Here is a 56,345-nt window from a genome sequence, read left to right as displayed (position 1 = left end):
GGTGTTGGTTTGATCATCCAGCACATAGACGCCCAGCTTGGCATCCCAATGGCTGTTGCCACCCGGTGGTGGTGCGAAGCTGGCGGAGGTGCGAGGCATCGGTTTGGCCGGCTTGGCAGGGATGCCCGGTTTGCCCGGTGAGGGTGTCGTGGACGGTGTAGGCCTTGGTTGCGACGGCGGGATCGGTGGTGGTGTCGTCGGCTCTGGCCGTTGGACCGCACATGCACTCAACCCCAAAACCAGACTGAGCAGGGTGATACGAGCAATAGCGGTCATGGCGGTGCTTCCTGTTATTTGTCCGGGCTGTCGATGGTCAGTGTCTGCGTCGCGGTGGTGCTGCTGGCCAGAGGCTGGCTGCGACCGACCCATTCACCGGCAGTCGGCTGGCCGGCACGGGAGACGCGCGCAACCAGTTGGACTTCAGGAAAGTTCGACAGTTTCAACTGCGGCATCATTGCGTCGGCATCACCCAGTTCGACAGTCACCGGCAAGTCGGCCACGGTCAGGCGTTTGGCCGCCAGCGGTGCGGGTGGACCGGAGGTGGCGCGGGCGAAGATGAAGACGCTGTCGCCCGGCTGGACCTTTGCTTTGAGCGCTGGCGCCAGGTCTACAGTGACTTTCAGCAACGCTGCTGCCTTGGCCGCAGGGGCCTGGGCAACCTTGCCGCCGCTGGCTTCCAGCTTCTCGGTGGCCCGGGTGATACCGCCTTGCAGGGCGGCGCGGGAGCTGTCCTCGGGTGGCAGCTGCGCCAACAGGCGATTCCAATAGTCGATGGCGTCCTGGTAACGCTGGGCTTCGAAGGCCGCGATGCCAAGCAAGCCAAGGCTGGTGACTTCCTTCGGATCGGCCTTCAGCGCTTCATCGGTCAGTGCCTGGATTTTGTCCGACCACTTTTTGCCATCGGCAAAGTATTGGGCCTGAGCCCATTGGCCGAGCAGTTCCGGTTGACGACCGGCCAGGTTAACCGTGCGCTCAAAGATCTTCGCTGCATCGCCGGGGCGGTCCTGAGCCATGTAGGTGCGACCGAGGAAATACAGGCCTTCAGCTGACTCCGGTTGAGCGGCGACGGCGCGTTCCAGGCGACGGGTCATCTCTTCCATCGATTGCGGCGCCTGGGAAAATTCGCGGGTCAGTTCGACTTTGTCGCTGGCGCCGAAATGCAGGTACAAGCCAAGGCCGAGCACCGGAACCAATACCGCCGCCAGCAACGGCAACGGCTTGCCGAGGCGCCCCACGCGAGGCGCCGCAACGCCTTCGGTATCGGCGAGCAGCTCACGGGCCGCTTCGGCACGGCCGGTGTCCATTTGCCCGGCGTCAAGCACGCCCTCTTCCTGCTGAGTCTGCAACTCAGCCACGCGCTCTTGGTACAGCGCGACGTTCAGGGCGGTACGATCCTCTTCGAGTTGTGCGCGACGACCGCGCAAAACCGGGATCAACAGAAAACTCAGGGCAACCAGAAGTAGCAGACCTGCAGCGAGCCAGAAATCAATCATTCTTGGTTTTTATCCAACAGGTGGTCGAGGCGCTCACGCTCCTCGGCAGAAAGCGCGTCCGGGGTGTCGGCGCGTTGAACGCGACGACGGCGGACGATCACGGCGATGATCACAAAACCACCCAGCAACAGGCCGGCCGGGCCGAACCAGAGCAAAGCAGTCTTGGCGTTGAGTGCGGGTTTGTAACGGACGAAATCACCGTAGCGATCGACCATGAAATCGATGATCTGCTGGTTGTCCTTGCCCTCGCCGAGCATGCGGAAAATCTCTTTGCGCAGGTCGGCGGCAATCGGTGCGTTGGAATCGGCGATGTCCTGATTCTGGCACTTGGGGCAACGCAGCTCTTTGGTCAGCTCGCGAAAACGCTCGCGATCACCTTCTTTGGCGAACTCGTAGGTATCGATGGCGGCGTGTGCCACGCCGGCCATGCTCAAGCCCAATACCGCGGCGGCTATCCAGCGCTTCATGGTTTGGCCTCATCGACCAGCGCCTGATACTTGGCCGCCAGTTTTTCGCGCCAGACCTGCTCGTCGATCACGCCGACAAACTTGTCGCGGATGATGCCCTTGGCGTCGATGAAAAAGGTTTCCGGCGCACCATACACACCGAGGTTCAAGCCCAGGGTGCCGGCGTCGTCACGGATGTCCAGTTGATACGGGTTATGGAATTCCGCCAGCCACTTCAAGGCGTCGGCGTTGACGTCCTTGTAGTTGATGCCATAAATCACCACGCCCTGCTGGGCCAGTTTATTCAGCACCGGGTGTTCGACCCGGCAGGAAATGCACCAGGTGCCCCAGACGTTGACCAGCGCCGGTTTACCCACGATGTCAGCCTTGGTCAGGGTCTTGTCGCCCTGCACGCTCGGCAGGGAAAACTCCGGAAACGGCTTGTTGATCATCGCCGAAGGCAACTCGGCCGGGTCGAGGTACAACCCGCGATACAGGAAAACAGCCACCACCAGAAAAATAATCAGTGGCAACAGCATCAACCAACGTCTCATGCAGTGGCTCCCGTCATGCCCAATGCTTCACGCACCCGGCTTTTCACCTTGACCCGATAACGCCTGTCCAGTGCCGCCAGCAACCCGCCAAAGCCTGTCAGCAGACCACCGAACCAGATCCAGCGCACGAACGGTTTGACGTGAACACGCACGGCCCAGGCGCCATCGCCCAGCGGTTCGCCAAGGGCGACGTAGAGGTCACGGGTGAAACCGGCATCGATCCCGGCTTCGGTCATCACCGAATTCTGCACGGTGTACAGGCGTTTTTCCGGGTGCAGTACGCTGACTTCCTTGCCGTCGCGGATCACCCGAACGGTGCCCTTGTCGGAGGTGAAGTTCGGGCCTTCGAAGTGTTTGGCACCTTCGAACACGAAGTGATAACCGGCCAGGTCCATGGACTCGCCCGGTGCCAGGCGCAAGTCGCGCTCGGCACTGTTCTGGCTCGACAACACGACACCCAGCGCGCACACGGCGATGCCGAGGTGAGCGATCTGCATGCCCCAATAACTGCGGGTCAGGGTCGGCAGGCCCTTGATCAGGCCTTTGTGACGGGTCTTGTCGAGGATATCCCGGACACCGGCGAGCAATACCCACGCCGCGAGCATGAAGGTAGCGATCACTGCCCAGTTGAAATCGCCGTAAGCGACGCCGGCCACAACCGCCAGCGCAGCGCTGCCGAGCAATACCGGCGTGAGCATGCTCATCAGCCATTTGACCGGGGTGTCTTTCCAGCGCACCAGCATGCCGACCGCCATCACCACCATCAGCAATGCCATCAACGGAATGAACAGCGCATTGAAATACGGCGGGCCGACGGACAGTTTGGCGCCGGTCATCGCGTCGAGAATCAGCGGGTACAAGGTGCCGAGCAAGATCATCGAAGCCGCCACCACCAGCACCAGATTGTTACCCAGCAACAGGGTTTCCCGAGACCAGAGATTGAAGCCGACCTGGCTCTTGACCACCGGAGCGCGCAAGGCGAACAGCGTCAGCGAACCGCCGACTACAAACAGCAGGAAAATCAGGATGAACACACCGCGCTCAGGGTCAGACGCAAACGCGTGAACCGAGGTCAGCACGCCGGAACGCACAAGGAACGTACCGAGCAAACTCAGCGAGAACGCGGCGATGGCCAGCAACACGGTCCAGCTCTTGAACACCCCACGTTTTTCCGTGACGGCCAGCGAATGAATCAGCGCCGTGCCCACCAGCCAAGGCATGAAGGAGGCGTTTTCCACTGGGTCCCAGAACCACCAGCCGCCCCAGCCGAGTTCGTAATAAGCCCACCACGAACCGAGGGTGATGCCGATACCGAGGAAGGCCCAGGCGACGATGGTCCACGGACGTGACCAACGTGCCCATGCTGCGTCAAGGCGACCGCCCATCAGCGCGGCGATGGCAAAAGCGAAGGCTACCGAGAAACCGACGTAACCCATGTACAGCATCGGCGGGTGAACGATCAGGCCGATGTCTTGCAGCAACGGATTGAGGTCGGCGCCATCACTGGGCACTTGCGGCAGAATGCGCTTGAACGGGTTGGACGTGAGGATCAGGAACAGCAGGAAACCGGTGCTGATCATGCCCATCACGGCCAACACGCGGGCCAGCATGACCTGCGGCAGTTGCCGGGAGAACACCGACACCGCGAAGGTCCAGCCGCCGAGAATCAATGCCCACAGCAGCAACGACCCTTCGTGCGCGCCCCACACGGCGCTGAATTTGTAGTACCACGGCAAGGCGCTGTTGGAGTTGCTCGCGACGTAGGCGACCGAGAAGTCGTCGGTCATGAACGCGTAGGTCAGGCACCCGAAGGCAACCACGAGGAAGGTGAACTGGCCCCAGGCAGCGGGTTGAGCAAGGCCCATCCACAAGCGGTCACCGCGCCAGGCACCGAGCAGCGGCACCACGGCCTGAACCAGCGCGAAACACAGCGCCAGAATCATGGCCAGATGGCCGAGTTCAGGGATAAAGATTCCAGACGTCATCAATTAACCCTCTTTGGCTTGTGTGGGCGCCGACTGGCCACTGTCTTTCAGGGCCTTGGTCACTTCCGGCGGCATGTATTTCTCATCGTGTTTGGCCAGCACTTCGTCAGCCACCACCACGCCGTCGGCGTTGATTTTGCCCAGGGCAACGATGCCCTGCCCTTCACGGAACAGGTCCGGAAGAATGCCGCGATAGGTAATGGTCACGGATTTATTGAAGTCAGTGACGACGAATTTGACGTCCAGCGAATCGCCGGAACGTTGCAGCGAACCTTTTTCGACCATGCCGCCCGCACGGATGCGCGTGTCTTGCGGCGCTTCGCCATTGGCGATCTGGGTCGGGGTGTAAAACAGATTGATGTTCTGCTGCAGGGCGCTCAGGGCCAGGCCGACGGCTGCGCCGACACCCACCAGGATCGCGAGAATGATGATAAGACGCTTTTTGCGCAGCGGATTCACTTGCCGTTCTCCCGGCGCAGACGACGCGCCTCTTGTTGCAGATACCGCTTGCGGGCCAGGATCGGCGCCGCCACGTTAAGGGCCAGCACCGCCAGGCAGATGCCATAGGCGGACCAGACATACAGGCCGTGATGGCCCATGGCGAGAAAGTCGCCGAATGAAGCAAAACTCATCGAGCGGCCTCCAGACTGTTCTGTACTTCGGCCTTGACCCAGCTGGCGCGCGCTTCACGCTTGAGCACTTCAAGGCGCATGCGCAGCAACAGGACCGCGCCGAAGAAACAGTAGAACCCCAGTACCGTCAGCAGCAGTGGCAGCCACATCTCGGCGGGCATCGCCGGTTTTTCGGTGAGGGTGAAGGTCGCGCCCTGGTGCAGGGTGTTCCACCACTCCACCGAGTACTTGATGATCGGGATGTTAATCACGCCGACAATCGCCAGCACCGCACAGGCTTTGGCAGCGCTGTCACGATTGCTGATGGCGTTGCCCAGCGCAATAAGACCGAAGTACAGAAACAGCAGAATCAACATGGACGTCAGTCGCGCATCCCAGACCCACCACGAGCCCCAGGTCGGTTTGCCCCAGATCGCGCCAGTGACCAGCGCCACGGCGGTCATCCAGGCACCGATGGGCGCCGCGCATTGCAAGGCGACGTCGGCCAGTTTCATCTTCCAGACCAGCCCGACGATGCCGCACACGGCCAGCATCACATAGCAGGACTGCGCCAACATGGCGGCCGGAACGTGGATATAGATGATGCGAAAGCTGTTGCCTTGCTGATAGTCGGGCGGCGCGAAGGCCAGGCCCCAAACGACACCGACGCCGATCAGCAGCAACGCTGCGACGCTCAGCCAGGGCAGCAGTTTGCCGCTGATGCCGTAAAACCATTTGGGCGAGCCGAGCTTGTGAAACCACGTCCAGTTCATACTGTTTCCATCACGGTTGCCCTTCGCTGTGAAAGGCTGGGTCTTTACTGGTTAAATTTTAACCAGACCTCATTATTCGCCGACGCTGATCTTCAGGCCAGCAGCTATTGCAAAAGGTGTCAGGGTTATCGCCAAGGCGGTCAGGCTACCAAGCCACAAGAGATAACCGGTCGCCGGCATACCCTGCAAGGCTGCCTGCAAGGCGCCACTGCCGAGAATCAACACCGGGATGTACAGCGGCAGAATCAACAGTGCCAGCAACAGGCCACCGCGCTTCAATCCTACCGTCAGGGCTGCGCCCACCGCACCGAGCAGGCTCAGCACCGGTGTACCCAGCAATAGAGAAAGCAGCAACACCGGCAGACAGCCGGCAGGTAAACCGAGCATCAACGCCAGCAATGGCGCGAGCAAAACCAGTGCCAGGCCAGAGAAGGCCCAGTGTGCCAGTACCTTGGCCAAAACCAGAAGAGGCAGGGGGTGCGACGAAAGGACCCACTGCTCAAGCGAGCCGTCTTCGAAATCACTGCGGAAAAGCCCGTCCAGCGAGAGCAGGACCGATAAAAGCGCGGCCACCCAGACCAGTCCCGGAGACAAGGTTTGCAACAATTGAGCCTCGGGGCCGACCGCCAACGGGAACAACGCTACCACGATGGCGAAGAACACCAGCGGGTTAGCCAGTTCCGCAGGACGGCGAAACAATAAACGGGCCTCACGGGCGACCAACAGGCCGAAAACACTCATACGGCCCAATTCCCCAGATCAATGTCGCGATAGCCGGCCGGCATCCGGGTCAGCGTGTGGTGCGTGGTCAAGACGACCATGCCGCCCCGCTCGCAGTGCGCGGCCAGGTGTTCTTCAAGTTGCGCCACGCCTTGTTTATCAAGGGCAGTGAACGGTTCATCGAGTATCCACAACGGCGGGCTGTCGAGGTACAACCGCGCCAACGCCACGCGACGATGCTGACCCGCAGACAGGGTGTGGCAGGGAACGTCCTCGAAACCGCGCAGTCCGACCGCTGCCAGTGCTTGCCAGATGGCCTCATGGGAAGCCGGATGATGCAGGGCGCAGAGCCAGCTGAGGTTTTCCTCGGGGGTCAGCAGTTCCTTGATACCGGCGGCATGACCGATCCACAGCAGGTTGCGCGCCAGCTCAAGACGTTGCTCATTGAGCGGCTGGCCATTGAGCAGCACCTGACCGGCGGTCGGCTGCATCAGGCCGCACAGCAGGCGCAACAGGCTGGTCTTGCCACTGCCGTTGGGGCCGCTGATTTGCAACATTTCGCCACTGGCCAGTCTCAAATCGAGATTTTCGAAGAGCAGCCGAAGGTCTCGCTCACAAGCGAGGGCAACGGTTTGCAGGACTGGGCTGGTCAAGGGATCACGGGCCTTTTGCGGTTCAAGTCGGCGGCGCAGCGGCCGCTAAAGAGATGCAGCATAGATGCATTGGCGGTCTGTTCTAGAGAGCTGCGTCAAACAATTGCAATGTTTTCGCCACTCCCCGAAAGACGGGCGGCATTATACATGCCATACCCTACTCTAAAGAGTGCATTTTCCTCAGGTTGTGACCGCGTATGACAGGCGAAATGAATATCCTCCCGCTACCCCAGACCACGCCTGCGACTTCGCGGCCGCTGGTGGTCAGTGGCGACCTGCTGAAGTTGCTGACGCCCATGGAGGGCCTGATCTCCGTCGGGCAAACCGCCAAGGCTGAAGTGCTGTCGCTCAAGCAGACGGATCAGACTTTTCAACTGCTGCTCAAAGTCACCCTCGACAACGGTCGCCAGACCACCGTCCAAGCCACGAGCACCCAGCCGCTCCCCCAAGGCACGAGCCTGGCGATTACCCAGCCGTCAGCCAGCAATCTGGCCATCACGGTGCAGCAGGCCATCGCTTCCAGCATCGCCACCCTCACCCGCATCGACACGGCGCAAGTGCCGGTCGGCACCTTGCTGCAAGGCAAAGTGCTGACCTCACAGGTGCTACCGCAGGTGCCAGGACAACCGACGGTGTTTCGTTCGATGGTGAGCTTGTTGAACACAGTGCTGAGCGGCAGCACCCTGAGCATCGACAGCCCGACGCCGCTGCGCATCGGCACATTGTTGAGCGCGATGGTGCAAGACACCCAGACGCTGAAATTCGTCCCGTTGAGCAGCCGCCAGGAACAATTGGCCGTGACCCACCAATTGGTCAGCCAGCAAAGCCGCCAGGGCTCGTTGGATGGTTTGATCAAAGTCCTGCAAAACCTGCCATTGCCTGCGCCGTCGTCGCCGGCTTCCTCGGACCAGACCTCCAGCGACCTGCGCGTTGCCGTGGAAAAACTCCTCGCCGGTTTGCCGGATGTTCAGCAACTGAGTACGCCAAAGGGCCTGGCTCAAGCGCTGGCCAGCAGCGGCCTGTTCCTCGAAGCGAAATTGCTGACCGGACAAAACCCGACGCTGGCGCCGGACATGAAGGGCGATTTGCTCAAGCTGATCGCGCAACTGACACCGGGGCTTCCAGCCAACACCAACCTCAATGCACTCATCGCTGCCAACACATTGGTGCAGGCAATGCCAAGTTTCGTGCGCAGCGCCCTCGGCATGCTCGGCCAGGTTAGCGCCAAACCGCTGCCGACCAGTTTCCCGCTGCCCGAACGCCTGCTGCAACGCCAGGACGGTGAAGGTGATCTGGAGCACTTGCTGCGATTGGCGGCGGCGGCGGTTTCGCGCCTGCAAAGCCATCAACTGTCGAGCCTGGAGCAAACCGGCCTGACGGACGATGGGCGGCTGATCAGTACCTGGCAGCTGGAAATCCCGATGCGCAACTTGCAGGACATCGTGCCATTACAGGTCAAGTTCCAGCGCGAAGAAGCGCCCGAGAAAGAACAACCGCAAGAACGCCGTGACGAACGCGAGCCGAAGCAGCCATTGTGGCGCGTCGACCTCGCGTTCGACATGGAACCGCTTGGCCCGTTGCAGATTCAGGCGCAGCTGATCAAGGGCAGCCTGTCCAGCCAGCTCTGGGCCGAACGCCCGTACACCGCGAGCTTGATTGAAAACAACCTGGCCGGGCTGCGCCAACGCCTGCTGGACTCCGGGCTGAACGTCGGCGATCTGGATTGCCACCTGGGCAAACCGCCACAAGGCCCGCAAACCCGACTCGAACAACGCTGGGTCGACGAAACCGCATGAAAAACCCCAACACCCCGCGTCAGGCCATCGCCCTCAAATACGACGGCAGCCACGCTCCGACCCTCACGGCCAAAGGTGACGAAGCACTGGCGGAAGAAATTCTGCGGATCGCCCGCGACTACGAAGTGCCGATCTACGAAAACGCCGAACTGGTGAAACTGCTGGCGCGGATGGAGTTGGGCGAGAGTATTCCGGAGGAGTTGTACCGCACGATTGCCGAGATCATTGCGTTTGCCTGGAACCTGAAGGGCAAGTTTCCGGCGGGGCATGATCCGCAGGCGGTCATGGTTGAGAAGGACATTACAGATCGAGGGGATGATTACTGAGTTTGATCGTTCCCACGCTCTGTGGGAACGATCTCTGAAAGGCGTCAGTTTTTGTGAAGCTTGCGCATCAACTCCGCCTCAGCCTGGGTCAACCCGCAGGACTGAGTGAGCTCATCCACCGTAGCGCCCATCCCGACCAGTCGCGCCGCCTGGGCAAACGACAGGCTCGACGGGTCGCGCTGTTCCAGTTGCGCCAGTTTGTCCGGCAGCGGGCCGACCACCGCGCGCAACTCGTGCAGGTCTTCACCCATGCGCACGTTGCCGCGCTGATAGTCGTCCACGCGTTTGGCCAGGTCTTTGATACGCTGATCCCGCAGCGCATCGCCCTGAGCCTGTTGCGCGGCGATCAATCGTTGACCGCGAATGTACGCCAGAAACATCGCCAGCGTGCCTGCCCAAAACAGGAACAGGACAATGACCGCTACCTCAAGAATCAATCAGATGTTCTCCAGGTCCGACCATTCTTCTTCGCTCATCATCTTGTCCAGCTCGACCAGGATCAGCAGTTCGTTGTTCTTGTTGCACACGCCTTGAATGAACTTGGCCGATTCTTCGTTACCGACGTTTGGCGCGGTTTCGATTTCCGACTGACGCAGGTAAACCACTTCAGCCACGCTGTCGACCATGATCCCGACGACTTGCTTGTCGGCTTCGATGATGACGATACGGGTGTTGTCGCTGATCTCGGCGTTCATCAGGCCGAAGCGCTGACGGGTATCGATCACGGTGACCACGTTACCGCGCAGGTTAATGATGCCCAGCACGTAGGACGGGGCACCCGGGACCGGGGCGATTTCGGTGTAGCGCAGGACTTCCTGAACGCGCATCACGTTGATGCCGTAGGTTTCGTTGTCCAGCTTGAAGGTTACCCATTGCAGGATCGGATCTTCGGAACCCTTTGCATTCGTCGCTTGATTACTCATACCTGACCCCTCGAAAAACCGCCTTGGCGGTGTGTGTTCTGTGCGTCGGCAGTGACTGCCGTTGCGTGTTTTTTATGTTGGTTTGTGAGCCGGTTTCTTGATGCTGCTCAGGTGCTTTGCCCCGCCGCTGGCGATCAACTCGGCCAGCGCGGAAACGTCGAGCAACGCACACATGTGTTCGATCACGGTGCCCGCCAACCACGGTCGTTGACCACGGTGGCTGCGCCATTTGATTTCGTTGGGATCCAGGCGCAACGAGCGGCTGACCTGATGCACTGCCAGCCCCCACTCATAGCCCTGAACCGAAATGACGTATTGCAGGCCCTGGCGGAAGTCATCGCGGTAGCGGTCGGGCATGACCCAACGCGCGGTATCGAGGACCTTAAGGTTGCCGGCCTGGCTCGGGAGAATCCCGAGGAACCACTCCGGCTGACCGAACAGCGGCGTCAGCTCGTGACCGGCCAACGAATAAATCGAACCCAGGCACACCAGCGGTACCGCCAGCGTCAGGCCGGCGACATCGAACAACAGGCATTCGAAGGGCTCGGCGGCCCACGATGGACGGCCGTCAGTGTCGACCGGAGGCGGCGTGTTGCTCGGTGGGAGATGAACGTCCACGACCGGCGGCACCAGCGTTTGCAGCAACGGTGCAATGGTCGATACCGGCGCGAGGATCGGTGCCGGTGCTTCCATGACAGGCGCAGGCTCTTTCGCCACTGGCGCAGCCGCAAGAGCAATCACCGGCTCAGCAGCCACCACACCAGGACGCGCGTCACGCGCCTGTTCTTCGAGCACCGCCAACTGAAACTCGTCGAGGGTGCCTTCAGGCTCGATCACTTCGACGGGCGCTTCCATAGCCGGCGCCAGCTCCTCGGTCGCGTCCTGCAGCAAGCTGTCCAGATAGCTCTGGAGTGCCAGTTGCGGGCGAGAGGTGATTTTCACCGGCCGATTCATTTAAGCACCACGCAAGGAAGGTTCATCTCACGCCACCTGCGCAACGGATTGCTGCGCCAGCAACTGCTTGAGCAGTGCGCGGTACGCCAGAACACCACGGCTCTTGCCGTCGAACTGCGAAGGCGTGAGCCCGGCCCGGCTTGCGTCACGCAGACGCGTGTCGACCGGGATGTAACCTTGCCAGATTTCTTCCGGGTACAGGTCGCGCAGCACGCGCAGGGTTCCGAGGGACGCCTGGGTGCGGCGGTCGAACAAGGTCGGGATGATGGTGAACGGCAGCGCCTGTTTGCGTGAGCGGTTGATCATCGCCAGGGTGTTGACCATGCGCTCCAGGCCTTTGACGGCGAGGTGCTCGGTCTGCACCGGGATCACCAACTGCTGGCTCGCCGCCAACGCATTGACCATCAGCACGCCGAGCAACGGCGGGCTGTCGATCACGGCGTAATCGAAGTCCTGCCACAACTGCGCCAGGCTCTTGGCAATCACCAGGCCCAAACCACTCTGACCCGGCGACTGACGCTCAAGCGTGGCCAGTGCGGTGCTGGAGGGCAACAGGGAAATGCTTTCGTGGCTGGTGGGCAACAGCAACTGACCGGGCAAGCCTTGCGGCACGCTGCCCTTGTGCAGGAACAAGTCGTAGCTGCTGTGCTCGAGGCTGTCGGGGTCGTAACCAAAGTAGCTGGTCATGGAGCCATGCGGATCGAGATCGACCACGACCACGCGCTTGCCCGCCTCGGCCAGTAAACCGGCTAAAGCGATAGAGGAAGTGGTTTTACCAACACCACCCTTTTGATTGGCAACTGCCCAGACTCTCATTCGAAGGGTTCCGCCCGGCCGACAGGGTCGACCGAGAAATAGCTCAACGTGTTAATACGGGTGACGGAGAATTGACGGCGCTCTCTCGTACCGGCGACTTGACCGGGGTCGGTGCAGTTTGTGTGCCAGCACGCTTCAATGCGGCGTCCGGTTGTGCATGAGCGGTACCGGTGCCAGTCAGGCTGCGGCGGACATCGAGGTTGCGCGACACCACAAGCACCACACGACGGTTGCGTGCGCGGCCTTCAGCGGTGGCGTTGTTGGCCACCGGCTGGAATTCGCCGTAGCCCACCGACGCCATACGGGCCGGGTTCACGCCCTGCATCGCCAGAATGCGCACAATGCTCGCCGAACGTGCCGAGGAGAGCTCCCAGTTGGTCGGGTACTGCGCGGTACGAATCGGTTGATCGTCGGTAAAGCCTTCGACGTGAACGGGGTTGTCGAACGGCTTCAGAATCCCGGCGACCTTGTCGATGATGTTGAACGCGTTGTCGCTGGGCATGGCATCGCCGCTGCCAAACAACAGGCTGGAGTTGAGTTCGATCTCGACCCACAACTCGTTGCCACGCACGGTCATCTGGTTGGATTGGATCAGGTCACCAAACGCCGCACTGATGTCATCGGCGATGCTTTTCAGCGGATCGTTGGAGCCGGCAACACCGGCATCGACCTGTTCGCTGTCTTTCACCAACGGCTTGGCCGGTGTCACAGTCATCGGCCGCTCTTCACCGACTGGAATCGGCTTGAGCGAGCGATCGGCGTCGGTGAAGACCCCGATCAATGCCTGCGAAATGACTTTGTACTTGCCTTCGTTGATCGAAGAGATCGAGTACATGACGACGAAAAACGCAAACAGCAAGGTGATGAAGTCGGCGTAGGAAACGAGCCAGCGTTCATGATTTACATGTTCTTCAGGTTGCCGGCGACGAGCCATAGTCCATTACTCCTATCAATCCATGAAGCCCTGAAGCTTCAACTCAATAGAGCGAGGGTTTTCACCTTCGGCGATCGACAGGATCCCTTCCAGCAACATTTCGCGATACCGCGATTGGCGCAAGGCCACGGACTTGAGTTTGGAGGCAATCGGCAGCAACACCAGGTTGGCACTGGCCACGCCGTAGATCGTAGCGACGAAGGCCACGGCAATGCCGCTGCCCAGTTGGGTCGGATCGGCCAGGTTGCCCATGACATGGATCAGGCCCATCACCGCGCCGATAATCCCGATGGTCGGCGCGTAGCCACCCATGCTTTCGAAGACTTTGGCGGCCTCGATGTCGCGGCTTTCCTGGGTGTAGAAATCCACTTCCAGAATGCTGCGAATCGCTTCCGGTTCGGCACCGTCAACCAGCAGTTGCAGGCCTTTGCGCGAGTAGCTGTCAGGTTCGGCATCGGCCACCCCTTCCAGACCGAGCAAACCTTCCTTGCGAGCCGTCAGGCTCCAGTTCACCACGCGATCAATGCCACCGGCCAGGTCAACGCGCGGCGGAAACAGAATCCAGCCAAGAATTTGCATGGCACGCTTGAACGCACTCATCGGCGATTGCAGCAAGGCTGCGCCGATGGTCCCGCCCAATACGATCAGGGCTGCCGGGCCGTTGGCCAGCGCACCGAGGTGGCCGCCTTCAAGGTAGTTGCCGCCAATGATGGCGACGAACGCCATGATGATGCCAATCAGGCTTAAAACATCCATCAGATACACGCCTCGACCAGGTGCTTGCCAATATCTTCCAACCCGTAGATCGCATCGGCGAGATCGGCTTTGACGATGGCCATCGGCATGCCGTAGATCACGCAACTGGCTTCATCCTGAGCCCAGATCGCGCTGCCACTTTGCTTGAGCAGGCGAGCCCCTTCACGACCGTCAGCACCCATGCCGGTCAACACGACCGCCAGAACTTTGTCGCCGTAGGACTTGGCGGCCGAACCGAAGGTGATGTCCACGCTGGGTTTGTAATTCAGACGCTCGTCGCCCGGCAGGATTTTCACCGCGCCACGGCCATCGATCATCATTTGCTTGCCACCCGGTGCCAGCAACGCCAGGCCAGGACGCAGGATGTCGCCATCCTCGGCTTCCTTGACGCTGATGCGGCAGAGCTTGTCCAGACGTTCGGCAAAGGCCTTGGTGAACGCCGCCGGCATGTGCTGGATCAACACCAGCGGAGCCGGGAAGTTCGCCGGCAACTGGGTCAGGACCCGTTGCAGCGCGACCGGGCCGCCCGTGGACGTGCCGATGGCCACCAGTTTGTAGGCCTTGCGTTTCGGTGCAGGCGACGATGGGCCGGACGACACAGGCCCATGGGTGCGCGCCGGGATCGGAGCAGGCGCTGGACGCGACGGTGTGTGGCTGGCGTAACTGCTGGTGCTCGAAGGCGCAGGCGTCGGGGCTGGCGCGGCGACCGGAGCCGGTGCGCTGTAAGTGTTGGCGCGACGGTTACTGCGCGAAATGCTCAGGATCTTTTCGCACAGCAGTTGCTTGACCTTCTCCGGGTTACGGGAAATGTCTTCGAAATTCTTCGGCAGGAAATCCACGGCGCCGGCGTCCAGCGCATCAAGGGTCACCCGGGCGCCTTCGTGCGTCAGCGAGGAGAACATCAACACCGGCGTCGGGCAGCGCTGCATGATGTGCCGAACGGCGGTGATGCCGTCCATCATGGGCATTTCGTAGTCCATCGTGATCACGTCCGGCTTGAGGGCCAGAGCCTGATCGATCGCCTCTTTTCCGTTAGTCGCCGTTCCGACGACCTGGATATTCGAATCCGCTGAAAGAATTTCCGAGACGCGGCGGCGGAAAAACCCCGAATCGTCCACCACCAGGACTTTGACTGCCATAAACACTCCGTTAGACGGAGCGAGGCTCAGTCGCCCCGCCCCACCAGAATCAAATACGCCGCGTGGCGTAACGCTTGAGCATGCTCGGAACATCGAGAATCAGCGCAATGCGGCCATCACCGGTGATGGTGGCGCCCGACATGCCCGGGGTTCCCTGGAGCATTTTGCCCAATGGCTTGATGACCACTTCTTCCTGGCCGACCAACTGATCGACGACAAAGCCGATCCGCTGAGTACCCACCGAAAGGATCACCACATGGCCTTCACGCTGCTCTTCGTGAGCGGCGGAGCTGACCAGCCAGCGCTTGAGGTAAAACAGTGGCAGTGCCTTGTCGCGCACGATCACCACTTCCTGGCCGTCCACCACGTTGGTGGTCGACAGGTCGAGGTGGAAGATCTCGTTGACGTTCACCAGCGGGAACGCAAACGCCTGGTTGCCTAGCATGACCATCAGCGTCGGCATGATCGCCAGGGTCAACGGAACCTTGATGACGATCTTCGAGCCCTGGCCCTTGGTCGAGTAGATGTTGATCGAACCGTTGAGCTGGGAAATCTTGGTTTTCACCACGTCCATGCCCACGCCACGACCCGACACATCGGAAATCTCGGTCTTGGTCGAGAACCCTGGTGCGAAAATCAGGTTGTAGCACTCGGTGTCGCTCAAGCGATCCGCCGCGTCCTTGTCCATCACACCGCGTTTTACCGCGATGGAACGCAGGACGTGCGGGTCCATGCCTTTGCCGTCATCGGAGATCGACAGCAGGATGTGGTCGCCTTCCTGTTCCGCCGCAAGGACCACTCGACCGCCACGGGACTTGCCCGAGGCTTCGCGTTCTTCCGGCGACTCGATGCCGTGGTCGACCGCGTTGCGCACCAAGTGGACCAGCGGATCGGCCAGGGCCTCGACGAGGTTCTTGTCGAGGTCGGTTTCTTCGCCGACCAGTTCCAGGTTGATCTCTTTCTTGAGCTGGCGAGCCAGGTCGCGAACCAGGCGCGGGAAGCGCCCGAAAACTTTCTTGATCGGTTGCATCCGGGTCTTCATGACCGCGGTTTGCAGGTCAGCCGTGACCACGTCGAGGTTCGACACGGCCTTGGACATGGCCTCGTCGGCACTGTTGGCACCCAGGCGAACCAGGCGGTTACGCACCAGTACCAATTCGCCGACCATGTTCATGATTTCGTCGAGACGCGCGGTATCGACCCGCACGGTGGTCTCGGCTTCGCTCGCTGGCTTTTCCGGTGGCGGCGCGGCCGGAGCACGGGCCGGGGCCGGTGCGGCCGCGGCAGCCGGTTTCGGTGCCTCGGCTTTCGGTTCTGGCGCCTTGGCCACAGGTGCCGCTGCCTTGGCGACGGGCGCCGCGGCAGTAACGACAGAGCCTGTCGCCACGTCGGTGAACTTGCCTTTACCGTGCAATTCGTCGAGCAGCGATTCGAACTCGTGATCGGAGATCAGATCCCCGCCCACCGCGGCAGCGGTTGGCGCAGGCGAAGCCGGTACCGAAGCAATGGCCGACTCCAGCGCATCCACCGCAAAATTGCCTTTGCCGTGCAACTGGTCGAGCAGTGCTTCAAATTCGTCGTCGGTGATGTCAGAGCTGTCGCCTGCCGCTATCGGCGCAGCCGGTGCGGCGGGCGCAGGCGCCACGGCATCGACGGCGAACTGGCCTTTGCCGTGCAATTGATCGAGCAACGACTCGAACTCGGCATCGGTGATTTCGTCGCTGGCAGCGGCATCGCTGGCAGGCTTAGGTGCAGCTGCAACCACTGGCGCCTCGGCCTGAGCCTTGACGGCGTTCAGCGAGTCCAGCAGTTGTTCGAATTCGTTATCGGTGATGTCACCCGATTCGCTTTCGACGGCAGGTGCTTCAGCCACGTGAGCAACCGGCGCAGCTTCGTCTGCCGTTTGCGGCTCGGCCAAACGGGCCAGGGCCTCCAGCAATTGCGGGGTCGCCGCCGTAACCGGGCTGCGCTCGCGGACTTCGCCGAACATGCTGTTCACCGCGTCCAGCGCTTCGAGGACCACGTCCATCAGTTCCGAGTCAACGCGACGCTCACCCTTGCGCAGGATGTCGAACACGTTCTCGGCGATGTGGCAGCACTCCACCAGTTCGTTGAGCTGGAGGAAGCCGGCGCCCCCTTTTACAGTGTGAAAACCGCGAAAAATTGCATTGAGCAAGTCCGCGTCATCCGGTCGGCTTTCCAGCTCGACCAGTTGTTCGGACAGTTGCTCTAGAATCTCGCCGGCCTCAACCAGGAAATCCTGAAGGATCTCTTCATCGGCGCCGAAGCTCATTAAGGGGGTGCTCCTACAGGTCTAAAAACCTAAAAAACCTAGAATGCTAAAACTCTAAAATCCCAGGCTGGATAGCAAATCGTCCACATCGTCCTGACCGGACACAACGTCTTCTCTTTTATCGGCATGGATCTGCGGACCTTCACCCTGAGAGAGATGTTTTTGTGGATCTTTTTCGGCGAGCATCGATTCACGGTCATGTTCGATACCCGCAAAGCGGTCTACCTGGCTGGCCATGAGGACGAGCTTGAGCAAATTGCTTTCAACTTCGGTGACCAATTGGGTCACGCGCTTGATCACCTGACCGGTGAGGTCCTGGTAATCCTGAGCCAGCAGGATGTCGTTGAGGTTGCTCGACACCGTGCGGTTGTCCTGCGTGCTGCGTGTCAGGAAACCGTCGACGCGGCGGGCCAACTCACGGAACTCTTCAGCCCCGACTTCGCGGCGCATGAACCGGCTCCAGTCCGTGCTCAAGGCCTGGGCTTCTTCGCTCAAGCTGTTGACCAGCGGCGTGGCGCTTTCTACCAGGTCCATGGTGCGGTTGGCCGCAGCCTCGGTCAGCTTGACCACATACCCCAGGCGCTCGGTGGCGTCCGTGATCTGCGACACTTCCTCGGCTTGCGGCATGTTCGGGTCAATCTGGAAATTGACGATCGCGCTGTGCAGCTCGCGAGTGAGCTTGCCCACTTCTTGATACAGGCCACGGTCACGGGTCTGATTGAGCTCATGGATCAGTTGCACAGCCTCGCCGAACCTGCCTTTTTCAAGGCTGGCGACCAGTTCGACGGCATGTTTTTTCAGGGTCGATTCAAAATCGCCCTGTGAAGATTCTTTATGCTCCATAGCTCCCCCGTGGCGCAGTGGATCAACCGATGCGTTCGAAAATCTTCTCGATTTTTTCTTTCAACGCCTGGGCCGTGAAGGGTTTGACCACATAGCCGTTGACGCCGGCCTGGGCCGCTTCGATGATCTGCTCGCGCTTGGCTTCAGCAGTCACCATCAGCACTGGCAGGTGCTTGAGCTTTTCATCGGCGCGGACGTGGCGCAGCAGATCGATACCGGTCATGCCAGGCATGTTCCAGTCCGTGACCAGAAAATCGATGCTCCCGCTGTTGAGAACCGGAATGGCAGTAGTGCCATCGTCGGCCTCGACCGTGTTGGTGAACCCAAGGTCACGCAACAGGTTTTTTATGATTCGCCGCATCGTTGAGAAGTCATCAACGATGAGGATTTTCATGTTCTTGTCCAATTCGACCTCCAAGCAGTCTTAAACGCGCCCAGCACCTGGACGCGCCATTTCAATCAATTCGGCAATTCACTCGATGACTGTCTGGAGCACAACAGATCGCGACCGGTGCCGTTCAAATCCGCACCAGCCCCGTTCGCAGTGTCCCCACACTGCCTTCAGCGCGCTCGCCACTCCCCCAAACGCCCCCGCAAACGGGCCGCGCACTGGCTGTGTAACTGGCTGACCCGCGATTCGCTGACCCCCAGGACCTCACCGATTTCCTTGAGATTCAACTCTTCGTCGTAGTACAGCGCCAACACCAGTCGCTCGCGCTCCGGCAAATTGGCAATCGCGTCCGCCAGCGCCGCCTGGAAGCGTTCATCTTCCAGATCGCGTGACGGTTCGAGATGAGCACTCGCGCCATCCTCGTGCAGCCCTTCGTGTTCGCCGTCCTGCAACAGATCGTCGAAACTGAATAAGCGGCTGCCCAGGGTGTCGTTCAAAATCCCGTAATAATCGTCGAGGCTCAATTGGAGTTCGGCCGCAACCTCGTGATCTTTAGCGTCACGGCCGGTTTTAGCTTCAATAGAGCGAATTGCGTCGCTGACCATACGGGTATTTCGGTGAACCGAGCGTGGCGCCCAGTCCCCCTTGCGTACTTCATCAAGCATGGCGCCGCGGATTCGTATGCCCGCGTACGTCTCGAAACTGGCGCCTTTGCTGGCGTCGTATTTGGTCGACACTTCAAGCAGGCCGATCATCCCGGCCTGGATCAGGTCTTCAACCTGGACACTGGCCGGCAGACGGGCCAGCAAGTGGTAAGCAATGCGTTTGACCAGTGGCGCGTAACGCTCGATCAGCTCGTACTGCGCGTCACGTGCCGACTTCTTGTAGAGGTTGTAGCCACTGGCTGTCATAGGACGGGTCCTGCGGTCTGTTGCACAAGGCGCTCGACGAAAAATTCAAGGTGCCCGCGCGGGTTGGCAGGCAGCGGCCAGGTATCAACTTTCTGCGCGATAGCCTTGAACGCCAGGGCGCACTTGGAACGCGGGAAGGCTTCATACACGGCACGTTGTTTCTGCACAGCCTTGCGCACGCTTTCGTCGTAAGGCACCGCGCCGACGTATTGCAAGGCAACGTCGAGAAAGCGGTCGGTGACCTTGGTCAACTTGGCGAACAGGTTGCGACCTTCTTGCGGGCTCTGGGCCATGTTGGCCAGGACGCGGAAGCGGTTCATGCCGTAATCGCGGTTAAGCAGTTTGATCAGTGCGTAGGCGTCGGTGATGGAGGTCGGCTCGTCGCAGACCACCAGCAAGACTTCCTGCGCTGCCCGAACAAAACTGACTACCGAGTCACCTATGCCCGCAGCGGTGTCGATCACCAATACGTCGAGGTTGTCGCCGATGTCGCTGAACGCCTGGATCAGGCCGGCATGCTGAGCCGGGCTCAAGTGAACCATGCTCTGTGTGCCGGACGCGGCCGGAACGATTCGAATACCGCCCGGGCCCTGCAACAGAACGTCGCGCAGCTCGCAGCGGCCTTCGATGACGTCGGCCAGTGTACGTTTGGGTGTCAGCCCCAGCAGGACGTCGACGTTCGCCAGACCCAGGTCAGCGTCCAACAGCATGACGCGACGGCCGAGCTCGGCCAGGGCCAGTGACAAATTCACTGACACGTTAGTCTTGCCGACGCCACCTTTGCCGCCGGTCACCGCGATCACCTGTACGGGATGCATGCTGCCCATGTTATTTCTTTACCTTGTCTTGCATAGACGGAGGCCACATTACTGGCTGCGCGTTCAGCAACTGAACAATGCATGGCAGACCATCGATGTAGGTACAAAAACTTTTCATTAATACCTCAGCCAACCTGCTTGGTCGGGCTGTGGTAAATATCAGCGAACATGTCAGCCATGGCTTCTTCGCTGGGTTCTTCCTGCATTTGCACGCTGACGGCGCGACTGACCAGCTGATGACGACGCGGCAGATGCAAATCATCCGGGATCCGCGGGCCATCGGTCAGGTACGCCACCGGCAATTCATGACTGATCGCCAGGCTCAGCACTTCGCCCAGACTTGCCGTTTCATCCAGTTTAGTCAGGATGCAGCCAGCGAGCCCGCAGCGTTTGTAACTGTGATAAGCGGCTGTTAGAACCTGTTTCTGGCTGGTGGTTGCGAGCACCAGGTAATTTTTTGATTTGATGCCACGTCCGGCCAGGCTTTCGAGCTGCATGCGCAGGGCTGGATCGCTGGCCTGAAGGCCTGCGGTATCGATCAGCACCACGCGTTTGCGCAGCAGTGGTTCCAGCGCCTGAACCAGTGATTGGCCCGGATCGACGTGGGTCACCGACACATTAAGGATACGGCCCAGGGTCTTGAGTTGCTCCTGGGCGCCAATGCGAAAGCTGTCCATGCTCACCAGCGCAATGTTCTGCGCGCCGTACTTGAGCACGTAACGGGCCGCGAGCTTGGCCAAGGTGGTGGTCTTGCCCATGCCGGCGGGACCGACCATGGCAATCACGCCGCCCTCTTCCAGTGGCTCGACTTCCGGTGTGGCAATCATCCGCGCCAGGTGCGCCAGCAACATGCGCCAGGCCTGACGGGGCTCATCGATATCACCGATCATTGCCAGCAGATCGCGTGACAACGGGCCGGACAGGCCGATACGTTGCAGGCGACGCCACAGATTGGCCTGGGCCGGACGGCTGCCTTGCAGCTGATTCCAGGCCAGCGAACCGAGCTGTACTTCCATCAGTTCGCGCAGGCTGTTGAGCTCGAAACGCATCGAGTCGAATGCACGTGGGTCAACGCCGCCAGCGGCCGGTGCCGGGGCAGGCGCCGAGCGACGCGGTTCGGCGTAGGTCGGTTCGATCAGTGGTTCTGCAGCGGTGAGTGGCAGGCCGGCGAACAACTGGCGATTGGTGGTCTTGTCGCCTTCGGTCTCGCCATCGCCGCGCAGGCTCAATTCGGCCTGGGCAGTGACGATGCGCGTCTGGGTCTTGCGCAGCTCATCCTCGAGTTCCATGTTCGGAACACGCGGGGCCAGCGCCGACAATTTGTAATCCAGCGCAGCTGTCAGCTCGACACCACCGGCGATCCGGCGATTGCCAATAATGGCGGCATCGGCGCCCAGCTCATCACGAACCAGTTTCATGGCCTGACGCATATCGGCGGCGAAAAAACGCTTAACTTGCATAAACCACTACCTCAGCCGTTGGGCCCTACTGTCGCAACGATGGTCACTTGCTTGTTGTCAGGGATTTCCTGATAAGCCAACACATGCAAACCCGGGACTGCCAGTCGGCCAAATCGCGACAACATGGCGCGAACCGGGCCGGCCACCAGCAGAATCACCGGTTGACCTTGCATTTCCTGACGCTGCGCCGCATCGATCAACGAGCGCTGCAGCTTCTCTGCCATGCTTGGCTCCAACAGAACGCCCTCTTCCGAGCCTTGTCCTGCCTTCTGAAGACTATTGAGCAATATTTGTTCCAACCTTGGCTCCAGGGTGATCACTGGTAGCTCGGAGTCAGTGCCTACAATGCTTTGGACGATTGCGCGGGACACGCCGACCCGCACAGCGGCCACCAAAGCGGCAGTATCTTGACTCTTGGCGGCGTTGTTGGCGATCGCCTCGGCGATGCTGCGAATATCCCGCACGGGCACTTGTTCGGCCAGCAGCGCCTGCAACACTTTGAGCAACTGCGACAGCGAAACCACGCCGGGTACCAATTCCTCAGCCAGCTTAGGCGAGCTTTTGGCCAGCAATTGCATGAGTTGCTGGACTTCTTCGTGACCGATCAGTTCGCTGGAGTGCTTGTACAGAATCTGGTTCAAGTGGGTGGCCACAACCGTACTGGCATCGACCACGGTGTATCCGAGTGATTGCGCCTGAGCGCGCTGGCTGATTTCGATCCAGACCGCCTCCAGCCCAAAAGCCGGATCTTTGGCGGTTATGCCATTAAGTGTGCCGTAGACCTGCCCGGGGTTGATCGCCAGCTCGCGATCCGGGTAGATCTCGGCTTCAGCCAGAATCACACCCATCAGTGTGAGGCGATACGCACTCGGTGCCAGGTCGAGGTTGTCACGGATATGCACCGTCGGCATCAGGAAGCCCAGGTCCTGGGACAGCTTCTTGCGCACGCCCTTGATCCGCGCCAGCAGTTGTCCCCCCTGATTGCGGTCCACCAACGGGATCAGGCGATAGCCGACTTCCAGGCCAATCATGTCAATTGGGGTGACGTCATCCCAGCCAAGTTCCTTGGTCTCCATGGCGCGAGCCGGCGAAGGCAGCAGTTCCTGCTGACGCTTGACCTCTTGCAGGGCCTGGACCTTGACCACGTTCTGCTTCTTCCAGAACAGGTACGCACCGCCAGCCGCCAGGGCTGCCATGCTCAGGAAAGAAAAGTGCGGCATGCCGGGCACCAGCCCCATCACCGCCATCAGACCTGCCGCCACAGCCAACGCTTTAGGCGAGGCAAACATCTGGCGATTGATCTGCTTGCCCATGTCTTCCGAGCCGGAAGCGCGGGTCACCATGATCGCCGCCGCGGTCGACAATAGCAGTGATGGCAATTGCGCCACCAAACCGTCACCGATGGTCAGCAAGGCATACACGCGTCCGGCGTCGCCGAAGCTCATGCCGTGCTGGAAGATACCGACCGCCATGCCGCCGATCAGGTTGATGAACAGAATCAACAGGCCGGCGATGGCGTCACCGCGCACGAATTTGCTGGCACCGTCCATGGAACCGTAGAACTCGGCTTCCTGGGCGACTTCCATCCGGCGCAGTTTGGCCTGGTTCTGGTCGATCAGGCCGGCGTTCAAATCGGCATCGATTGCCATTTGCTTGCCGGGCATTGCATCGAGGGTGAAGCGCGCGCTCACCTCGGAAATCCGCCCGGCACCCTTGGTCACCACGACGAAGTTGATAATCATCAAAATCGCGAAAACCACGATACCGACCACGTAGTTACCGCCGATCACCACCTCACCGAAGGCCTGGATCACCTTACCGGCGGCGGCGTGGCCGTCCTGACCGTGGAGCATCACCACCCGCGTGGAGGCCACGTTCAGCGCCAGTCGCAGCAACGTCGCGACCAGCAGAATGGTCGGGAACACCGCGAAATCCAGCGGCCGCAAGGCGTAGACGCAGACCAGCAGCACGACGATCGACAGCGCAATGTTGAACGTGAAGAACACGTCCAGCAGGAACGGCGGCACCGGCAGCATCATCATCGCCAGCATGACCAGCAGCAACAACGGCACGCCCAGATTGCCCCGACTTAAGTCGGCAACGTTTGTGCGAGCACTGTTGAATAACTGAGAGCGATCCACGGTTTTCCCCGTTCCTTTAAAGCAAACTTTTGACGCCTGAAGCTGGCGCAAAGCGGCTATTGCAAGAAGCCTTCCAACTTTTGCAGAGGAGCTAAACAGAGGGATTGATTGGCGTTTTTTGCTACAGCGGTGGGTCAGGAATCGCGGCGCAGATCCGGTGGAATCGGCAGGTCATCCTTGAGCGGCTCAGGCGGCTTGCCTTTGCCCGCGCGGTGCTGGCGGATCTGGTAGACGTAGGCCAATACCTGGGCGACAGCCAGGTACAGGCCACCGGGGATTTCCTGCTCCAGCTCGGTGGAGTAATAGATCGAACGCGCCAGGGCGGGCGATTCGAGCAGCAGCACATTGTTGGCCACGGCGATTTCGCGGATTTTCAAGGCCAGGAAGTCGCTGCCCTTCGCCAGGAGCACCGGCGCGCTGCCTTTGTCCGGGTCGTACTTGAGGGCGACGGCGTAGTGCGTCGGGTTGGTAATAACCACGTCAGCCTCGGGAATGGCCGCCATCATCCGCCGCTGCGACATCTCGCGCTGCAATTGGCGAATGCGTTGCTTGACCTCCGGCCGCCCTTCCTGATCCTTGTGCTCGTCGCGCACTTCCTGCTTGGTCATCAGCAGTTTCTTGTGGCTTTCCCACAGCTGCACCGGCACGTCGACGGCGGCGATGATGATCAGCCCGCAGGCCATCCACAAGGTGCTCCAGCCCACCACCTGCAGGCTGTGAATAACCGCCATTTCCAACGGCTCGTGCGCGATGCGCATCAAGTCGTCGATATCGGAAGACAACACCGCCAACGCCACGAACAGCACGATCAGGAATTTTGCCAGCGCCTTGAGCAGTTCGACGAGCGACTTGGGTGAGAACATCCGCTTCAGTCCGGCCGCAGGGTTCATGCGGCTGAATTTCGGCGCCATTGAGCCCGCCGCGAATAACCAGCCACCGAGGGAGATCGGACCGATCAATGCAGCTAACAGCAAGGTGATCATCACCGGCTGAATCGCCACCAGCGCAATCTGCCCCGAATGTAGGAGGAAGATACCCATGTTGCGCTGATCCAGAATCACCTCCCGCGACAGCGTGAAGTTCATCCGCATCAATTCCATCATTTCCTGCGCCAGGGCACCGCCGAAAATCAGCAGGGCGCCGGCGCCGGCGAGCATGATCGCGAGCGTGTTGAGCTCCTTGGATCGCGCAATCTCACCCTTTTCCCGGGAGTCCTTTTTGCGCTTGTCCGTGGGGTCTTCTGTTTTGTCCTGACCGCTTTCGCTCTCAGCCATGACTCAGCGCGCCCGTGCCAGTTCGCGTAAAAACTGCAAGGCCTCGGTGGCCAGCGGTTGATACTGATTGATGATGTCCGCCAACCCGACCCAGACGATAAACAACCCGAGCACCAGAGTCAGGGGGAAGCCGATAGAGAAAATGTTCAGTTGCGGCGAGGCGCGGGTCATTACGCCAAATGCGATGTTGACCACCAACAGCGCCGTGATCGCCGGCAACACCAGTAACAACGCGGCCCCCAGGACCCAACCGAGCTTGCCGGCCAGTTCCCAGAAATGATTGACCAACAACCCGCTGCCAACCGGCATGGTGGTGAAGCTTTCAGTCAGGACTTCAAACACCACCAGATGGCCATTCATCGACAGGAACAGCAGCGTCACCAGCATGGTGAAAAACTGTCCGATCACCGCCACCGAAACGCCGTTGGTGGGGTCGACCATCGACGCGAAGCCCATGCCCATCTGAATCGAGACGATTTGCCCGGCGACCACGAAAGCCTGAAAGAACAGCTGCAAGGCAAAACCCAGAATCGCGCCAATCAGGATCTGCTCGGCAATCAGCAGCAGCCCGCTCAAGTCCAGCGCACTGACCGGCGGCATCGGCGGCAGCCCAGGCGCAATCACCACGGTGATCGCCAATGCGAAGTAAAGGCGCACGCGCTTGGGCACCAGCGTTGTACCGAACACCGGCATGACCATCAACAACGAGCCGATGCGGAACAGCGGCAACATGAACGTCGCCACCCAGGTACTGATCTGGGTGTCGGTCAGCTGCAACAGCGACGGCATGGTCTAGCCAATGACCAGAGGAATACTGCCGTACAACTGCAGGATGTACTCCATGAACGTCTGCACCAGCCATGGGCCGGCAACGATCAGTGTGACCAACATCACCAGCAAACGCGGCAGGAAGCTCAGCGTCTGTTCGTTGATCTGCGTGGCCGCCTGAAACATCGACACCAACAGGCCGACCAGCAGGCTTGGAATCACCAGAATGGCGACCATCATGGTGGTCAGCCATAGCGCTTCGCGAAAAATGTCTACTGCGACTTCCGGCGTCATGGCGACACACCGCCGAAGCTGCTTGCCAAGGTGCCGATGATCAATGCCCAGCCATCCACCAGCACGAACAGCATGATTTTGAACGGCAGGGAAATGATCAGCGGTGAGAGCATCATCATGCCCATCGCCATCAACACACTGGCCACGACCAGGTCGATGATCAGGAACGGAATGAAGATCATGAAGCCGATCTGGAACGCGGTTTTGAGCTCCGACGTGACAAACGCCGGCACCAGAATGGTCAGCGGCGCCTGATCCGGCGACGCGATGTCGGTGCGCTTGGACAGGCGCATGAACAATTCAAGATCGCTGCTGCGCGTCTGCGCCAGCATGAAGTCCTTGATTGGCACCTGGGCCTTGGCGACGGCATCCTGAGCGGTGAGTTTTTCCGCCAGATACGGCTGCAAGGCGTCTTGATTCACCCGATCAAATACGGGCGCCATGATGAACAGCGTCAGAAACAGCGCCATGCCCGTGAGGATCTGGTTGGACGGGGTCTGCTGCAGGCCCAGGGCCTGACGCAGGATCGAGAAGACGATGATGATCCGCGTGAAGCTGGTCATCAGCATGACGAACGCCGGGATGAAACTCAGCGCGGTCATGATCAGCAGGATTTGCAGGCTGACCGAGTATTCCTGAGCGCCATTGGCGTTGGTGCCCAGCGTGATCGCCGGGATCGACAACGGATCGGCGGCGAACGCCAGCGGCGCAGCCAGCATCAGGGCCAGCGTCAAGACGAGGCGTAACGCACCCATTACTTCTTATCCTTCTGATCCTTGCCGAGCATCTCCAATAGACGCTGGGCAAACTCCGGGGTCGCTTTTTCAGTCACATCCGGCACTTGCACCGGCTCCTTGAGCACATGCAGCGCGGTGATGGTGCCAGGGCTGAGGCCGAGCAGGATCTGTTCGTTGCCGACCTGCACCAGCATCAGACGATCGCGAGGGCCTAGTGCACGGGAGCCGATCAGCTCGATCACCTGCCCTTTGCCGGCCGGCCCGGCCTGCTGGACCCGGCGCAACAGCCAGGCGAGGAAGAAAATCAACCCCAGCACCAGCAGCAAGCCGAACACCAACTGCGTCAATTGCCCCGCCACACCACTGCTGACCGCCGGCGCGGCCGCCGTCGTAGCGGTCGCTACCGTCTCGGCAGCCAGCGCACTGATCGGCATCGCCAGTACACACCCCAGAACCTTTTTCACTTAGCGCAGCTTCTTGATGCGTTCGCTTGGGCTGATCACGTCCGTCAGGCGGATGCCGAACTTCTCGTTGACCACGACCACTTCACCGTGAGCAATCAGCGTGCCGTTGACCAGCACGTCCAGCGGCTCACCGGCCAGACGATCGAGCTCGATCACCGACCCCTGGTTGAGTTGCAGCAGGTTGCGGATATTGATGTCAGTGCTGCCCACTTCCATGGAAATCGACACTGGGATATCAAGGATCACGTCCAGGTTCGGACCTTCCAGGCTGACCGGATCATTGTTTTTCGCCACGCTGCCGAACTCTTCCATCGGCAGACGGTTGGACGACGAGCCAGCGGTATCGGCAGCCAGCAAGGCGTCGATATCGTCCTGACCGGCGTCACCGGTTTCTTCCAGGGCCGCAGCCCATTCATCAGCCAGCGCCTGGTCGTCCTGCGCGTTCATATCGTCGTTCATCATTTGTCCTCGGCGGGCAAAAATTCGGTTAGTAGCAGTCTGTTAAAAAAGGAGGTTTGAGCGCCGGTCAGCGGCGCTCGATCGGCTCGATCACCTGCAACGCGAGGTTGCCTTTGTGCGAGCCCATCTTGACCTTGAACGCAGGCACGCCATTGGCGCGCATGATCATTTCTTCCGGCATCTCGACCGGGATAATGTCCCCCGGCTGCATGTGCAGGATGTCGCGCAAGCGCAACTGGCGACGGGCAACCGTGGCACCGATCGGCACATCGACATCCAGCACGTCCTGACGCAGGGCGTTGACCCAGCGCTCGTCCTGATCGTCGAGGTCCGACTGGAAACCTGCGTCGAGCATTTCGCGCACCGGCTCGATCATCGAGTACGGCATGGTCACGTGCAGGTCACCACCACCGCCATCGAGTTCGATGTGGAAGGTCGACACCACCACCGCTTCGCTTGGGCCGACGATGTTGGCCATGGCCGGGTTCACTTCCGAGTTGATGTACTCGAAGTTCACTTCCATGATCGCCTGCCAGGCTTCCTTCAAATCGACGAAGGCCTGCTCCAGCACCATGCGCACCACGCGCAGTTCGGTCGGGGTAAATTCACGCCCTTCGATCTTGGCGTGACGGCCATCGCCGCCGAAGAAGTTGTCCACCAGCTTGAACACCAGCTTGGCGTCGAGGATGAACAGCGCGGTGCCGCGCAAGGGCTTGATCTTGACCAGATTGAGGCTGGTCGGAACGTACAGCGAGTGCACGTATTCGCCGAACTTCATCACCTGCACACCACCGACGGCAACGTCCGCCGAGCGGCGCAACATGTTGAACATGCTGATACGGGTGTAGCGGGCGAAACGCTCGTTGATCATTTCCAGGGTCGGCATGCGTCCGCGGACGATGCGATCCTGGCTGGTCAGATCGTAGCTTTTGACGCTGCCGGGTTCAGCAACGTTATCGGTCTGTACCAGACCATCGTCGACGCCATGCAACAGCGCATCGATCTCATCCTGGGACAGCAGGTCCTGCACGGCCATGTCGTGTTCCTACTGCAGTACGAAATTAGTGAAAAGCAACTGTTCGATAACCACTTTGCCGAGTTCTTTCTGCGCCACTTCCTGCACGCTGGCCGTGGCCTTCTGACGCAACATTTCCTGGCCAACCGGCGTCGCCAGGGTGGTGAAATCCTGTCCGGAGAACAGCATGACCAGGTTATTGCGGATCACCGGCATGTGCACTTTGAGCGCTTCCAGATCGGCCTGATTACGGCCCTGCATGGTGATGCTCACCTGCATGTAGCGCTGACGACCATTCTGGTTGTAGTTGGCCACGAAGGCCGGCGCCATGGGTTCGAAAATCGCGGGCTGCTTGCCGACCACGACGGTTTCCACCGCAGCCGGTTTGCTCTGGGCGCTGTGCATGAAGAACCAGGTCGCCCCCACGGACATGCCGATCGCCAGCAGCAAGGCCACCACGATCAAAACAATCAGCTTGATCTTGCCTTTGGTTGCGGGGTCTTTTACTACTGCTTCGCTCTTCGCCATGCCAATAATCCGTCACTATTCGGGTTTTCACAGTCGCACGGCAAGGCAAGAGCAAGTGTTATGCCAGAAGTGTCGGGAGGGTGCCGGGCGGGGATGTCAGGGACACCACAAACAAATGTGGGAGCGAGCCTGCTCGCGAAGGTGGCTTCACATCCAACAGCGTTGTTGGCTGATACACCGCTTTCGCGAGCAGGCTCGCTCCCACAGGTTTTGCGTTTTATCAGGCGTAGTAGTCGACGGCGCTGGAGCCAATCACGCTGGTGGCGGCTTGGGCCACTTCAGCCACGGTCGGTGCAAGCTCTTCATCCATTGAGTCGACACGACCACCCGCGGCGTTGGTGCGACCACCCTGCCCCTGTTGCGCCTGCTCCTGGCCCTGCCCTTGCCAGCCACGCGACTGATCGGACACGTTGACGTCGACCTGCCCCATACCCTGCTGCGTGAACATGTCACGCAGGCGATGCATCTGGCTGTCCAGTGCTTCGCGTACGCTTGGATGGGCGCTCATGAAGGTGACCTGGGTCTGCTGGTCCGGAACCATGTTCACCCGGATATCCAGACGCCCCAGTTCGGCAGGCTGCAACTGAATGTCGGCTGCTTTGAGGTTGGCGCTGGAGAGGTACATGACCCGGTTGACCACTTCTTCAGTCCAGCCACTCTGGTGCATGGCGATGGGCTGATTCACAGGCAATGCATTGGCTGTTTTCGGCGTAGCCGCTTGAGTCAACGCCGCCAGACGGTTGGCAAAATCATCGACGCGGGTATCGCTGCTGGCGGATTTCAAGTCTTTCAGGCCGTCATCGATCAGGCCGCTGAACGCTTTCTCGCCACCCTGACTGGTGCTGTCCTTGTCGGTTTGCAGGTCGAGCATGCTCGCCATGCCGGCGGCAAAGTTCTGCGCCGAGGTCAGTTCGCCGTCAGCCTGAGCCTGGGGCGGGGCCGGCGATACTTTGGGCTGGGACTGGCTGGACGCAGAAACATGACCACTTTGTTCCATGGCCAGACGCACCGCTGGCAGGGCATCGAGTGGATCGGCTTCAGGATCGAAATCACTGTCGGCGGTTGCCGCGACGGGTGCAGCCACCGCTTGCGCAGGCGCGGCAACGGGCGTCGCGACTTGCGGTTGCGCGGCAACGACAACCGGAGCGGCCGGCTCGACGGGCACCGTGATCACCGGCTGCACAGCCGCCATCAAGGCCGGATCAAGGGACGGATCGAGATTCGGATCGACAGGCGCCGCGTCGACTACCGGCGTCTCAGTGGTATCCGGCGCGACATCGCTGGCAACCGCCTCCTCGGTCTGCGCCGGTTTATCGGCGGGCAAGGAATTGCCGCTATCGGCAACCGCGGGTTCCGGGGCGGCAGCCTTGTCGCTGCTGACGTCTTTTCTTGCAGTGCCTTGCGCTGCATTGTCAGACGCCGGTTTGACCGGTTTATTATCGACCACGACAGGCTTGTCCTGAGCCTGATCGGCGTAGACCTCAGCGAAGCTGGACGCCTTGTCCCCTGGCTCGGCAGCCACCGCCGGGGTATTGGCGGACGCGGCCAGCGTCTTGGCCGCTGTGCTGGCCTGAAGAAGTGAATTGGGGGTAACGGGCATAAAACGGTCTCCGCTGCACTGGGATCGTAGGTACAGTTGAACGAGATGACTGCAAGGGTCGAGCCAGGTTTGTCCACCCAGCGCTAAAAGCGCCGGGAGGTCAGATTATCCGGCGAGACAGCGCTGCTTTTCCGCTTCATAAAGCGGTCGGACGATGGCGAATTCGCCGTCGATTTCTCCCACCAGCTTCTCAATGCCTGCGGGGCATTTTTGCTTGGCGCGCTGTTCCAGCTCATGGCAGAGCTCGGCCAGGCGAACGGCGCCCATATTGCTGCTGCTGCCCTTGAAACTGTGAGCGGCACTCATGAGTTGCGCGGCATCATCAGCGTTTCGCAAGACGCGCAAACGCTCCTCGGAGTCGGCGATGAAAGTATCCAACAGCTCCGGATACCCCTCCTCCATGACTTCCTGCAACGCATTCAGTAAATCGCGGTCCAGATGTGTGTCAGCCACTTGCTCACTCCTTGATCAAGAATGGGTGAATTATGCCAGAGCCTCCCAGAAAAACTCCACGCGTGCACTACGCCCCTCGTCAGACCAGCTCGCGTTACGGCCCAACTGGCGGACAAGGCTGATGCCTCGACCCGACAGACGGACGCCATCAAGGGGGCGTTCCAGCACTCGCGCCACGTCGAACCCCTTGCCACTGTCTTCAACCCGAACCAACAGACAGCCGCCCTTGCCTTCTGGCGCGACCTGCAAATGCACCCGCACATAACCGTCCTGCAACGCCTCCAACCGCTCATTGCGCTGCTGGTAATAACGAGCAAAACCCGACGCATCGCGCTTGAGGCTTGAGTCCAGCCCGAGCACGCCGTGTTCCAGTGCATTGGAATACAGCTCGGCGAGCACACTGTAGAGCGCGCCGCTTTGAGCCCGCAACCCGTGGACCTCAAGCAACAACTGCAAAAGGTAGGGCAGCGGATTAAACCGCTTGAGGGTCTCGGCGCGAAATTCGAAATTCACCGACCAGTCCAGCGGACAGGACTGACCGCTGTCGGAGTACACCAGCGCTGGCGGGCTCAGTTGCGCCGCCTCCAGCAGGCTGACTTCGACCATGCTCACATCATCGCGGGCCTCACCGCCAAAATCCCGAAGGGCCTGTTCGATGTCCCCGAACAGCGCGTCAGGTTGACGATTGGCTGCAAACACCTGTTGCAACCGGTCCACGCCAAACAACTGCTCATTACCATCGCAGGTGTCGATGACCCCGTCAGACAACAGAAACACTCTATCCCCTAGGGCCATCGGGAATACTTCGGTGCGGTCATCGAAGGTTTGCGGGCTCAGTACACCCAGTGGCAGATGGCGCGCGCTCAGCGGCTTGCGCTCACCCGTAGCGATGGTGTGCAGATAACCGTCCGGCATACCGCCATTCCAGACCTCCACCGAACGTCGCTGAAAGCTCAGACACAGCAAGGTTGCGCAGCAGAACATGTCCACCGGCAGAATGCGTTTGAGCTTGGCGTTCATCTCTCGCAGGGTCTCGGACAAGCCGTAACCCTTGGCAGTCATGCCATAGAAGACTTCCGCCAGCGGCATGGCGCCCACGGCTGCCGGCAAACCATGACCGGTGAAATCCCCCAGCAACACGTGCATGTCGCCGGCCGGGGTGAAGGCAGCCAATAGCAGATCACCGTTGAATAGGGCATAAGGCGATTGCAGGTAGCGAATATTCGGCGCACTCAGGCAGCCGGAATGCGCGACCTTGTCGAAAACCGCCTTGGCCACCCGCTGCTCATTCAGCAAATAGTCATGATGCTTGGCGATCAGGTCGCGCTGCTGCAACACGGTGGCCTGCAAACGGCGCAAGCGATCCATCGCCTTGATCTTGGCGGCCAGGATCACCGGGTTATAGGGCTTTGCCAGAAAATCGTCGCCGCCGGCCTCCAGGCATCGGGCCAGGGCTTCGCTTTCGCTGAGCGAGGTCAGGAAGATAATTGGCACCAGGGTTTCCCCGGCGAGCAGCTTGATCTGCCGCGCCGCCTCGAAACCGTCCATCACCGGCATCATCGCGTCCATCAACACCAGGTGCGGCGGCTGCTGACGAAACGTTTCGACCGCCTCAGCACCATCGGCGGCGGTCAGCACGTTATGGCCCTGGCGGCGGACGATGCTCGACAGCAGCATGCGATCGGCCGCGCTGTCTTCGGCGATGAGAATCGTCAGGGGTTCGAGCGACTGCACGACAGTCAAGTGATGTCGAACAGTTTGTCGAAATTGGAGATGGCGAGGATTTTCCTCACGTCCGAACTGCTATTGACCACGCGAATATCGGGGTTTTCACCCCCGGCGTGATCCCGCAACAGGAGCAGCATGCCCAGCGCGGAGCTGTCGAGGTAGGTGGCGTCCTTCAAGTTCACTTCGAAGGATTTGGGTTTTGGCAGAACGTTTTCGTAGGACTCACGAAATGTCTGATGCTTGTTGAAATCGAATCGTCCCTTGACCGAAATCGTGAGTGTTTTCCCATCCTGGGATACTTCTGCATGGACTGTCATTTAACGGCTTCCTTGTCTTTGGCTAACGTGCTGTACAAGGTTTAGCACTTGGTTGGAAGGGGAGCAAGGTCCGACGATTGTTCAATACGGATCATGTCTGGGCAAGCGCTGCGACAGCTCATCAAGCAATTTCTGCTCGCGCTTGTCTTCCAGCTGCCGTGCCTCGTCCATGTAGCGTTGTACAAGTTTTCGCAAACCTTCAACACGGGCGAACGCCTGCTGCCAGGTATCGCGCGCCTTGTTCAGGTTGTTTTGATGCCAATTCAGGCTCTGCCGCTGCTGATCGATGGCCGTACCGAGTTGCGCCAGGAAGCCCTGATACCCCAGCAACCACTGGCCGGATACGCCACTGCTGCCGCGCACGATCCATTGCTCCTGGTATTCGAGGCGGAAAGCTTCAAGGTCGGCGAGTTTGCTCTCCGCCACACGCACCTGGCCCTGAAAATGCCCGAGGCGCATGACCGCAGCTTTCTCGGCCTTTTCGGCCATCTCCACCACGGGTGCCAGGCGCGCGGCTCGGCTCAGTGCCATGACCGGTTAGCCGCCCGCCGCAGGGGCGAAGATGGTAGCGAGATGATTGACGCTGGCGCCCATGCCGATGTTGTCGTTCAACCCCTGACGCAGGTAAGTGACCATGGCTGGCTGGAGCGAAATCGCAGTGTCGGTTTCACGATCACCGCCTGGCACGTACGCGCCAACGCTGATCAAATCGCGACTCTGCTGATAGCGCGACCAGTACTGTTTGAACATCTGCGCGCGGGCCATGTGTTCCCGGCTGACCACCGACGGCATGACCCGGCTGATGGACGCTTCGATGTCGATGGCCGGGTAGTGACCTTCTTCGGCCAGACGCCGGGACAACACGATGTGGCCGTCGAGCACGCCTCGCGCGGCATCGGCAATCGGGTCCTGCTGGTCATCGCCTTCTGACAACACGGTGTAGAACGCCGTGATCGAACCACCCCCCTTCTCGGCGTTACCGGCGCGCTCCACCAGTTTTGGCAACTTGGCGAATACCGACGGCGGATAACCCTTGGTGGCGGGCGGTTCGCCGATGGCCAAGGCGATTTCCCGCTGGGCCTGGGCGAAACGGGTCAGGGAATCCATGAGCAACAGGACGTTCTTGCCCTTGTCGCGGAAATATTCGGCGATGCGCGTGCAGTACATCGCCGCGCGCAGACGCATCAACGGCGCATCGTCCGCCGGCGACGCCACGACCACCGAACGCTTGAGCCCTTCTTCACCGAGGATGTGCTCGATGAATTCTTTAACCTCACGACCCCGCTCACCAATCAGCCCGACGACGATAATGTCGGCCTCGGTAAAGCGCGTCATCATGCCCAGCAGCACCGATTTACCGACGCCGGTACCGGCGAACAGCCCGAGCCGCTGGCCGCGACCGACCGTCAACAACCCGTTGATCGTACGAATGCCGACGTCCAGCGGTTCGCTGATCGGCTCGCGCTTGAGCGGGTTGATGGTGGGGCCGTCCATCGGCACCCAGTCTTCGGCTTTCATTCCGCCCTTGCCGTCCAGCGCACGACCGGCGCCATCAAGCACCCGACCGAGCATGCTCATGCCCATTGGCAATCGGCCGGTATCGGCCAGTGGAACCACGCGGGCACCGGGCGCAATGCCCGCAACGCTGCCGACGGGCATCAGGAACACTTTGCTGCCGGAGAAGCCCATGACCTCGGCTTCAACCTGCACCGGGTGGTAGCTGTCGTCGTTGATGACCATGCAGCGACTGCCCATGGCCGCGCGCAAACCTTCGGCTTCGAGGGTCAGCCCGACCATACGCAGCAAGCGCCCTTCAAGGATCGGTGCGCCGGCCAGTTCCGTGGCCTCGGCGTAACCGCTCAGGCGTTTGGCGAAGCTGGTGCGGTCAAGGCGCATCAGGGATGTCCAGTTCCGCTTCGACCGGCGCAACAGCAGGCTTTTCATCGACCGGCAGTTCCAGGTGCAGGTCTGGCGCAGACGGATGCAACGCCTGATCGTGCAACTGATCGAGCAGCTTGGCCATGACTTGGGCGATGCGGGTTTCGACGGTGGCGTCGATACGGCTGTGTTCAGTTTCTACTCGGCAACCACCGGGCAACAGCGACTCGTCTTCAACGATGCGCCAGGTTTCTTCGTGGCGTTCGCGCAGGGCTTTGACTTGTTCGAAGTCCTGCGGATTGATGTACAGGCGCACATTGCCCGCGCCCAACGGCAGGAGCTTGAGCGCTTCACGCATAACGTGTTCGATCTGCGTCGAGTCGATGGTCAATTCGCGCTGAATCACCTGTTTGCTGATGTGCTGCACGAGATCGATCATGGATCGCTCAATGAACGTGTCCTGCTCGGCGATAGGCTCGAACAGGTTGACCATCAGTTGCTCAAGACCGGCGATCTTCGGCGTCAGCGCCGCTTCGGCTTCTTGGCGAACCTTGAGCGTGGTGCTGTGGAAACCTTCTTTTTCGCCCACGGCGAAGCCTTCGTTGTAGGCTTCCTGGCGAATCGCTTCGAGTTCTTCGAGGGTCAGCGGCTGGACTTCGTCCAGCGGCACTTCTTCCATCTCCGGCGGCTCGGGCTCAGGTTCTGGCTCGGGTTCCGGGACGAAAGGGTCGAAACTGGGCAGCGCCCAGACGTCGAAACCGGCAACGTGCTTGCCACGAATCAGGTCGGTCTGGGACTCATCATGTTTGGACGACATAGTGACCTTAGATCATCTCTTCGCCGCCCTTCCCGCCGAGAACGATTTCTCCGGCTTCGGCCATACGGCGGGCAATGGTGAGGATTTCTTTCTGCGCGGTTTCCACGTCGCTGACGCGCACCGGGCCTTTGGCCTCGAGGTCGTCGCGCAACAGTTCGGCCGCCCGTTTGGACATGTTCTTGAAGATCTTTTCCTTGACGCCTTCGTCCGAACCCTTGAGGGCCAGCACCAGCACGTCGGAAGACACTTCGCGCAGCAATGCCTGAATCCCGCGGTCGTCGACATCCGACAGGTTGTTGAACACGAACATGAGGTCTTCGATCTGACCGGACAGGTCTTCGTCGACTTCGCGGATCGAGTCCATCAGCTGACCTTCGATCGAGCTGTCGAGGAAGTTCATGATGTCGGCCGCACGCTTGATACCACCCAGGGTGGTGCGCGAGGCATTCGAGTTGCCGGAGAACTGCTTCTCGAGAATCTGGTTGAGTTCTTTCAGGGCCGCTGGCTGCACGGTGTTCAGCGAGGAAACCCGCAGAATGATGTCCAGGCGCACCTTGTGGTCGAAGTTGCCGAGCACTTCGCCGGCCTGATCCGGGTCGAGGTACGCGACCACGATGGCTTGAATCTGTGGGTGCTCATAACGGATCACGTCGGCGACGGCGCGCGGTTCCATCCACTTCAGGCTGTCGAGGCCACTGGTGTTGCCCCCCAGCAGGATGCGGTCGATCAGGCCATTAGCCTTGTCTTCGCCCAATGCCTGGGTCAGCATTTTGCGCACGTAATCGTCGGAGCCGACGCCCAGGCTGGTCTGGTCGCCGACGATGTCGACGAACTCGCTCATCACCTGCTCGACTTGCTCGCGGTGCACGTTGCCCATTTGGGCCATCGCAACACCCACGCGCTGGACCTCTTTAGGCCCCATGTGACGCAACACCTGGGCAGCATCGGTCGAACCGAGGGACAGCAGCAGAATCGCGGCTTTGTCGACCTTGGTCAGTTTGGCGGCAACGGCTCGGTTATCACTCATCTGCGTTAATCCACTCTTTCACGACCTGGGCCACGCGACCCGGGTCTTCTGCCACCAGACTCTTGATTGCATTCAACTGCGCGTCATAGCCTTCGCTCGGGCTCGGCAGCAGGATGCTTTGCGGGCCGCCGAGGCTGACGCGGTCGTTGGCCAGTTCGCCGTCCAGGCCGCCCATGCCACCCAACTCGACGTCGCTGCCGATGCCGGCCAGCTGTTTGCCTTTGCCGCCACCGGTGATGTTGTTGAGCACCGGACGCAGTACGCCGAACACCAGCACCAGGATGAACAACACGCCCAGCACTTGCTTGACGATGTCCCAGAACCACGGTTGCGAGTAGAACGGAATGTCGGCAATCACTTCACCGCGTTCAGCGGAGAACGGCATGTTGATCACACTCACGCTGTCGCCACGGCTGGCGTCGAAACCGACCGCATCCTGCACCAGGCGAGTGAAGCGCGCCAATTCGTCGGCACTCCACGGCGCACGGGTCGTTTCGCCGTTGGCTGCGTTGACCTTGACCTGATCGTCGACCACCACCGACACCGACAGGCGATTCAATCGGCCCTGCTGTTGCTTGGTGTGGCTGATGGAACGGTCGAGCTCAAAGTTCTTGGTGGATTGTTGACGCTTGTCTGCCGGGTACGGCGCCAACATTGGCTGGCCGGTGGCCGGGTCCATGATTTGCTGACCGTTGGCATCGATCAACGGCTGGCCTGGCTGCACCATGCCGGCCGAGGCTGTCGAGCCGCCGGTGGTTTGCGGTGCCGAGGCCGGCGACGGCGGCTGGTTGCTCAGGGCACCCGGCACACCTTGCGGGCCATTGCTGGCGGTGCGTTGTTCATTGACCGACTGCTCGCTGCGCAACGCCGGCTGATCCGGGTTGAACTGCTCGGAGGTCGACTCGACGGCACTGAAATCGACATCGGCAGACACTTCGGCTTTGTAGCGATCGTTGCCCAGCACTGGTTGCAGGATGTTGTGCACACGCTGGGTCAGCATGGTTTCCATGCGACGGCTGTAATCGAATTGCTTGCCGGCCATGGTCAGCTCGGAGTTCTCCGCCTGATCCGACAGCAGGTTGCCCTTCTGGTCGACGACGGTGATCTGCGATTTGCTCAGCTCAGGCACACTGGTCGCGACCAGATTGATGATCGCGATCACCTGACCCGGCTCCAGAGAACGACCGGAATACAGTTCGACCAGAACCGAAGCACTTGGCTTGCGTTCATCACGCACGAACACCGAGCTTTTCGGAATCGCCAGGTGCACGCGAGCACCCTTGACGTTGTTCAGGCTGGAAATGGTCCGCGCCAACTCACCTTCGAGGCCGCGACGATAACGGGTCGCTTCCATGAACTGGCTGGTCCCGAGGCCTTGGTCCTTGTCGAGGATTTCAAAGCCGATATTGCCGTCGCTGGGAGTGACACCAGCCGCCGCGAGTTTCAGTCGCGCACGGGACAGATCATCGGCCTTGACCAACAAGGCACCGGAGTTCGGTTCAACGGTGTAGGAAATATCGGCGGAAGCCAGGGTGTCCATGACCTGCTTGGCGTCCATACCGGCAAGGCTGCCGTACAGCGGCCGGTAGTCCGGCTGCTGCGACCACAGCACCACGGCAAAACCAATCGCCACGCTCGCAGCCAGGCCGACCAACAGGCCTACCTGACGCAACATGGTCATCTCGGAAAGGTTTTCCAGGAAGGACAACCCGAACAGCGGCGGTTTGCCGTCTATTGGGGTGGTCTTGGCCGGAACGTTATCGGCGACTGCTTCTGCCATGACTCAATTCGTCCTTAAACCGGCATCTGCATGATGTCTTGGTAAGCCTGAACCAGCTTGTTGCGCACTTGCGTCAACGCCTGGAAAGACACGCTGGCCTTCTGCGAGGAAATCATCACGTCCGTCAGGTCGACGCCGCTTTTGCCGATCTCGAAGGCACTGGCCAATTGATTGGACGCCTGCTGAGTGTCGTTCACTTTATTGACGGCTTGACCGAGCATGTCGGAAAAGCTGCTGCCACCCAATTCAGGGACTGCGGCAGTCGATTTCGGCGCAGACATGGCATCCATTTGCATGGAACGCATATCCAGCATCAACCGATTAAATTCAATACCTTGGCTCATGATCTACTCTCGTTGGCGACCCGCAATTTTTTGACACTCACTCGGCGGGTACTGAGGTGTTAGCAACAAGGGTGCCAGCTCCATGGCCACGGCAAACAAAAGCCCATCGATCCATGATTCAACCCAAAACCAATGGCGGATGTGTCGAGTGCGTCAACTTTCAGGTGGCGAATAGATACGCTTCCACGTCCATTCCTGCGTCGCGCATTTGCGCCAGCTTGTAGCGCAAGGTACGCGGGCTGATGCCCAGGCGTTCGGCGGCCTCTTTGCGACGGCCACGCTCGGCGCGCAAGGTGTCGATGATCATCTGGAACTCCCGGCGGCGCAGGTCATCGCCCAGCGCGCCAGCCGATTCGGCGTCGACCTCGACAACTCGCAACGGTGCAGCCACCAATGCCGGCAACGGCGCACAGGCCACCGGCCCTGACAGACAGAAATCCTGCGGCTGGATCAGACCACCCTGCTGCAAAATCAAGGCTCGCTGGATCGCATTGTCCAACTCGCGCACGTTGCCCGGCCATGGATAGGCGATCAGGCACGCCTGCGCATCTGGCGATAGCTTCGCCGCTGCATGCTTCATTTTATTGACGTGTTTGGTCAGCAGTCGCTCGGCCAGCGGCAGGATATCGGCGGTGCGCTCGCGCAGCGGACGCCAGGCCAGCGGAAACACCGACAGTCGATAATAAAGATCTTCACGAAAACGCCCCGCCGCCACTTCGCCGGCCAGATCGCGGTTGGTGGTGGCCACGACCCGAATATCCAGCGTAATGGTTTTGCGTGCGCCAACGCGCTCGACTTCACGCTCCTGCAACACCCGCAGCAACTTGGCCTGCAGCCCGAGGGGCATTTCGGAAATCTCATCGAGCAGAATCGTGCCGCCGTCAGCCTGCTCGAATTTGCCGGCCTGGGCGGCGATGGCGCCGGTAAAAGAGCCTTTTTCGTGGCCGAACAGCGTGGCCTCAAGCATGTTGTCGGGGATTGCGGCGCAGTTGATCGCAATAAATGGCTGACCGGCACGATGGGAATGCTGGTGAATGTAGCGGGCCAGCACTTCTTTACCGGTGCCGGATTCGCCAGAGATCAATACCGTGGAATCGCTGCGCGCCACTCGGGCGGCCAACTCCAGCAATTGCGCACTGGCCGGTTCGAACGCAACCGGACCTTCGCCCTCGGCCGTACCAAGATTGCCCAACGCGTGACGTGCGACCAAGTCCAGCAAGGCCTTGGGCTCGAACGGCTTGACCAGATAATCCGCTGCACCCTGGCGCATCGCATCAACCGCCCGCTCGACAGCGCCATGGGCCGTCATCAGCAATACCGGCAATTGCGGCTGCCGCGCCCGCAACATGCCAAGCAACTGGTGCCCGTCCATGCCCGGCATATTGACGTCACTGATCACCAGACTGAACGCCTCGACAGCCACTGCCGCCAACGCCTCCTCTGCCGAACCGACCGCTTTGAAATCGTGACCCGCCAACATCAGCGTATCGGCCAGTGCTTCGCGCAGGGCGCGGTCATCCTCAACCAGTAGAACCTTGATTGCCATGCCTTTCATTCCGCTCCCTGAGCACCAGGTTTGCCACCCGAAAAAAGCGGCAGGACCACCTGCGCACACGTGCCACGCCCCGGCCGCGAGCGCAGTTGCAATTCTCCCTGATGCGCACGCGCCACGGCCTTGACCACGGTCAGGCCCAGGCCGGTTCCGGTGGTCTTGGTGGTAAAAAACGGCTCCCCCAGACGCGCCAGCACCGTGCTGTCGATGCCGCTGCCGCTGTCGCTGACGCACACGCGCAGGTTGTCTTCGCGGGTGTACAAGTGAACCTTCAAACGGATATCGCCGGCACTTGCCTGAATCGCATTTTCGATCAGGTTGAGGATCGCTCCGATCAACGTGTCGCGATTGCACAGCAACTCGCCGGCATGACTGTCGCACTGCCAACGCACCGGCAGGTCCTGAATATGGGTCAGCGCCGCTGCTTGCAGCGATTGCATCAGCTGTTTGGGCGAGACGCGGTCGGTCAGCGGCAACTCGCCGCGAGCGAACACCAGCATGTCGCGTACCTGATGCTCCAGCTCATGCAGACGCTCTTTCAGGCGACCGGCAAACCGCTGCTGTGTAGCGACCGGCAGCTCCTGCTCGGTCAAGTGACTGGCGTACAGCAAAGCGGCCGACAACGGCGTGCGAATCTGATGCGCCAGCGAGGCGACCATTCTCCCCAGGGAAGACAAGCGTTCGTGACGGGCCAGCTGATCTTGCAGATGACGGGTTTCAGTCAGGTCGTTGAGAAGCACCAATTGACCCGGCTCGGCGTCCAGCGAGCGAGTGGCGATCGACAGACGCCGACCGTCCTTGAGCGAGATCTCGTGACCGTCGTCCTTGCGAGGCGCAAAGCATCGGGCGATGACGTGACGCCAGAGTTCGCCTTCGAGCGGCAGACCGAGCAATTCGCACGCCGCCGGGTTGGCTTCACGCACGATGCCTTGGGCATCGATAACGATGACGCCGCCGGGCAGCAGATCGAGGAGATTTTGCAGACGATTGGCCAGTCGTTCTTTTTCCGCCAGCTCTTGCATGCGCTGGGCACTGACCACGGCCAACTCGCCCTTGAGCTCGGTGACCCGGGCTTCGAGCATGCTGTAGGAATCGGTCAGTTGACTCGACATCTGGCTGAACAGCGCAAACGCCTGCTCAAGGCCAAGCCGGCTTGCCAGCTCTATGGACGACGGTTGTCCTGAAGCGTCTGGGACAGGAGACATCTGGGCGGCTTGGGGCATCTCGCTCTCTCGCTAGGCTGACCGTCAGTTAAATGGAACGTTGCGAGGGATGTAGCAATACCCGTGCCTAAAAAAAAGGTTCTTCACGGAATCCCGGGAAACACAGAAACAAGAACGCCGATTTGATTGATGATGTTCGTGCGAGCAAACACATCTAACAAACCGGCGTTCTTATGCGCGATATTAATACTTTCCTTCCTTTTTGGGAGGGCTTTTCTGTCGTCACCATCAAGCCTGATGGCGATGCCCTACAGATCGATCTGACTCCTCACGCCACTCGATTTCCTTCCTGTGGCGGCTGCCAAAAAATCTGTTCAACCACGCATGAGTATTGCGAGCGAGTCATTCGTGATTTGCCCATTCTCGGTCGTGCGGTGCGCCTGAGCGTTTTGCTCCGGCGCGTTGATTGCCGCGATTGCGGCAAACGCATGGAGGCCGTCAGTTGGCTGGATCGCTATGCCCGTATGACACGTCGTCTGGCAGAGGCGGTCATTCAAGCCTGTGAACGCCTTCCCACGTTGCACGTGGCGCAGATGTTTGGGCTGCATTGGGAGACCGTTCGGTTGCTGGAGCGTCGAGCCTTGCAAGCAGCATTGAGCATTTTGCCAAAGGCGCAACCGAGACGTTTGGTGATGGACGAGTTCGCACTGTTCAAAGGTCATCGTTATGCCAGCGTTGTCCTGGATGCGGATACACGGCGGGTGCTGTGGATCGGCGAAGGCCGCAGCCGGGCGGCGGTCAGGCCATTTTTCGAAGAGCTGGGGCCAGAGGGTTGCGCTCGCATCGAAGCGGTGGCGATGGACATGAATACCGCTTTTGATCTGGAGGTTCGTCAGCACTGCCCGCAAGCACGCGTGGTCTACGACCTGTTCCATGTGGTGGCCAAATATGGCCGAGAGGTGATTGATCGGGTGCGCGTCGACGAAGCCAATCGACTGCGTCATGACAAACCGGCCCGAAAGGTCATCAAGCAGGCGCGATGGCTGCTTCTGCGTAATCCGCAGAACCTGAAAACACCGGAACAACAGGTTCGCCTGGGGGATCTGCTGGCGGCTAACCAGGCATTGATGACGGTCTATTTAATGAAGGCCGAACTCAAAACGCTCTGGACGCCGAGTACTGCCTGGAGCTGGAGATCGGCATGGAAGCAATGGCTGCGCCATGCTCATGAAAGCGAAATACCTGCTCTGATCCAGTTTGCCAAACGGCTAAAGGCTTACTGGCGGGGCATCGTGAGCCGGGTTCGCTGGCCGATGCACACCGGTCAGTTGGAAGGAATAAACAATCGAATAAAGGTCATAAAGCGGATGGCTTACGGTTACCGGGATAGCGAGTTCTTCTTTATGAAGATCAAGAGCGTCTTTCCCGGTAATCCGTGATGAACCAAAAAAAAGGCCAGCACACAGGCTGGCCCCTTATTCAATTTGTCAGCCAAGCGTTTCGCCACGCCAACAGGTGTTCGTCCCTGAGCATCCAGTTATCCAGTACCACGCTGCGCAGAGCATCTCCGGCCTTGGCGTTGGCGTCGGGTTCAGCGAGATGTTCGCGAATAGCGGCAATCCAGTCCTTGGGCTTTTTACTGACCCTTGTCACCGGGAAGTCACCGCGATAACAGAGGATGTCCGAGCAGATCACCGGGAAGCCACAGGCGCCGTATTCCAATAGCCGCAAATTACTTTTGCAGGCGTTGAACATGTTGTCTTTCAAAGGAGCCAACGCCAGGTCCAGGTTTAAGCCGGCCAGGCGTGCCGGGTATTTCTCGATGTTCACGCCCCGATGGAATTCGTGAACATAGGGACGCAGTGCCGGTGGGCACATGCCCATAAACACCCATTCCACTTCCCCTGCCAATTCACGCACCACCTCAGCAATGAGTTGCAAGTCATCACCGTGACCCGAGCCGCCCGCCCACCCGACCCGAGGCTTGCGGCCTGGTTGACGGTGGCTGCTCAGACCGCTCCACCACTGGCTTGGCAGGCGGTTCTCTACCACGCGAATATCGGCGCTATACCCTTTCAGTGCGTCGGCCAGCGGCTGCGTCGACACCACCAGCCGATCGCACAGACCCACCGCATTTTTCAGGCGCCTGGCAATGTCTTTGGGAGGCATTTCGTGGCTTGAGTTGCCGGTGGGCACATCGAAAATGTAGTCATCCAGCTCGTAAACCTTGAAGGCCTTGGAGAAGGTCTTGGTGTTCTGCATGAATTCGAGCTGGGGCGTCGTGTATTGCCGCTGGAAGATGATCGTGTCCGGCGCCAGGCGTTCCAACTCTACCGTTTGAAGCCCCCAATCGCTCACCGCGCCCTCGACCAGCCGCGCGGCCTTCATGGCAGCGAAGGGCTGACGCACCCGATAATGTCCGCAGCCGAAAGCGTCGCCTGGGTAGCACAATACGTAAGGCACTGCGCGACTCGCGAATGGCTGCCATCCAGCCTCGCTGCGGGATTCGGCGGCAAAACCGCTGCCCTCCAGAGTCAGGTTGCGGTTATAGGCCGGATCGTTGGCAAGTTGTGGCAGCCAACGCTGGTACATCACTGATTGCTCGCCCTTGAAGCGCTCACGCTTGGCTTCCAGCCTGGTCGTGTCGACCCTGTTTTGGCTCACGTTGGATTCGTGCACGACCACCGCATAGGGTGTCCAGACAATCAATTGTCCGGCCTGGCCGACTTTCAGGCACAGATCTACGTCGTTAAAGCAAACCCCCAGGCCTGCCTCATCCATTCCGCCCACCTGACGGTACAGCTCGGTACGGATCATCAGGCAGGCGGCGGTCACCGCGCTGTAGTTCTGGTCAACCTGCAAACGGTGAAGGTAGCCGTTGGACTGCATCGGGTCGCCGAAGAATGGGTGGTCTGCAACGCCGCGCAAGCCGAGCACCACGCCTGCATGCTGAATAGTCCCGTTGGGGAATAGTAGTTTAGCGCCGACGACCCCCACTTCTGGCCGCTGGGCGTGATGGAGCAGCGCATCAAGCCAGCCTCCATCAATAATTGCGGTGTCATTGTTTAGCAGCACCAGGTAATCGCCACGCGCCTGGCTGACGGCAAAATTGTTGATCGCCGAATAATTGAATGGGTGAGGATAACGAAGGATGCGCACCTTGGGGTTGTTCAAGCGCTCCATACCGCTGAACCAATCCCGGGCTTCGGCGGTTTCGCTGTTGTTGTCGATGATGATCAGTTCGTAATTCGTGTAGCGGGTTTTCTCCATGATGCTTTCGATGCAGCGGATCAGCATCGGCAGGCAGTCCTTGGTGGGCACAAGGATGGAGACCAGCGGCTGCGCGGTGTGCTGATAAACCACGCGGTTGACCATCGGCAAAGGTCCTGCGCGCAGTTCATGAGCCACCCCCAGGCGCTGCAAGTGCGCCTCAACGATAGCCGCGGAGTGCGCGATGACTTGGGGTTCACCGAGCCACTGACCGAAGTCGATAGTCTGGTGCACCAGCACATCAGCGAGGTGGCCGACAGTGCCCAGCCCATGAGTTTCAACCAGCCGAAAGAGCAGGTCATGGGGCGCCAGTTCGGCGAAGGCAGGATCAAAGCCATTATCAGCCAGCACGGCCTCGCGACTGAAGGCCAGGGTCCGGCCGACATACGGGTAACTGCGCAACAGATCCAGGTTCAAGTCAGGCTTGAATACAGGGCCCTGGCAGCCGGTTACGGTCAGCGAGTCTTCATCGCTGTAGCAAGCGCTGATGCCGGGGTTCAGGGCGACGCCTTCGGCGAGCAACAGCAGCGCGTGGGGATCGAGGTGGTCGCCGCCCCGCAACAGGTAGCACCAATCGACCTGGATGCTCTGCAACAGCTCATTGAGCTGGCTCGGCCAGGATTCAGCCAGCGGCAGCCACACCAGATTGTCGGCTGGCGTCACCCCTACCGGCTCGGCATCGGACAGCACTACGATGGCCGCCGCCCCATAAAGCTGGCGGTCGATGCTTTCCAGGCTGGAACGCAACAATGCTATGTCACCGGTAGTATCGGTCAACACCACCATCACGTCCGGTTGCAGCGGCCAGCTCGCAAGACGCGCCGGTAAATTTTCCAGCTCGGCGGCAGCCAGTTGCCGGGTGTCCAGCCAGCGTCGATACAGGTCGATATTTCGCTGCTGTTGGCCGGCATTCGCTAGCACGCCGAAAAAGCGTTCCAAGGCGTGCGCCAAGGTGCCCTCAGGCTGGCCGCGTTCGGTTTCGAAGTCTTTGCCCGTCAGGTGCAGCCGCGCCAGGGGAGCCAACGCTTCGGTGCGCATGAAGAACATAGTGCCGGCAAAAAAATGCGCCTCGTCGATTCCTCGTGCGTCAAAACCGGCGCGCTCGGACAGCGAAACCAGGCGTGTGCGGGTGCTTTCATCAAGGTTTTGAGTGATCGGCAGCCAGTACTTCTCGGTGCCAAGCAGTGGATGGCGCGCCGGGTCGGCAAGGTGCTCTATCGATTGGCGGAAGCGTACAGGGTTAAGCAGGTCATCAAAAAGGTCATGGGCCGAGGCGTTCGCCACGTCCACGCGCGCCGGGTGCTCGGTATGCAGCTTGACCAGTGTGTGAATGTTATCGGCACGCAGAAACGGCAGCACCTGAAGGAATGGCAAAACATCCCTCCCATGGTTGGGCACCCGGTACAGCGAATAACTCAGCCCGCTGGCCGCCAGCTGAGCACCTACCGTATCGTCACGGCCAGCGACGCAGGTTACGTAGAGGTGAAGGCGCTCATGCAGGCTAATCAAACGGACCAGTATATCTCGCAGCACATCGGCGTGGTACGCATGGATGACCACGCCAACTGGCGACTCGCCGTCTTCGAAAGATGGCTGCTGCGCGACCAGCACTTCACACGCCTCGACGAGTCGATCTGCACTGCCAAGTGCATGGACAGGCCGGGGTTTCGACGCCAGGCAAGCACCTTGGACGGAGGGGGTATTTGTCATGCTCACACCAATTGAATAAGGGGCGAAGGTCGAACTCGCTGAGACAGCCTTCACGGCCGAGGCGATCGCAGGTATCCGCTTTAACGAGGGCAGCACGTGAAAATGCCCCGGCATACAACCGTCAATGAAATGTTGTTCATTACTGATCAAAGGAGGCTAAGCAGGAAGCGTTCCACTCTAAGCATCGGCGCCAGTGGTGGGCTGGCGGGTGATTACAGCCGGATCATCAAGCCTTGATCGCGGATTTGCAGGCAAAGAGATGCCCATCGTTACCGGCTTAGAGGGTTTTTATGAAGTGTGAGGGCGTCTTTTCCGGCAATCCGTGCGGAGCCGGAAAAAACGCCTGTCGATGAGCGGGGTTGAAAAAACAGGCGTCAATCCTCCGCCTGTTCATCTCCATCGCGACGACTCATACCGTACTTGCGCATCTTTTCCACCAGCGTGGTGCGACGAATGCGCAGACGCTCGGCGGCGCGCGCGACGATGCCATGGGCATCATCCAGTGCCTGCTGAATCAGCCCCTGTTCCAGACCACCGAGGTAGTCCTTCAGGTCCAGGCCTTCGGGCGGCAGCATGGCATTGGCGGCGAAGTCCGGGGTGTGACCGTTGATGGCCACTCGTTCTTCCAGATCGCTGCGCAGGCTGTCGACCAATTGCTCGTCTTCGTCATCGACGTAGCGGAATTTCTTCGGCAACTCGACCACGCCAATCACCCCGTAGGGATGCATGATCGCCATGCGCTCCACCAGGTTGGCAAGTTCGCGAACGTTGCCCGGCCAGCCGTGACGGCACAGCGACATGATCGCGGCGGAGTTGAAACGGATCGAACCGCGTTTCTCGTGCTCCATGCGCGAGATCAACTCGTTCATCAGCAACGGGATGTCTTCGACGCGCTCGCGCAACGGCGCCATCTCGATCGGGAACACGTTCAGGCGGTAGTACAAGTCTTCGCGGAAGGTGCCAATCTCGATCATGCTTTCGAGATTCTTGTGGGTCGCCGCAATGATGCGCACGTCGACGCTTTGGGTCTTGTTGCTGCCCACACGCTCGAACGTGCGCTCCTGCAGTACGCGCAGCAGCTTGACCTGCATCGGCAGCGGCATGTCGCCGATTTCATCAAGGAACAGCGTACCGCCGTTAGCCAGTTCGAAACGTCCGGCACGACTGGTGATCGCCCCGGTAAAGGCGCCCTTCTCGTGGCCGAACAATTCGCTTTCCAGCAACTCGGCCGGGATCGCCCCGCAGTTGACCGGCACGAACGGCGCGTCACGACGCTTGGAGTGGTAGTGCAAGTTGCGCGCAACCACTTCCTTGCCAGTACCGGACTCACCAAGGATCAGTACGCTGGCGTCGGTGTCAGCCACTTGTTGCATCATCTGACGCACGTGCTGGATCGCCCGGCTGGTGCCGACAAGGCTGCGGAACAGGTTGGGTTCACGGTGACGACCGCGCTCGCGGGCCTGGTCGTACATCTCGCGATAGACCTGGGCACGGTGCAGGGAGTCGAGCAGTTTGCTGTAGCTGGGCGGCATTTCGAGGGTCGACAGCACTCGGCGACGCTGGTCTTCAGGCAGGTCAATGGAAGAATTATCGCCCATTAACAAAACCGGAAGGAACTCATCCCAGGTTGCGAGTGTCTTTAACAAGCCCGTAAGTGCGCCAGGAGCATTGACCGTCCCAATAAGGACACAGATCACTTCACGACTTGATGACAAAGAGCCGACAGCCTGCTGCCAGTCATGGCTTCCGCAGGGTAAATTTTCTTCACCGAGAAAATTTAAAATCACCGCCAGGTCACGGCGGCGGACGCTATCGTCATCAATCAGCAGAATTTTGGTTTCACGCCACATGCAATAGCAACTTCCCTAGTCAACTCAATGCCCAAAAATGATGGGGCAAGCTAGACGCTTGCAGACACATTCTGCCTGTACACGCCTGAAATCTGTAACCAGCCACTAGTTAAGTCAAAAAACCGTGCACAGTCAAATTTATGGCGCACTATGTTTGGATTAACCGAGGATTAATTAACCAAACAGATGGTAAACCTTTGCCGCGTTCTGTGCTTGATGGATCTGCGACATCTCGTCGACTATCGCTTGCCTCTCCCCCGTCGCCGCCTCGAGCAATTGCTTATACACCCATAGCAACTCCTCAAGGTTGTTGCGCAACGCGGCCTCGTCCACTGATGCCTCACTCAAAACGTCTTCCATGCAGGAACGGCACGCCAGGTCCAACTCACCGATGGCCTCCCAGTTTCGCTCGGCCAATGCACCGACCAGGGCGTCGCGGGTGTGTTCGATTCGCTGCAATACAAGACTCATGGTGATCTCCTTAAAACTGCGGGCCAGCAGGGGCGATGCCATCCCAGCCGTCTTTGACAGTGCGAAGCAAGTCGGAGACTTCGTCGAGAATCGCCGGATCGGTATTGACGTTCGCCTCAGCCAGACGCTTCATCATGTACATGTAAAGATTGTCCAGCCTCTCTACTTCATCCGCCTTGTTCTCGAGGTCAAGACCTTCACGCAAGCCGCCAATGATACCTATGGCCTTGCTGATCAAGACACCTTTACCCGGCGTATCTTTACGCTCAATAGCGCCTTTGGCCTGAGCAATACGGTCCAGCCCACCCTCCATCAGCATCTGCACCAAGCGGTACGGACTGGCTTCGGAGACTTGAGCCTGCGCTCCAACTTTCTGATATTGCCGAAGGGCCAACATCGGATTCATGTTTTTACCTCATCATACCGCTAGGGCTTACCTAACCAATATATCGTCAACGAGTCAAAAAACTTTAAAGCAAAAGACAAAAACCCGGCGCGCTTAAAACGCAGCCGGGTTTTTTGTGCCATTAATTTAACGATCAGGCTTTGGCTTGAGCATTCATGGTGTCAAAGAACGACGTAATATTGCTCGCCGTCGCCTTCATCTGTCCGACTAACAGGTCCATCGCGTTGTACTTGGCGGTCAACGTTGCCGTCATCTTGGTAATACGCAAGTCCAGTGCTACCTGCTGAGTACTCAGGTCGCTTTTCTGTTTGTTCAGGCTGGTATTACGCTGATCCAGGATGCCGCCAGTCTGCGCGTACGGAGTAATCGCCGTCTTCATTCGGGCCAGCAGACCGTTCGTGCTGTTCGTACCGGTGAACAGTGTTTGCACCTGACTGCCCAGCGACTTGTCTTTCATAGCCGTGGTGAACTTGGCGGAATCAAAGTTCAGCGTACCGGCCTTCTGATCGGTGGTGATACCCAATTGGGCCAGCACCGACAATTGTCCGCCAGGGCCCGGGGTGGTCAGTTCTTTGCGGATATCGGCAATCAACGCGCGCGGCAGCGAATCACCGGTCATTGGCGCAGAGACCGTCAGCTTGCCATCTTTATCGGCAGTGGCCTGAGTCAGCGAGTTAACCGTTTTCACCAACGTGTTGTAGGCATCGACAAATGACTGAATCGAAGTCTGCAAACCAGTCGTGTTGGTCGCTACGGTTACCGTCGAAGTGCCCGCCGCTACCAGGGTCATGCTCAAGCCGCTCACGGCCGAGGTGACGGTGTTGGTTTTGCTGGTTACCGCCAGGCCATCAATCGTCAGGCTTGCATCAGCGGCCAACGCACCAATGGAACCGGCACTGGCCGGATCAGGCAGGGTCTGCCCCGGGTTTGCAGGATCGGGGATAGTCCCCATCAGCTGCGTGCCGTCGATGTTCAGACCCGCAATGCCACTGACGACAAGGTCCGAGCCCTTGCCGGTCGTGGTCGACCCGATCACCAGGCGCGAGCCAGTGCTGTCGGTGACGATGTTAGCCGAAATACCTTGTGCACTCAGCGTGGTGTTGATCGCATCACGCGTAGTTTGCAACGTCGCGCCAGCAGGTATGGCCACGTTGTAGCCAGTGCCATTTTGACTGATGGTCAAAGTACCAGTCGGAATGGCACTGCTCGCACCGCCTGCAAAAGAAGCACTGGCAACTTTGGAACCGGTAGCCAGGTTGTTGACTTTAATGGTGTAAGTGCCATTGACGGCGGTGTTGTCAGACGTCGTGGTCAAGACTGACGCTGCCGACGAAGTTGCGGCAAAACCACTGAACGCAGGGCTGGTCACACTGCTCAGCTTGTCCATGGCGGTCTGAAAGGCGGCCAGAGCACCTTTGAGCGTGCCGACACCCGAAATTTTCGATGTGTTGAGAGTGGTCTGGGTTTTGATCTGGTTCTGTTTGGCAGAACTGTCGGCGTTGACCAAAGCGGTAACGATCGCACTGATCTCCAGGTTGGAGCCAAGGCCCGTACCCGGTGTAATTGGACTTGCCATGTACATCTCCCTTAATGTCTGCCGCCGGCCTTTTGACCGGTCACGCCGTCACATCAACGCATAAACACGATTCATGCCAGCTATCAGGCTTTGGCATCAAACAGAACATTGCTCGCAGTGCTCAAACTCTCCGCCAGCTTCAAAACTACTTCGGAAGGGATCTGTCGCACCACTTCACCGGATTCCGTGGCAATCACTTTCACAACCACTTTTCCGGACGCGTCATCAATCGAGAACTCCAGATTACGCTTGATCGACTGGACGAATTTCTCGATCTCCTGCACGGCCAACTTCAGTTTGTCCGGATCCGAGTCTTTGCTTTCAGCCTCCGGTGGAACGCGTTCGCTGGCGCCGTGAGACAGGCCTGCCTGTTGAGCAACCGCCATGTTCGACTGTTGAGCAGCCAGGTAAGACAAGTTCAGCTTTACGCTCATGTCCATATCCATCACTCCTGAAGCTAAAAAGCGAGAGAGCACGACAAGCGCACTCCCCCGCTAAAACTCAACCGAAAATTACTGAAGCAGCTTCAGTACAGCGGAAGGCAACTGGTTGGCTTGAGCCAGAACAGCGGTGGAAGCTTGTTGCAGAGTCTGCTGTTTGGTCAGGTTGGCCGTTTCAGCAGCGAAGTCAGTGTCTTGTACGCGACCCAGTGCAGCGGTGGCGTTTTCGTTGACGTTCTGCAGGTTGGAGATGGTGCTGGTCAGACGGTTTTGCGAAGCACCGAGGTTGGCGCGAACGGCGTTGACCGTGTCCAGAGCTTTGTCGATCGCGGTGATTGCACCGTCGATTGCCGAGAAAGCTGCAGCACTGGTAGCACCAGTCAGAACAGTAGTACCCGAACCTACGGACAAGCTGGAAGCGGCGAAGCTGCTGCTCAGGGTCAGGGAGATCTGGTTAGCAGTACCGGTGTTGGAACCTACTTGCAGAACCATGGTGCCAGCAGAACCGTCCAGCAGGTTTTTGCCGTTCAGGTTGGTGCTCTGGGCGATACGAGTCAGTTCATCAGACAGCTGAGTGAATTCGGCGTTGGTCGCGGTACGGTCAGCAGTGATGTTGGTACCGTTACGCGCCTGAACAGCCAGTTCACGCATACGTTGCAGAATGTTGGTGGTCTCTTGCAGAGCGCCTTCAGCGGTCTGAGCCATCGAGATACCGTCGTTGGCGTTTTTGATGGCTACGGTCTGACCACGGATCTGGCTGGTCATACGAGTAGCGATCTGCAGGCCGGCGGCGTCGTCTTTAGCGCTGTTGATTTTCAGGCCGGAAGACAGGCGAGTCATGGAGGTAGACAGAGCGTCCGATGCACGACCCAGGTTCTTTTGAACGGACAGGGATGCAACGTTAGTGTTTACGCCTAATGGCATGATGAATTCCTCGTTGGTTGGGTACTGGCTTCCGGCCCTGGCAACCGCCGGGTATGGCCTAGAGAACCTTCGTAGTAGTTATCGTCGCGATTGCAGGTTGCTTGAGGGCTTTTTTGAAAAAAAATGCCATCACACTGCCACCCCCTACGAAAACAACGGCTTGCACGACACCCACGAGAGAAAAATGACGCCAAAAAAATTGCACGCGACACCAAAAACACTAAACGGCGCTGACCGGCAGAGCACCGCTCAACGATGAGACTGGCCCGCTTCCAGCAAATCGATCAACTCATACTCCATCGAGTCCGCCAGCCCTAACCAGTCCTGTGCTTCTTGAGCGGCGAACATCAACATGAGCAACTGCGCCCACTGCTGCTGGAGCGCTGGAGGCGTTTTACTAAACAGGTCCTGCGATTTTTCGAAAACGTCGACCATAGACAGCGCCGCCTCGACATCACGCCCCAGTCGAAACAACCCCGCGCACTGGCGGCACTCAATGATGCATTGTGCAAATTCGGTCATTGCACAAACTCCTGATTGAACGCCGTACCAACAATCATTGCGCCTGCCCGACTGCTGTTGAAAAAACGCACCTTTGGGTGCCCGGCAATGTAGCGCTCCAGCTCACACAGATAACTGCGAAAATTCAACTGCGTGCTGACACGCTCACCATTCCCGTCGAGCACCCAGTGCCTGGCCTGACTGACACCCGGCCCAAGGTCACCATCGTTCCAGCCAGCATGGGTTTTGTTCATGGGAAACGCAAAATCGGCGCCGAACAGGGTAATCCGGTCCGCCCCCATTTTCACCGCCAAGTCCACCGCAGGATGAATCACACTGCCGCCGACATACAGTTCAGCCTTGCTGATCTGCTGGCGGAGTTCGGCATAGACCGGGCTGGCGGAATATCCGACGTAACGGACACCTTTCCAGGCCGCAAGCACCTGCGGATCACTCAATGGCAAATAGACCAGAGGGATGTCGCCGGTGTCTTCCGGCGGCAGGTGCCTGAAGCCGATGCGCTGATCGATAGTGACCACCACGTCCGGCGTAATGCCCTGCTCGCGCAGGGGTCTATAGGCGGTATCGACGCTGATGAACAACGGCCTCGGCTCTTGTTCGCGCACGGCCCGAAGCTGCTCGAAGTGCTGCTCAAGGCTAGGCCCGGTGGCGATTACATACACTTCCCGTCCTGAACATGTCGCGAACAACTCGGCGACATCGGCGTCCTGGCTGACGAGTGGAAGACTATCCCGAAGCCGCTGGATGATTTCAGGGGATTGCGGGTCGAACTCGCGATTATTGAAGGTCAAGTGCACTTCACTGATCAACCGGTCGCGAATTTTGGCATTGAAATCATCTGCCAGCAGCATCTCGGAGGGCAACGCAAAAAATGGCAAGTGGATGTCGGGCGAGTCACCGGCATACCTCAACTCAACCCGCGGGTCGCCGAGCCAGTGTCGCTGATCGAGCAACTGCAGCGTCAGCAGGAAAATCGCACCGTTGAGGATATGCACGTACAAACGCTGAAGGTCTGCGCCTTCAAGCAAGACGGACTGTAAATCACCCAGCCCTGTGCCGTAGACATGCGCCACCGCACAGGCGGGGGGCAGACTGGCTGCCTGCAGGCGTGCCTCACGGGTACGATCATGGCGACTGGTGAGCTGAATTCCGGAAATGCTTAGCGTCGAGCCTGAACCCTCCACCAGCTCTGCCTGCTCTTGTACGCTGCCTTCGGTCATCAACCGCGCAAACAACGCCGGCCAGCGCCGCTCTATCACCTGAGCATTGTGGTCAAAGCTGTCGCTCATATCGTCTCGCTCGCCATCCAAAAAAATAGCGCTCAAGGTTACACCCAGAGCGCTATTTTTAATGCCGGAAAATTCATCTCAAGGACGGTAAATAATCGCCGAGCCCCACGACAAGCCAACGCCGAAACCACTCAGCGCTACACGCTTCCAGCTGGAATCCAGTACGTGTTTTTCCAGCAGCAACGGAATGCTCGACGACACGGTATTGCCGGTCTCGACCATGTCCTTGAGAAACTTCTCCGGCTCGCCTTCGAAGCGCCGTGCCACGGCATCGACAATCGCCGCACTGCCCTGGTGAATGCAAAAGGCATCGACATCGTCGGCCGTCAACTGCGAATCGGCCAGCAGTTCATGCAAATGCGCCGGGACTTTGAGCAATGCAAAGTTGAACACCTGACGACCGTTCATGAAGAACACGCCGTCGGTCACCTTCAGGTGAGGCGCGCCGGAACCGTCGGTGCCAAACTTGGCCTTACCCAACTGCCATGGCGCGTTTTCGCCCATCCAGGTGGCGGTGGCGGCATCGCCGAACAGCATGGTGGTGTTGCGGTCTTCCGGGTCGACAATCTTCGAATACGGATCGGCGGTGATCAGCAGACCGTTTTTCAGGCCGGCGGCTTCCATGAAGCCCTTGATCGCGTAGATGCCGTAGACGTAGCCGGAGCAGCCCAGGGAAATATCGAACGCCGCCACGGTGGTCGGCAGGCCGAGCTTGTCCTGAACAATGGCAGCAGTGTGTGGCAGACCCTCTTCGTCACCGTTCTGGGTGACCACGATCAGCACATCGACCGCTTCGCGTTTCAAATCAGGGTTATTGGCAAACAGCGCATTGGCTGCTTCGACGCACAGGTCCGAGGTTTCTTGCCCATCGTCTTTGCGCGGCAGGAAAGCGGAACCGATCTTGCCAAGGATGAACTCTTCATCCTTCTCGAATTTTGCACCTTGTGCGTAATTGTCTATGCCGGCTACAGGAACGTAGCTCGCAATGCTTTTTATGCCAATCATTACGGCTTCCCAATAATAAACAGCCCAATACCACCGCTCGCAAGGATTCGAGGGCGCCGACAAACAGAGAAAAACGTCGCCCCGAAGCCGCGACAGCGGGAAGAATAAAAAGGCTATCACTGGGCCAGAAACAGGCCAGGCGCCACCTTCCCGATTAATACAATACAGTGAAGATGCGCGTTATGACTCACAGGTCACTCTATTTTGCCGAATCCAGCCGATAAGGTGTTATTCGACCAAGGACCAGTCCAGCGGGGTTCCACGCGTGATAGCGTGGCGGGCACGGCGGCCCAGAAGGGTTTCAGCGTGCTTGGGGGCCAGCCCCAGCCCCGGACGGATGGCGCGCAGATTGGCCGTGGTGAAGGGCTCGCCGGCGGCCATGTCCTGGGTGACATAGAGCGAGCGACGGTACACCAGGGATTTACGCTCGGCTTCAGTCACGCCGTAATGCACCTGGCCCATCGCCTGCCAGGCACGCTCGGTCTCCACGACCAGGCTGGCAAGCTCCGCCGGTTCCAGCGAGAAACTGGCGTCCACACCACCGGCCGCGCGGTCGAGGGTGAAGTGCTTCTCCACCACCGTCGCCCCCAGCGCCACCGCGGCCACGGAAACGCCGACACCCATGGAGTGATCGGACAAACCGACCTGGCAACCGAACAATTCACGCAGATGGGGAATGGTGCGTACGTTGCTGTTGGCCGGGGTCGCCGGATACGTGCTGGTGCACTTGAGCAGCACCAGGTCCTTGCACCCGGCCTCACGGGCCGCGCGCACGGTTTCGTCGAGCTCGGCGATGCTGGCCATGCCGGTGGAGATAATCAACGGCTTGCCCGTGGCAGCGACCCGGCGAATCAGCGGCAAGTCGGTGTTCTCGAAACTGGCGATCTTGTAGGCCGGCACGTCGAGACTTTCGAGGAAGTCGACGGCGCTGTCATCGAACGGTGTGGA

Annotated in this window: 58 protein-coding genes (2 of these 58 only partly in view); 3 read left to right on the top strand and 55 right to left on the bottom strand. The window is 59.6% G+C overall.

The window, feature by feature from the left end; all coding sequences use genetic code 11:
• The 10 genes from NL116_RS08700 to ccmA form a co-directional block, all read right to left on the bottom strand.
• Positions 1 to 276, bottom strand: the 5' portion of a protein-coding gene (locus tag NL116_RS08700) for a hypothetical protein (protein ID WP_494376823.1). It extends 129 nt beyond the left edge of the window; 276 of the gene's 405 nt are visible here — the first part of the coding sequence; the start codon lies at positions 274 to 276; the stop codon falls past the left edge of the window.
• A gap of 14 nt (positions 277 to 290) precedes the next feature.
• Positions 291 to 1,493 carry a c-type cytochrome biogenesis protein CcmI gene (gene ccmI, locus NL116_RS08695; RefSeq protein ID WP_494376822.1) on the bottom strand — a complete coding sequence of 401 codons (1,203 nt, stop codon included), beginning with the start codon at positions 1,491 to 1,493 and terminating at the stop codon, positions 291 to 293.
• Positions 1,490 to 1,960, bottom strand: a complete 471-nt coding sequence (locus NL116_RS08690) for a cytochrome c-type biogenesis protein (RefSeq protein ID WP_310261120.1) — start codon at positions 1,958 to 1,960, stop codon at positions 1,490 to 1,492. The genes ccmI and NL116_RS08690 overlap by 4 nt, the downstream gene beginning before the upstream one ends.
• A complete protein-coding gene (locus tag NL116_RS08685; protein ID WP_494376821.1) occupies positions 1,957 to 2,493 on the bottom strand; it encodes a DsbE family thiol:disulfide interchange protein in 537 nt (178 codons plus the stop codon). Before NL116_RS08685 ends, NL116_RS08690 begins: the two co-directional genes overlap by 4 nt.
• Positions 2,490 to 4,478, bottom strand: coding sequence for a heme lyase CcmF/NrfE family subunit (locus NL116_RS08680; protein ID WP_494376820.1), 1,989 nt, complete (start codon positions 4,476 to 4,478; stop codon positions 2,490 to 2,492). The genes NL116_RS08685 and NL116_RS08680 overlap by 4 nt, the downstream gene beginning before the upstream one ends.
• Before the next feature lie 3 nt (positions 4,479 to 4,481).
• On the bottom strand, positions 4,482 to 4,937 hold the full coding sequence (gene ccmE / locus NL116_RS08675) for a cytochrome c maturation protein CcmE (RefSeq protein WP_027922384.1): 456 nt from the start codon (positions 4,935 to 4,937) through the stop codon (positions 4,482 to 4,484).
• Positions 4,934 to 5,110, bottom strand: coding sequence for a heme exporter protein CcmD (gene ccmD, locus NL116_RS08670; RefSeq protein ID WP_008055370.1), 177 nt, complete (start codon positions 5,108 to 5,110; stop codon positions 4,934 to 4,936). The genes ccmE and ccmD overlap by 4 nt, the downstream gene beginning before the upstream one ends.
• Positions 5,107 to 5,862, bottom strand: coding sequence for a heme ABC transporter permease (locus NL116_RS08665; protein WP_007946756.1), 756 nt, complete (start codon positions 5,860 to 5,862; stop codon positions 5,107 to 5,109). Before NL116_RS08665 ends, ccmD begins: the two co-directional genes overlap by 4 nt.
• A 72-nt stretch (positions 5,863 to 5,934) precedes the next feature.
• Positions 5,935 to 6,603 (bottom strand): heme exporter protein CcmB, encoded by a 669-nt coding sequence (gene ccmB / locus NL116_RS08660; protein ID WP_494376819.1) that lies wholly within the window; start codon positions 6,601 to 6,603, stop codon positions 5,935 to 5,937.
• The gene (gene ccmA / locus NL116_RS08655) at positions 6,600 to 7,235 is read right to left on the bottom strand and encodes a cytochrome c biogenesis heme-transporting ATPase CcmA (RefSeq protein ID WP_494376818.1); all 636 of its coding nucleotides are present in this window, start codon (positions 7,233 to 7,235) and stop codon (positions 6,600 to 6,602) included. The genes ccmB and ccmA overlap by 4 nt, the downstream gene beginning before the upstream one ends.
• 197 nt (positions 7,236 to 7,432) lie before the next feature.
• Here ccmA and fliK point away from each other — a divergent pair, with 197 nt between their 5' ends.
• Together fliK and NL116_RS08645 are read left to right on the top strand one after the other, a co-directional pair.
• Positions 7,433 to 9,031, top strand: coding sequence for a flagellar hook-length control protein FliK (gene fliK / locus NL116_RS08650; RefSeq protein ID WP_494376817.1), 1,599 nt, complete (start codon positions 7,433 to 7,435; stop codon positions 9,029 to 9,031).
• Positions 9,028 to 9,357: an EscU/YscU/HrcU family type III secretion system export apparatus switch protein gene (locus NL116_RS08645; RefSeq protein WP_494376816.1), complete on the top strand. Its 330-nt coding sequence runs from the start codon at positions 9,028 to 9,030 to the stop codon at positions 9,355 to 9,357. The genes fliK and NL116_RS08645 overlap by 4 nt, the downstream gene beginning before the upstream one ends.
• Before the next feature lie 44 nt (positions 9,358 to 9,401).
• Here NL116_RS08645 and NL116_RS08640 read toward each other — a convergent pair whose 3' ends face one another.
• The 34 genes from NL116_RS08640 to NL116_RS08475 form a co-directional block, all read right to left on the bottom strand.
• A complete protein-coding gene (locus NL116_RS08640) occupies positions 9,402 to 9,794 on the bottom strand; it encodes a DUF2802 domain-containing protein (protein WP_027922379.1) in 393 nt (130 codons plus the stop codon).
• Positions 9,795 to 10,280 carry a chemotaxis protein CheW gene (locus NL116_RS08635; protein ID WP_008155806.1) on the bottom strand — a complete coding sequence of 162 codons (486 nt, stop codon included), beginning with the start codon at positions 10,278 to 10,280 and terminating at the stop codon, positions 9,795 to 9,797. It abuts the gene before it with no gap.
• 72 nt (positions 10,281 to 10,352) lie between these two features.
• Positions 10,353 to 11,234, bottom strand: a complete 882-nt coding sequence (locus tag NL116_RS08630) for a CheW domain-containing protein (RefSeq protein ID WP_494376815.1) — start codon at positions 11,232 to 11,234, stop codon at positions 10,353 to 10,355.
• Between the two features lie 27 nt (positions 11,235 to 11,261).
• The gene (locus NL116_RS08625) at positions 11,262 to 12,050 is read right to left on the bottom strand and encodes a ParA family protein (protein ID WP_494376814.1); all 789 of its coding nucleotides are present in this window, start codon (positions 12,048 to 12,050) and stop codon (positions 11,262 to 11,264) included.
• A gap of 43 nt (positions 12,051 to 12,093) precedes the next feature.
• Positions 12,094 to 12,984, bottom strand: a complete 891-nt coding sequence (gene motD, locus NL116_RS08620) for a flagellar motor protein MotD (RefSeq protein WP_494376813.1) — start codon at positions 12,982 to 12,984, stop codon at positions 12,094 to 12,096.
• Between the two features lie 15 nt (positions 12,985 to 12,999).
• Positions 13,000 to 13,740 carry a flagellar motor protein gene (locus NL116_RS08615; protein WP_027922374.1) on the bottom strand — a complete coding sequence of 247 codons (741 nt, stop codon included), beginning with the start codon at positions 13,738 to 13,740 and terminating at the stop codon, positions 13,000 to 13,002.
• Entirely contained in the window at positions 13,740 to 14,879 is a 1,140-nt protein-coding gene (locus NL116_RS08610; RefSeq protein ID WP_494376812.1) for a protein-glutamate methylesterase/protein-glutamine glutaminase, read from the bottom strand. Before NL116_RS08610 ends, NL116_RS08615 begins: the two co-directional genes overlap by 1 nt.
• A gap of 49 nt (positions 14,880 to 14,928) precedes the next feature.
• Positions 14,929 to 17,172 carry a chemotaxis protein CheA gene (locus NL116_RS08605; protein ID WP_494376811.1) on the bottom strand — a complete coding sequence of 748 codons (2,244 nt, stop codon included), beginning with the start codon at positions 17,170 to 17,172 and terminating at the stop codon, positions 14,929 to 14,931.
• A 54-nt stretch (positions 17,173 to 17,226) separates the two neighbouring features.
• Positions 17,227 to 18,015 carry a protein phosphatase CheZ gene (locus NL116_RS08600; RefSeq protein ID WP_494376810.1) on the bottom strand — a complete coding sequence of 263 codons (789 nt, stop codon included), beginning with the start codon at positions 18,013 to 18,015 and terminating at the stop codon, positions 17,227 to 17,229.
• 22 nt (positions 18,016 to 18,037) lie between these two features.
• Entirely contained in the window at positions 18,038 to 18,409 is a 372-nt protein-coding gene (locus tag NL116_RS08595) for a chemotaxis response regulator CheY (protein ID WP_003183998.1), read from the bottom strand.
• 167 nt (positions 18,410 to 18,576) lie between these two features.
• Complete coding sequence (gene fliA, locus NL116_RS08590; protein WP_007894214.1) at positions 18,577 to 19,317, bottom strand: RNA polymerase sigma factor FliA; 741 nt, start codon at positions 19,315 to 19,317, stop codon at positions 18,577 to 18,579.
• Positions 19,314 to 20,144 (bottom strand): flagellar synthesis regulator FleN, encoded by an 831-nt coding sequence (gene fleN, locus NL116_RS08585; protein WP_003222917.1) that lies wholly within the window; start codon positions 20,142 to 20,144, stop codon positions 19,314 to 19,316. The genes fliA and fleN overlap by 4 nt, the downstream gene beginning before the upstream one ends.
• 116 nt (positions 20,145 to 20,260) lie before the next feature.
• Entirely contained in the window at positions 20,261 to 21,595 is a 1,335-nt protein-coding gene (gene flhF / locus NL116_RS08580) for a flagellar biosynthesis GTPase FlhF (RefSeq protein WP_494376809.1), read from the bottom strand.
• 11 nt (positions 21,596 to 21,606) lie between these two features.
• Positions 21,607 to 23,736, bottom strand: coding sequence for a flagellar biosynthesis protein FlhA (gene flhA / locus NL116_RS08575; protein WP_494376808.1), 2,130 nt, complete (start codon positions 23,734 to 23,736; stop codon positions 21,607 to 21,609).
• Between the two features lie 134 nt (positions 23,737 to 23,870).
• On the bottom strand, positions 23,871 to 25,010 hold the full coding sequence (gene flhB / locus NL116_RS08570) for a flagellar biosynthesis protein FlhB (protein WP_494376807.1): 1,140 nt from the start codon (positions 25,008 to 25,010) through the stop codon (positions 23,871 to 23,873).
• A 3-nt stretch (positions 25,011 to 25,013) separates the two neighbouring features.
• Positions 25,014 to 25,799, bottom strand: a complete 786-nt coding sequence (fliR, locus tag NL116_RS08565) for a flagellar biosynthetic protein FliR (protein WP_494376806.1) — start codon at positions 25,797 to 25,799, stop codon at positions 25,014 to 25,016.
• Between the two features lie 3 nt (positions 25,800 to 25,802).
• Positions 25,803 to 26,072, bottom strand: a complete 270-nt coding sequence (gene fliQ, locus NL116_RS08560) for a flagellar biosynthesis protein FliQ (protein ID WP_494376805.1) — start codon at positions 26,070 to 26,072, stop codon at positions 25,803 to 25,805.
• Positions 26,069 to 26,827: a flagellar type III secretion system pore protein FliP gene (gene fliP, locus NL116_RS08555; RefSeq protein WP_494376804.1), complete on the bottom strand. Its 759-nt coding sequence runs from the start codon at positions 26,825 to 26,827 to the stop codon at positions 26,069 to 26,071. The genes fliQ and fliP overlap by 4 nt, the downstream gene beginning before the upstream one ends.
• Positions 26,827 to 27,273 (bottom strand): flagellar biosynthetic protein FliO, encoded by a 447-nt coding sequence (fliO, locus tag NL116_RS08550; RefSeq protein ID WP_494376803.1) that lies wholly within the window; start codon positions 27,271 to 27,273, stop codon positions 26,827 to 26,829. The genes fliP and fliO overlap by 1 nt, the downstream gene beginning before the upstream one ends.
• Positions 27,274 to 27,732 carry a flagellar motor switch protein FliN gene (fliN, locus tag NL116_RS08545; RefSeq protein WP_027922364.1) on the bottom strand — a complete coding sequence of 153 codons (459 nt, stop codon included), beginning with the start codon at positions 27,730 to 27,732 and terminating at the stop codon, positions 27,274 to 27,276.
• Between the two features lie 67 nt (positions 27,733 to 27,799).
• Positions 27,800 to 28,768 (bottom strand): flagellar motor switch protein FliM, encoded by a 969-nt coding sequence (gene fliM, locus NL116_RS08540; protein WP_027922363.1) that lies wholly within the window; start codon positions 28,766 to 28,768, stop codon positions 27,800 to 27,802.
• Positions 28,769 to 28,777: 9 nt separating this feature from the next.
• Positions 28,778 to 29,275 (bottom strand): flagellar basal body-associated protein FliL, encoded by a 498-nt coding sequence (gene fliL, locus NL116_RS08535; RefSeq protein WP_494376802.1) that lies wholly within the window; start codon positions 29,273 to 29,275, stop codon positions 28,778 to 28,780.
• Between the two features lie 220 nt (positions 29,276 to 29,495).
• Positions 29,496 to 30,875 (bottom strand): flagellar hook-length control protein FliK, encoded by a 1,380-nt coding sequence (locus tag NL116_RS08530; RefSeq protein WP_494376801.1) that lies wholly within the window; start codon positions 30,873 to 30,875, stop codon positions 29,496 to 29,498.
• Positions 30,876 to 30,980: 105 nt separating this feature from the next.
• A complete protein-coding gene (locus NL116_RS08525) occupies positions 30,981 to 31,328 on the bottom strand; it encodes an Hpt domain-containing protein (protein WP_494376800.1) in 348 nt (115 codons plus the stop codon).
• Positions 31,329 to 31,358: 30 nt separating this feature from the next.
• Positions 31,359 to 33,062 carry an ATP-binding SpoIIE family protein phosphatase gene (locus NL116_RS08520; protein WP_494376799.1) on the bottom strand — a complete coding sequence of 568 codons (1,704 nt, stop codon included), beginning with the start codon at positions 33,060 to 33,062 and terminating at the stop codon, positions 31,359 to 31,361.
• Between the two features lie 5 nt (positions 33,063 to 33,067).
• A complete protein-coding gene (locus NL116_RS08515; RefSeq protein WP_494376798.1) occupies positions 33,068 to 33,373 on the bottom strand; it encodes an STAS domain-containing protein in 306 nt (101 codons plus the stop codon).
• Between the two features lie 81 nt (positions 33,374 to 33,454).
• Positions 33,455 to 33,904: a flagellar export protein FliJ gene (gene fliJ, locus NL116_RS08510; protein ID WP_123434038.1), complete on the bottom strand. Its 450-nt coding sequence runs from the start codon at positions 33,902 to 33,904 to the stop codon at positions 33,455 to 33,457.
• Between the two features lie 6 nt (positions 33,905 to 33,910).
• Positions 33,911 to 35,269 (bottom strand): flagellar protein export ATPase FliI, encoded by a 1,359-nt coding sequence (fliI, locus tag NL116_RS08505; RefSeq protein WP_494376797.1) that lies wholly within the window; start codon positions 35,267 to 35,269, stop codon positions 33,911 to 33,913.
• Entirely contained in the window at positions 35,259 to 36,068 is an 810-nt protein-coding gene (fliH, locus tag NL116_RS08500) for a flagellar assembly protein FliH (RefSeq protein ID WP_494376796.1), read from the bottom strand. Before fliH ends, fliI begins: the two co-directional genes overlap by 11 nt.
• A 7-nt stretch (positions 36,069 to 36,075) precedes the next feature.
• Positions 36,076 to 37,095: a flagellar motor switch protein FliG gene (gene fliG, locus NL116_RS08495; protein WP_007894195.1), complete on the bottom strand. Its 1,020-nt coding sequence runs from the start codon at positions 37,093 to 37,095 to the stop codon at positions 36,076 to 36,078.
• A complete protein-coding gene (gene fliF, locus NL116_RS08490) occupies positions 37,088 to 38,875 on the bottom strand; it encodes a flagellar basal-body MS-ring/collar protein FliF (RefSeq protein WP_494376795.1) in 1,788 nt (595 codons plus the stop codon). The genes fliG and fliF overlap by 8 nt, the downstream gene beginning before the upstream one ends.
• Before the next feature lie 14 nt (positions 38,876 to 38,889).
• Positions 38,890 to 39,219 (bottom strand): flagellar hook-basal body complex protein FliE, encoded by a 330-nt coding sequence (fliE, locus tag NL116_RS08485; RefSeq protein WP_008072611.1) that lies wholly within the window; start codon positions 39,217 to 39,219, stop codon positions 38,890 to 38,892.
• 160 nt (positions 39,220 to 39,379) lie between these two features.
• On the bottom strand, positions 39,380 to 40,765 hold the full coding sequence (fleR, locus tag NL116_RS08480; protein WP_494378025.1) for a sigma-54-dependent response regulator transcription factor FleR: 1,386 nt from the start codon (positions 40,763 to 40,765) through the stop codon (positions 39,380 to 39,382).
• A gap of 5 nt (positions 40,766 to 40,770) precedes the next feature.
• Positions 40,771 to 41,976: a sensor histidine kinase gene (locus NL116_RS08475; RefSeq protein ID WP_494376794.1), complete on the bottom strand. Its 1,206-nt coding sequence runs from the start codon at positions 41,974 to 41,976 to the stop codon at positions 40,771 to 40,773.
• Between the two features lie 191 nt (positions 41,977 to 42,167).
• Here NL116_RS08475 and NL116_RS08470 point away from each other — a divergent pair, with 191 nt between their 5' ends.
• Positions 42,168 to 43,373, top strand: a complete 1,206-nt coding sequence (locus tag NL116_RS08470) for an ISL3 family transposase (protein ID WP_494373355.1) — start codon at positions 42,168 to 42,170, stop codon at positions 43,371 to 43,373.
• A gap of 40 nt (positions 43,374 to 43,413) precedes the next feature.
• Here NL116_RS08470 and NL116_RS08465 read toward each other — a convergent pair whose 3' ends face one another.
• The 11 genes from NL116_RS08465 to pseI all read right to left on the bottom strand — a co-directional run.
• The gene (locus tag NL116_RS08465; protein ID WP_494376793.1) at positions 43,414 to 46,914 is read right to left on the bottom strand and encodes a glycosyltransferase; all 3,501 of its coding nucleotides are present in this window, start codon (positions 46,912 to 46,914) and stop codon (positions 43,414 to 43,416) included.
• A 374-nt stretch (positions 46,915 to 47,288) separates the two neighbouring features.
• Entirely contained in the window at positions 47,289 to 48,764 is a 1,476-nt protein-coding gene (locus NL116_RS08460) for a sigma-54 dependent transcriptional regulator (RefSeq protein ID WP_494376792.1), read from the bottom strand.
• Positions 48,765 to 48,938: 174 nt separating this feature from the next.
• The gene (gene fliT, locus NL116_RS08455) at positions 48,939 to 49,235 is read right to left on the bottom strand and encodes a flagellar protein FliT (protein ID WP_494376791.1); all 297 of its coding nucleotides are present in this window, start codon (positions 49,233 to 49,235) and stop codon (positions 48,939 to 48,941) included.
• A 10-nt stretch (positions 49,236 to 49,245) separates the two neighbouring features.
• Complete coding sequence (gene fliS / locus NL116_RS08450) at positions 49,246 to 49,641, bottom strand: flagellar export chaperone FliS (protein WP_494376790.1); 396 nt, start codon at positions 49,639 to 49,641, stop codon at positions 49,246 to 49,248.
• Positions 49,642 to 49,774: 133 nt separating this feature from the next.
• Entirely contained in the window at positions 49,775 to 51,217 is a 1,443-nt protein-coding gene (gene fliD, locus NL116_RS08445) for a flagellar filament capping protein FliD (RefSeq protein ID WP_494376789.1), read from the bottom strand.
• Positions 51,218 to 51,300: 83 nt separating this feature from the next.
• Complete coding sequence (locus tag NL116_RS08440) at positions 51,301 to 51,603, bottom strand: flagellar protein FlaG (protein ID WP_494378024.1); 303 nt, start codon at positions 51,601 to 51,603, stop codon at positions 51,301 to 51,303.
• A 126-nt stretch (positions 51,604 to 51,729) separates the two neighbouring features.
• A complete protein-coding gene (locus NL116_RS08435) occupies positions 51,730 to 52,581 on the bottom strand; it encodes a flagellin domain-containing protein (RefSeq protein ID WP_494376788.1) in 852 nt (283 codons plus the stop codon).
• Between the two features lie 249 nt (positions 52,582 to 52,830).
• Positions 52,831 to 53,103, bottom strand: coding sequence for a hypothetical protein (locus NL116_RS08430; RefSeq protein ID WP_494376787.1), 273 nt, complete (start codon positions 53,101 to 53,103; stop codon positions 52,831 to 52,833).
• Positions 53,100 to 54,392, bottom strand: coding sequence for a motility associated factor glycosyltransferase family protein (locus NL116_RS08425; protein WP_494376786.1), 1,293 nt, complete (start codon positions 54,390 to 54,392; stop codon positions 53,100 to 53,102). Before NL116_RS08425 ends, NL116_RS08430 begins: the two co-directional genes overlap by 4 nt.
• 78 nt (positions 54,393 to 54,470) lie before the next feature.
• Positions 54,471 to 55,397: a ketoacyl-ACP synthase III gene (locus NL116_RS08420; protein ID WP_027922344.1), complete on the bottom strand. Its 927-nt coding sequence runs from the start codon at positions 55,395 to 55,397 to the stop codon at positions 54,471 to 54,473.
• Between the two features lie 228 nt (positions 55,398 to 55,625).
• Positions 55,626 to 56,345, bottom strand: partial view of a pseudaminic acid synthase gene (gene pseI / locus NL116_RS08415; protein WP_494376785.1) — the 3' portion only. Its footprint extends 333 nt past the window's final position; only the last 720 of its 1,053 coding nucleotides appear in the window; its start codon lies off the right edge, out of view; its stop codon occupies positions 55,626 to 55,628.

Source organism: Pseudomonas sp. FBCC-B1667, from assembly GCF_059133255.1.
Note: the sequence above shows the minus strand (reverse complement) of the source record. Positions and strands in the feature narration are given on the sequence as shown.

Excerpts from the sequence above, each read along its gene's own strand:
- ccmI (WP_494376822.1), bottom strand. The coding sequence starts at position 1,493 with ATGATTGATTTCTGGCTCGCTGCAGGTCTGCTACTTCTGGTTGCCCTG.
- NL116_RS08690 (WP_310261120.1), bottom strand. The coding sequence starts at position 1,960 with ATGAAGCGCTGGATAGCCGCCGCGGTATTGGGCTTGAGCATGGCCGGC.
- NL116_RS08685 (WP_494376821.1), bottom strand. The coding sequence starts at position 2,493 with ATGAGACGTTGGTTGATGCTGTTGCCACTGATTATTTTTCTGGTGGTG.
- NL116_RS08680 (WP_494376820.1), bottom strand. The coding sequence starts at position 4,478 with ATGACGTCTGGAATCTTTATCCCTGAACTCGGCCATCTGGCCATGATT.
- ccmD (WP_008055370.1), bottom strand. The coding sequence starts at position 5,110 with ATGAGTTTTGCTTCATTCGGCGACTTTCTCGCCATGGGCCATCACGGC.
- NL116_RS08665 (WP_007946756.1), bottom strand. The coding sequence starts at position 5,862 with ATGAACTGGACGTGGTTTCACAAGCTCGGCTCGCCCAAATGGTTTTAC.
- ccmB (WP_494376819.1), bottom strand. The coding sequence starts at position 6,603 with ATGAGTGTTTTCGGCCTGTTGGTCGCCCGTGAGGCCCGTTTATTGTTT.
- fliK (WP_494376817.1), top strand. The coding sequence starts at position 7,433 with ATGACAGGCGAAATGAATATCCTCCCGCTACCCCAGACCACGCCTGCG.
- NL116_RS08645 (WP_494376816.1), top strand. The coding sequence starts at position 9,028 with ATGAAAAACCCCAACACCCCGCGTCAGGCCATCGCCCTCAAATACGAC.
- NL116_RS08635 (WP_008155806.1), bottom strand. The coding sequence starts at position 10,280 with ATGAGTAATCAAGCGACGAATGCAAAGGGTTCCGAAGATCCGATCCTG.
- NL116_RS08630 (WP_494376815.1), bottom strand. The coding sequence starts at position 11,234 with ATGAATCGGCCGGTGAAAATCACCTCTCGCCCGCAACTGGCACTCCAG.
- NL116_RS08625 (WP_494376814.1), bottom strand. The coding sequence starts at position 12,050 with ATGAGAGTCTGGGCAGTTGCCAATCAAAAGGGTGGTGTTGGTAAAACC.
- motD (WP_494376813.1), bottom strand. The coding sequence starts at position 12,984 with ATGGCTCGTCGCCGGCAACCTGAAGAACATGTAAATCATGAACGCTGG.
- NL116_RS08615 (WP_027922374.1), bottom strand. The coding sequence starts at position 13,740 with ATGGATGTTTTAAGCCTGATTGGCATCATCATGGCGTTCGTCGCCATC.
- NL116_RS08610 (WP_494376812.1), bottom strand. The coding sequence starts at position 14,879 with ATGGCAGTCAAAGTCCTGGTGGTGGACGATTCGGGGTTTTTCCGCCGC.
- NL116_RS08605 (WP_494376811.1), bottom strand. The coding sequence starts at position 17,172 with ATGAGCTTCGGCGCCGATGAAGAGATCCTTCAGGATTTCCTGGTTGAG.
- NL116_RS08600 (WP_494376810.1), bottom strand. The coding sequence starts at position 18,015 with ATGGAGCATAAAGAATCTTCACAGGGCGATTTTGAATCGACCCTGAAA.
- NL116_RS08595 (WP_003183998.1), bottom strand. The coding sequence starts at position 18,409 with ATGAAAATCCTCATCGTTGATGACTTCTCAACGATGCGGCGAATCATA.
- fliA (WP_007894214.1), bottom strand. The coding sequence starts at position 19,317 with ATGACAGCCAGTGGCTACAACCTCTACAAGAAGTCGGCACGTGACGCG.
- fleN (WP_003222917.1), bottom strand. The coding sequence starts at position 20,144 with ATGGGCAGCATGCATCCCGTACAGGTGATCGCGGTGACCGGCGGCAAA.
- flhF (WP_494376809.1), bottom strand. The coding sequence starts at position 21,595 with ATGCAAGTTAAGCGTTTTTTCGCCGCCGATATGCGTCAGGCCATGAAA.
- flhB (WP_494376807.1), bottom strand. The coding sequence starts at position 25,010 with ATGGCTGAGAGCGAAAGCGGTCAGGACAAAACAGAAGACCCCACGGAC.
- fliR (WP_494376806.1), bottom strand. The coding sequence starts at position 25,799 with ATGCCGTCGCTGTTGCAGCTGACCGACACCCAGATCAGTACCTGGGTG.
- fliQ (WP_494376805.1), bottom strand. The coding sequence starts at position 26,072 with ATGACGCCGGAAGTCGCAGTAGACATTTTTCGCGAAGCGCTATGGCTG.
- fliP (WP_494376804.1), bottom strand. The coding sequence starts at position 26,827 with ATGGGTGCGTTACGCCTCGTCTTGACGCTGGCCCTGATGCTGGCTGCG.
- fliN (WP_027922364.1), bottom strand. The coding sequence starts at position 27,732 with ATGAACGACGATATGAACGCGCAGGACGACCAGGCGCTGGCTGATGAA.
- fliM (WP_027922363.1), bottom strand. The coding sequence starts at position 28,768 with ATGGCCGTGCAGGACCTGCTGTCCCAGGATGAGATCGATGCGCTGTTG.
- fliL (WP_494376802.1), bottom strand. The coding sequence starts at position 29,275 with ATGGCGAAGAGCGAAGCAGTAGTAAAAGACCCCGCAACCAAAGGCAAG.
- NL116_RS08530 (WP_494376801.1), bottom strand. The coding sequence starts at position 30,875 with ATGCCCGTTACCCCCAATTCACTTCTTCAGGCCAGCACAGCGGCCAAG.
- NL116_RS08515 (WP_494376798.1), bottom strand. The coding sequence starts at position 33,373 with ATGACAGTCCATGCAGAAGTATCCCAGGATGGGAAAACACTCACGATT.
- fliJ (WP_123434038.1), bottom strand. The coding sequence starts at position 33,904 with ATGGCACTGAGCCGAGCCGCGCGCCTGGCACCCGTGGTGGAGATGGCC.
- fliI (WP_494376797.1), bottom strand. The coding sequence starts at position 35,269 with ATGCGCCTTGACCGCACCAGCTTCGCCAAACGCCTGAGCGGTTACGCC.
- fliH (WP_494376796.1), bottom strand. The coding sequence starts at position 36,068 with ATGTCGTCCAAACATGATGAGTCCCAGACCGACCTGATTCGTGGCAAG.
- fliG (WP_007894195.1), bottom strand. The coding sequence starts at position 37,095 with ATGAGTGATAACCGAGCCGTTGCCGCCAAACTGACCAAGGTCGACAAA.
- fliF (WP_494376795.1), bottom strand. The coding sequence starts at position 38,875 with ATGGCAGAAGCAGTCGCCGATAACGTTCCGGCCAAGACCACCCCAATA.
- fliE (WP_008072611.1), bottom strand. The coding sequence starts at position 39,219 with ATGAGCCAAGGTATTGAATTTAATCGGTTGATGCTGGATATGCGTTCC.
- fleR (WP_494378025.1), bottom strand. The coding sequence starts at position 40,765 with ATGGCAATCAAGGTTCTACTGGTTGAGGATGACCGCGCCCTGCGCGAA.
- NL116_RS08475 (WP_494376794.1), bottom strand. The coding sequence starts at position 41,976 with ATGTCTCCTGTCCCAGACGCTTCAGGACAACCGTCGTCCATAGAGCTG.
- NL116_RS08470 (WP_494373355.1), top strand. The coding sequence starts at position 42,168 with ATGCGCGATATTAATACTTTCCTTCCTTTTTGGGAGGGCTTTTCTGTC.
- NL116_RS08465 (WP_494376793.1), bottom strand. The coding sequence starts at position 46,914 with ATGACAAATACCCCCTCCGTCCAAGGTGCTTGCCTGGCGTCGAAACCC.
- NL116_RS08460 (WP_494376792.1), bottom strand. The coding sequence starts at position 48,764 with ATGTGGCGTGAAACCAAAATTCTGCTGATTGATGACGATAGCGTCCGC.
- fliT (WP_494376791.1), bottom strand. The coding sequence starts at position 49,235 with ATGAGTCTTGTATTGCAGCGAATCGAACACACCCGCGACGCCCTGGTC.
- fliS (WP_494376790.1), bottom strand. The coding sequence starts at position 49,641 with ATGAATCCGATGTTGGCCCTTCGGCAATATCAGAAAGTTGGAGCGCAG.
- fliD (WP_494376789.1), bottom strand. The coding sequence starts at position 51,217 with ATGGCAAGTCCAATTACACCGGGTACGGGCCTTGGCTCCAACCTGGAG.
- NL116_RS08440 (WP_494378024.1), bottom strand. The coding sequence starts at position 51,603 with ATGGCGGTTGCTCAACAGGCAGGCCTGTCTCACGGCGCCAGCGAACGC.
- NL116_RS08435 (WP_494376788.1), bottom strand. The coding sequence starts at position 52,581 with ATGCCATTAGGCGTAAACACTAACGTTGCATCCCTGTCCGTTCAAAAG.
- NL116_RS08430 (WP_494376787.1), bottom strand. The coding sequence starts at position 53,103 with ATGACCGAATTTGCACAATGCATCATTGAGTGCCGCCAGTGCGCGGGG.
- NL116_RS08425 (WP_494376786.1), bottom strand. The coding sequence starts at position 54,392 with ATGAGCGACAGCTTTGACCACAATGCTCAGGTGATAGAGCGGCGCTGG.
- NL116_RS08420 (WP_027922344.1), bottom strand. The coding sequence starts at position 55,397 with ATGATTGGCATAAAAAGCATTGCGAGCTACGTTCCTGTAGCCGGCATA.